This is a genomic window from Segatella sinensis, assembly GCF_040095255.1.
GTDB lineage: Bacteria > Bacteroidota > Bacteroidia > Bacteroidales > Bacteroidaceae > Prevotella > Prevotella sinensis.
The window spans coordinates 57,672-98,844 of record NZ_JBBNGE010000008.1 but is presented as its reverse complement, the minus strand read 5'-3'; the positions used below and the strand labels follow the sequence as shown (position 1 = coordinate 98,844).

Here is a 41,173-nt window from a genome sequence, read left to right as displayed (position 1 = left end):
TACGATGGTTGGTAACGATGGTTACTTTACGTTATTCTTGTCGGTCAGCCTAACAACTACATCTTGTGATGTTCAAGGCTTCATCATATTGTCCCGAAGGCTTCGCACCCAGTCGTTGCCAACTACGCACGCTTCAGTAGGCTACTCTTAACGGAATAAGAGGTTCTTTAGTTTCAAAGAACAATTACTTGTACGACTTCACGTCGCAATTTGGCTGCAAAGATACAACTTTTAAGTAGAAAACTATCATAAATGAATATAAAAAGGAAAGGCAGCTGCAGACATCTTTCAAATGCCTACAACTGCCTTTCTTTATTTATTATATGGAACTACTGTTTAAATTCTCTCAAATTGAAAGAAGAACAGCTGTTAAGCGAAGTTCTTCATATTAGTTCTTGCGCCATACTCAGCGCATCCGGCAACGATCATTGCCAAAATCATTCCTAATACCATCATAACTTTTATCCTTTCTCTATATTTATCTGTTATCCTAATCTTTACCTTATTTCGAATCAACTTCCTGGAAGCATTCGGAGATGCCTCTCAAGGTTTGATTACTTGCCGAGGCTAATCTTCTTGTTGACATTTACAACCTCTGCAAAAAGAGCAGCTACAACTGCCAGTGTCATTCCTAATACCATCATAATTGTTACCCTTTCCTTCTTTAATTATTCGTTATTCAATCTTTTCGAGTGCAAAAGTAATGCCTTTTTGTGTGCGCACACAATTTTTTGAGAGAAAACTTCACAAAACGAGCGATTTCTTGATTTCCGTCAAAAACTGTCATGACAATTGGAGCAAAATGGCAGGTTTTCCTTTCAGAAGTCCGACTTTCAACTGCTGTTTCAACAAAATGATACATCAACATTAAAACTTTTCCCTATTTCTCTTGCAGATTTCAGATGAAAAGGTTATCTTTGCGCTTGATAAGGTATTCATAAGGGTATCTTTGTAAGGGGCAATACTTCCGTGAGGCTGAGACGCTGCGGTTTGAAGGGTATTGCCCTCGTTTCTTTTGTAGTTCATACCATGGTAACACTGCTATGATGAATGAATTCCGAAATTCTATACCATTCTTGCGGTAGTACAATAGTAAGGTGATTCCTCATGCTCATTGTGATGCAGATTAGTTGATATACCCGTTGAACAGCCGAATTTTGCTATAATTTGAAGTTTTTGTGCTCCTACGCAAAAATACTGCATACCGCTTTTGTAATTTTGCACTAAAAAAGATAGGAGATTAAGAAAATGAAAGAATTTGCAATGAATGGAACCCCGGTGAAGATGTGGGCTAACATGTGTGATGCTACGGCATGGCAACAGATTTCGAACCTCTGCAGCCTACCCTTTGTTTTTAGACATTTGGCGTTGATGCCAGATTTGCATGGGGGTAAGGGTATGCCTATTGGAACGGTATTGGCAACCAAGGATGTTGTTATTCCCAACGCTGTGGGAGTTGATATCGGATGTGGTATGTGTGCTGTCAAGACTAACATAAAGGTGGAGACTATAGAACAGGAGGTACTTAGAAAGCAAATCATGCGAGGCATCCGCAAACAGATTCCGCTAGGGATGGAGCATCATAAGGAGGCTCAGGAGGAGAAGTACATGCCAGCTAACCACGATGTAGATAGCATGACTATAGTTAAGCGTCAATATGTATCAGCTACCAAACAGGTTGGTACGCTTGGTGGTGGCAATCACTTCATTGAGCTTCAAAGCGATGATGAAGGCTGGCTTTGGATCATGATTCACTCGGGTTCAAGAAATTTGGGCAAGCAGGTTTGTGACTATTATAGCAGAGTGGCTATGATACTCAATGAACGCTACTTTTCATCAGTAAAGCCGGAATTGAACTTACCATTCTTGCCTCTGAAGACCAAGGAGTTCAATGAATATTGGAGTGAGATGCAGTATTGCATAGACTTTGGACTTTGCAATAGAAAACTCATTATGCAGCGTATTGAGGAAGTGATTTCTGATGCGATTCCTAACGTTGAGTTCGAGCCAATGATCAATATCGCTCATAACTATGCGGCTTGGGAGACTCATTTTGACGAGGCATGTATTGTTCATAGAAAAGGAGCCACCAGTGCGAAGATGGGTGAAATTGGTATCATTCCTGGTTCTCAAGGTACTAGCTCTTACATTGTAGAAGGTCTTGGTAATCCTTTAAGCTTCATGAGCTGCTCTCATGGTGCAGGAAGAGTCATGAGCCGAACAGAGGCAGTCAAGAGCCTGAATCTTGCAGAGGAGATTCAAAAGCTGGATGAAAAAGGAATCGTCCACGCCATCAGATGCCAGGAAGATCTTGAGGAAGCATCTTCTGCCTATAAGAATATAGAGAAAGTCATAGAGCAAGAAGCAGATCTTGTTAAAATCAAGACTCGCTTGTTCCCTATGGCTGTCATCAAGGGCTAGTGAAGTACCTGTCATAGTTAGTTATCCTCTCACATGTTAGATATGTGGGAGGATGCTCTAATCTTTGTCTTTCATTTCTTCACAAGTCTTGTGAATCTGTTCTATTTTTGTAGAAAGATGTTCAAAGTCCTCTTTTCTGATGACGATGTTACTTTCTATGTATTCTGTTCCTTCATAGAAGAAGTTCAATTTGACGTTAAGTACCCTACAGATTGATTCTAACAATCCGGTTTTAACATCTTTGGCTTGTAACAATTGTGAAAAACCACTTTTGGTCATATTCAATTTTTCGGCAATGTCTTTTTGAAAGATGCCCTTAGAAGCCAATATATCTTTTAATTCTTTTCCACTCATGATGCTGATACTATAGTGTTTGATATTCACTTACTAGTCTATTTTTCTCCTTCCTTTTGTAATGTGTGTCACTCTGAGCATACACTTTCAAGCTACAAATATACTAAATAATTGGCTATGAAAAGACCGTATTTCATATTTTTTATAGTATTCGTGTCTACTTTTGTTAGGCATTAACTAAAAAGAAAGTGAGCTGCCTCCTTGCATGCTCCTTGATAGGCATCGCCAAACGCCCGTAAACACATACACGGATGGCAGCCCACATATATGAGCTGCTCCGTGCCTCGTGTTTACTTTCCTGTTATTTTGGCGATTTTATCAAGAAGTGAGGCACTTTACTTATTCCCACGAAAATCTATGTCCCTAAGGACAACGCTGCAAAGATACAAAAAAAATATAAGATATCATCATAAAATTCCGTTTTTTTTGAATTGTTTTTTATGAGATAGTAAATTTGGGGTATTTTTATTCTGATTAGATGCATGTGTAGTTTAAGAAAATATGTGGTGTGTAAAACATGTAGCTAAATATGGTACAAATATAGGGAAATTCACTTATATGGTTGCAATTTAGGACATTATCAGTTAATAATACTTAAAATGATAGCGAGGGTATTGCCTATATCGATATTATTGCATAACTTTGCAACCGCAAAAGAGTTCAGGTTTTTATGGTCTCATATTAGAGTCTATAAATTGCTGAAATCTAGATGATGGTTTTAACACTATATTAAACTTAATAATGGAAGCTCACTGGAGTATTCATGTATAAGCAAAAGACGAGTATTGGTATGATTGACATGAAAGAGAACAATTGATTACATTCATTCTTTCGACTCAATCAAATTTCTATTAATATTGATTTAAACAAAATAAAGATGTTCAAAATTAAGAAGAAAATTCATAGCGAAACTAAACCTGACTGGGTTGTATGTGTCTTGTATAAGATACCACCTAGAGTGTATGATTGGCAAGAGTCTCATGAGGCTTGCATGAAGCATTTGATAATCATCAAGGATATATTGGAAAAGTCCTCGGTGAAATGGCATGGTGGTAATCATAGCTTGACTAAAATTAGAAATCTGAAAGTTGAGGGTGGATGTCTTCATGTACTAACTAAGTCTGGACGTAATAGTCTTTCTTTCAATATTATAGAAGAGTAAAATTCACGTGTGTGCGATTGGAAGGCTTTTTATAAGGTTTTCTAAGATGCTCTATGTAGTTCTAAAATCTTAAACCCCCTGCACAGTAATCTGTGCTTACGTTATATTTAAAATCAACATCACAAAATGCGTAATTTCGATAAAACATGGATTAAACTGCCTCGAAGTTTTACTTCCTGGCGATGGTACCATGAGAGTAAGATGGTACATTTGTTTTTGTATCTGTTGCTTCAGGCTAATGTCAAGAAGAAGGATTATCTTTCCTTGACTATCTATCCTGGGCAAGTTGTTACAAGTCTTGTGCAAATTGCTCAAGACACAGGATTGTCCATTAGAAATGTGCGAACCTGCCTTAAAAAGTTATCCTCCACAAAGGATATCAAGGTCAAGAGCAGCAACAAGGGAACAATTGTTTCCATTTGTAATTTTGAATGTTTCTTGCAGCTTTCTAATGAAGATGATACTTTGGGCTGGATTAAACTCTACCGTAAAATCTTGTCTTGGAAGTGGTATCAAGATGGGGAAAAGGTTCATCTTTTCGTCCATCTGCTGCTGAATGCGATTTATAAATCTCGACCAGATGAGTCTTTAAGTAGAGCTCAGTTGGCTATAAGTAATCAAGATCTTCATACAGAAACCTGTATTCCCTTAAGTAGTATCTGGTCTATTCTCGGTGATTTGGAGAAGACTGGAGAAATTGAAATTTCTCTCCAATCTAATCTTATTACCATCTGTAATTACAACCAATATCAAGGTGTTTATGATGGTGTCTTTGATGGTGACATGCAAGTGGCACGCAACCGACATGCAGGTGACACGCAGATGACAGATACCAGACAAATCAGCGACATGCAGGTGACAACTCCCTTATATAGATATAATGATATAAAAGCCAGAACTTCATCGACGCATGTGTGTGCGTGTGAGGGTAGAAAATTTCAGAATGGAAAAGAGCTGGCAGAGAAGAAACCAAGCAAAGAAAGCTACTATTTTGCTCTGCTTGATGAATCATCCTGGCTGGAAGCCGTTAGGTCGCGTTATCATTTCGCAAATATTCACGAAGTTCTAGATTTGCTTAGAACCTTTAACCTCGACATGCAGTGCCGTGGTAAAGAGAAGCATGATGATCTGAGTGATTACAAGAGTCATTTCTGCGATTGGCTTAAAAAGCAGGATTTTAAGAAGCCTAAATCAGTTTATGGCTCCCGATATACTCCTCAGGCATCTGATGGCAGGACTATTTATGGTCAGAGTTTTTAAAATATATGGTTAAGGTTTAATCGAGGAATGAACAATGATGAATACTACAGCATTCAGACCGCCTCAAAGTGTTGATGAGGTGATTTATAGAATACAAGCTGCTCCTGTGGGTAGATGTAGTTTTAAGTTGCCAGTTAGTCCTAGATTCTGTTATGAAGCATTGCGTGCAGCCTTTGAAAAGGCAGTAAATGCCAGCTATATTAACTGTATCTATGACGAGGAACAATGTATGGTTTTAAATACAATTGTCTATTGGCTGGTTGGTCAAAGTTATAAATGCGGATTATGGTTGAGTGGATTTGGTGGGACTGGTAAAACCACTATAGTGTCTGCCATACAGAGACTTATAAACTCTCTTTATCTGCCTGATCCCATCAAGGCTTCATCGGGACATATGGTAACTGCTGGCCTTACAGTGATGAGTGCTTCTGATCTTTGTCATTTATACGTGAATGACTATAAGCAGTTCCTGGGTTATCGCAATACGGCATTATTGGCTATTGATGATTTGGGAATGGAGTCTGAGCGTATCATGAAATATGGGCAAGAGTGTTATCCGATTAGTGAGTTGCTTTCCTATCGATATGAGTGTCGGTTATTCACCATTGTAACCACCAACCTGCCCTCTTCTGAAGTCCGTCCTCGCTATGGGGATCGGATGGCTGATCGTGTGAATCACATGATGCAGGTTGTAGTGATGCCTGATACTAATTTTCGAGAGCTTTCTGAAACCTATAATCCCATTTAGTATGAAGGAAAAAGAAGAAATCCTAGCCCGAACTTCCGGAGGTTTGGACATTTTTGTTCATTACCTGGGAAAGGAATGCCTGAAAAGAAAGTTCAAAAGTCCTTTTCGGGATGATGACAATCGGCCATCCTGCAAGCTGTACCTCAATCAGCCATTGGGAGGTAGAGCCTATTATTATTTGCATGACTTTGGTGATAGCAGATATTCTGGAGATTGTTTTTTCATTGCTGCTCAGATTTTGAACATCAATCCCTCAACCGACTTTGTTCATCTTCTGAAGCAGATAGACAGGGATCTATCTTTAGGAGTGTTTGAATATGGCGGTGAAGAGTTAGGACATGTTTATCGCGCTATACCCCAGAAGGCTATATCTGCAAGGAAAGTGATTCAGGAAGATCCTGGTATATCCTTTAGGGCGGTGGTGAAGTCTTTCTCTCGGGAAGAGTTAGCCTATTGGGGAGCATATGGTATCACAGCAGAAACCCTGTCGAGGTTTCATGTTGAGAGCTTGAAGAGTTGTGTCTTTACCAAGACTGATGGAAGGCAATATGGCATCTACTCCACTTCCCTCACTCCCAGCTATGGATATTTCTTCAAAAGCGGTAAGGGTATCAAGGTATATCGACCTCGTTCTGAGAACAGGTTTCTTTATGCAGGAGAACTTCCCTGTCCTTATGTCTTCGGTTACGACCAACTACCGGAAAGAGGAAAATTCCTCTTGATTACTGGTGGCGAGAAGGATGTACTGTCTTTGTGTAGCCATGACTTTCCTGCCATCTGCTTCAATAGTGAAACAGCCAAGGTTCATTCTACACTCTTGGACCAGCTTAAGCTTCGTTTTGAGCATCTGGTGTTTGTGTATGATGTGGATGCTACCGGATTGCGGGAGTCTACCCATAGAGTGGAAGAACTGGAGTCTTCCTATCCGGTAAGCAAGGTGGTTCTGCCACTTTCAGGAAGTAAGCAGGAAAAAGATGTCAGTGACTTCTTTAAAAAGGGAGGTAGTCGTGAAGCACTAGAAAATTTGATCTTTCAATCATTCAACAACTAATAAATACAACTATCATGATAAAAGGAAAACGTTTATCCTTTGCTCACCTGGAAGGCGATATATGTGTATATAACTTAACAAAGGGTGATAAGGAATATCTTAAAAGTAACGGATTGAAAAAGGTACCTTCCATTCTTCAGAGTGTAGAATTTGGAAGTCTGGGAAAACTGTATCAGGGCTTCGGGATTCAAAATGATATGGGAGGCGTTGAGTTCTTCCATCCGGATTATACCAAAAATCCAGTAACATTGAGAGCCTGTGGCATAACCACAGTCCTGAAACCTAAGGTAAAGGATACCCAGGTTTGTTGCCTGTTCTATGACTTTATGGACTATCTGGCTTATTGTTCATTACAGGGATCTGCAGAACTACGTTTGCCCTATCAAGGTACCTGCATCATCATGTCACACGTCAAGAACTTCATGCATATGGTAGTGGACAGTGATGACTATGATGAGGTTTATGTGTTTTTCCCAAATACTGTAGTGGGTGAGACTATCGCACTTACTTTGAAGCAGCGTAACCAGAAGAAAGTCAAGAACTTCAGTATCTTCTATAAAGGGTATAGAAATCTCAGCTCTTTTGTTAAGGACAAGCATATATCATCCGACTATGTGTTCTAAGGATATGAACAACGTTTCTATTGCTATTCCCATATGCATCTTTGCAATAGTCATCCTTCTGTTTGCTCTTGCCCTCTACTACGAGATCAAGCATACCTACAGGGATGGCGGTTTATGGAAGTAGTTTTTAAGCTTGAACTATTTGGGCAGATGTGACATACCATGTTCTTTCGGTACTGCTCCTGGGCTTAACTTCCTGGTGGGCGTACTGAAAGTTTAGTTTGCCTGCAGGGATTTTGTCACCCAAGGAGAAATAGAAGGTTCATTCTATAAAAATGCCCATCAGTCTTCTCGCGAAGACCTCTGGGCTTTGAGTATATAAAAATGTGTTGAACTTTAATACTGCTATTTGTCTGGACGAAATGAATCTTCACTATGTTTCATGGCTTTTCCAAAACCTTTGAATAGCCACATGAAAAACAAAAATAAGAATATTGCTCCCATAATCTTGATCATTTAATTGTTATTTGACAGAGAAGGTTGAAATGTGTCCGAAGTCGGTGGTCGTCACTCCATATTCTCCTGGTGCTGCATCTGAAATTGTCACTAGGAACGAACTCTCGCCAAACTTCTCCACTTCATATGCTACTGTGTTGAAGGATGTTGTTGCCTTCAAGCCTGAAAGAACCCCCACTTCAGCCAGCATGAATCTGCGCTCTTTCTTCTTTGCTTCGAACTGGAATACTCCAATGGTAGTCTTAGGATCCTCATTGTGGTCCTTTACCCTCACAACGAACTGCACCTTTCCCTTGGCAACCTTGTTGGGTGAGGATTCACCTTTTACTCTAAGGAACGTCTTTCCCTTGTCGAGTAAACTGCTGCCGGGAATAGGAATGTAGCCAAAACCAGAGGTCTTGGTCTTCATTTCTGCCTCTTCCTTCTCCAGGATCACTTGGCTGTTGGCAGACTGTACGAGTGATACCTGTCCGATATACTCTGGCTCCTTGAAACCTTGCGCCATGCTTGTTGTTGTACAGGTGAGAAACATCATCACCCCCATCATAAAATTCTTCATGTCTATCAATATTATGTAAATGTTATTAATATTCATTCGAAAACCAGAATTTCGCAAACTTTTTTTTGCCATTTCAAGAAATTATTCGTATCTTTGCAGCATGAAACTTCCACATTTCATTTAGGAAAATTCCTTTGGTTCGGCCTCTTGTATTCTGAATGGATTCAAGAGGCCTTCCTGTCCTATGCTAAAAGTCGTATTCCAGCTTCAAGGCCTTGTCTAGGTTCATCTGGTTGATGAGTTTTACATGCCTCTTGTCACCCACATATCTGTATTCACCAGTCATGTGATATTTCTCAAGAAGCCTTTCTATGATACACACATCCTCAGAATTCATTTCAGCCATGCTGCATCCCTTCTTGACTAACTCCATGGTCTGAGCCTTGCTGATGGGAAATGCCTTACCAAGCATCATCTGTGCCTTATAGGGCTTGCCTGGAGGAAATACATTGGCACTGAGCGGCAAAACACTTATATCTTTCCATTCAATTTCCTTTGCTTTCATTCTTTTTTCTACTCTTCTAAGCGTGCAAAGATAATAGATTTCTTCTGCATCTATCCCCTCTGCACAATGAAACTTCGATTTTAACACTTTCGGAATATATATACTGCATATATGCATATAACGCAGTCTTGCTGTATATTCTTCCATTTGTTTCCCAGCATCAGACCACATGACAGGTATAATCATGCCCTGCTTCCGCCCGTCCCCCGCGAGGAAAATTCTGGATTTCCTGAGCACCAGCCTTTTAAAAGACTTGTTTTCCACAGGAAACCGAACTTTTTTTATGACATTCCGGCATACCCTTCACACCATAGCCTTTTTCGTGCCTCCTTTCAAGGATGCTTTTCAGCAGAACGCCAAGTAAGATAGTAGAAATCTTTTGGGAATACCCAATTCCATGGGAATTGTGGAAGGCTTCCAAAAAAGATTTTAGCTTTCTAGCCTTTAGGCGGTACTTGGCATCTGCTGTAGCAGCCTTACCTTTGCACGATAAAAGCTCTGAGGGTGAAGGCATAGCCAATCTCCCTTAAAAATGGGTGAGATTTCCTCAAGTGGAGGAACAATACCCCATAGATAAGGACTATCAGGCTATCAACTTATGCAATGTCAATGTCTTGATGGGAGTTTCCCCTTCATACTCGTACATTTCCATACAGTCTTCCTTGTATCCCACAAAATGCAGTTTCTGTATCCCATGTGAATCATTACTGGTCAGTATCTCAACCCTCTCAAACTGACAGGGCAATAGAATGCATCCCCATCTGTTGGCGATTCCTTCTTGCCCTTTGCTCTGAATGATGGCCAGTCCTCCTATTTCCTGCTTAAGACCGTAAGAACATGTCTTTCTTAGATAATATTCATCATCCCGGTCTCCTGCCCTATTGTATTCAAATCCCATGGACTTCCAAAACTCTAAACAATCAGATTTTGCTACTAGCTCGTATATTGTTTCTTCTGGATGAGTGATAATTCTTTTCATGTGCATCGATGATTAGTTGTGAATCAAACATATTTTCTTCATGGAGCTTCAGCAATGCTACCTTCCGACTTTTGCTTTCAGGAATGAACAGCAGCTTGTGCTTGAAAACGAGTGCCTGTATGTCACAAAGGTTGGCCTGGTGCTTCTTCATGATCTTCTGCATGTTCAAGCTGTCAAGCCAATGACTTTTCCGGGCTCTTAGCGTCTCCATTATCTCTTTCTCAAAAAGGGTCATGTCCTTCTGTTCCCATAGATGAAGTAACCAATGAAGGCTGATTCCTCTTTTGATATCGTAAAGTACACATCCATATCCATGGAGTCTGCAGTGTTCCATCAAAGCATACCATTTCTTCTGTACAGCTTGAGTGGAAAACAGATGGTAGGGCATGAGCATCACCATTACGATACATCCATCCTCCAGAATAATCATATAATCAGGAGTGAACGTCAATGTGAATTCCTCATCATATATAATCTCCTCTGGATATTCAATCACCTGCTCTATCCAGGCACATTTCTCTGCCATCTGCAGGAATATCTCCTGCTGATGATTGTAGAAGGGAACCTTCCTGTCGAGCTTCTTGGAGTCAAAGAGCCCGAATTTCATCCAATCGATGCCTTCCTGTATCACAGGATATAGATAGGTGATATCATACGCCCATACAGAACGCAATCTCTTTCTATCCATTTTTCTCATGTGCTCACACTTTCCTGGATAGATGACCGAGTCATACAATCTGAGCATGTTCTCCGCCGGTTTATTCATTTCCTTTTTCATATACTCAATTTTTTCTCGGCTGCAAATATAAATAGAAATCCTGGAGCCGCCAAATCGATTTAAGGTTCGTTAACGGCCCCTATATATTGATAACAGGAAGAAAGAAATAGAGAAAGAAAATTATATTAAAAGAAAGAGAAAAGAAAGAAAAATCCAATCAATAAACAGTTTAGGATAATTTAACTAGAACACCTCCGCATGTAACTACGGAGGATTGGCTATATCCTAGCCTTTTCAGCCCCGACGATTTCTAAACGGGACAGCAGTGAAGCAAAATCAAGTTTATGCTTTATTAACGAGAAGTTTTCTGTAGGGGTGCTGAGTAGTTACCTCCGCATAACCTCTGTTTTTCAGGTAATAATGCGAAATATACTGTAAGGGCATTAAAAGGAAAGTCCGGTCCAAAGTAACCTTTCACGGGTTGCCTTGACCGGACTCTTGATATAATACTACACCTTCTTTCCCATTTCATAAGCTTCTTCAAGCTTGCTGTTGCCCTCAATGCTGCGAGGTCCATCTACTCCTCCACAGAAAAGTGTAGCGGCTAAATGGCTCTTGGGGTAACAGTCAATCCATCCTGTTAGTCCCATTTCTGCACGTTTAGGAACCTCTGGCTCATCTTCGGCAGCTGTAGTAAGCAAATACACATCCCTGAACTTGTAATTGAGACTGTACATTGCGTTCATGCGATCAATGAGCACTTTCATCTGTCCGCTCATCTCGTAATAGTAGATAGGAGTTGCCCAACAGATGACATCAGCTTCCAATACCTTTTGCATGATGGCGTTCACATCGTCCTTGATGACGCATTTGCCAATCTTCTGGCAGGCCATGCAACCCTTGCAAAAAGCGATTTCCTTGTTGATGAGGGAAATCTTCTCCACAATGTTGCCGCTCTCCATGGCACCCTGAATGAACTTGTCCGCAAGCTGGTCACTGTTTGAGCCGTTGCGGAGACTGGTTGATATAACAATAATCTTTTTCATTGCAGTTTTCATTTAAAGTCAAACTCTATTTGATCATCACCAAACTGTATTTCTTACTTCCAAAACCTATCTTCTCTGCATAATCTGTGATGTAGGTACCATGCTGACGATTGATTCGCTCAATGAGTGGCTTTTCATCATCACCAGGTTTTCCTTTGTGGGTGAAAACAAGGTCTAGGCAAGCCTGATCAAGAGCCACAGGATCCGTGCTTGCAAGAATTCCCATGTCCTTGAGTTTCGGATCTGCAGGATGGCTGTCGCAATCGCAGTCTACACTCATGTTGTTCATTACATTGATGTAGATGATGTTGCCCTTGCCGAAATAATCACCCACAGCCTGTGCTGCAGCAGCCATGCTTTCCAGAAAGTCATCCTGCTTGGGAAGATTCTTCCAGGCAGTGGCCGGGTCATCCGTGAAACCTGCTGAATGGATGTAGGCTTTTCCTGCCGTGGATGCTACACCAATGCTCTGGTTTTTCAATACACCTCCAAATCCTCCCATTGCATGACCCTTGAAGTGCGCCAGGTTGATCATGAAGTCATAGTTGGCTAGATGATCCCCCACGATATCATACTTCAGGTGTTTCTTGTCTTTGATTGGAATGCGCATCTGACCGAACTCATCCATCAGGTCCACAGCTGCAATGGAGTCAAAACCATGAGCATGAATGGTCTCCCAGTGTTTACCCTTGTCCTGACGACTTCCGCCGTAGGCTGTACAGCATTCTACCAGGGTTCCGTTTACTTCATCTACAAGATCCCGGATCAATGTAGGTTTGAGATAGTTGTTGCCACCCATTTCTCCAGAACTGATCTTAATGGCTACATGACCATGTGCAGGAACCCCTAAAGCCTTGTAGATACGGACAAGGGCTGCTGGACTGATTTCCTTGGTCATGTAAACCTTTGATTGGGCATGAAGCACCATGGTGCTCATCAATGCCATAAGTAATACCATTAGCTTTTTCATCGTTTCTCTTTTTTAAAGTCTGTCTATTCGAATGCAAAAATACAACAAAAAATGAAAAGTCCATCATCATGATTACTGTTTTTTATACCCTAAAGTCAGATATTCAAGCCAGCGATATAGAAAGCCGCAAAAAAATATACAATATCCAGTTAAAATATAATGAGTTACCAAAAAATATAGTTATCTTTGCGGTACATATAAAAATAAAAAACTTATGAAAAAAATAATATTTCTGCTGCTCATGGCTTTCCAGGCAATCATGAGTCAGGCTCAAGACAAATTGGTAGCTCTAAGTTTCGATGATGGTCCCAACACCACCACTACCGCCCATATGCTTGATGTTCTCAAGAAGCACCAGGTCAAGGCATCCTTCTTTGTGATAGGCAAGAACATCACCCCAAAGAGTGCCAAGATTATGGTTCGTGCCCATAAGGAAGGTCATGATATAGAAAACCATAGTCTTACTCATAGTCCTATGTCACAGCTTTCTGCTGATTCCATCCGAAAGGAGGTGTGGGCTACATCAGCTCTTGTGAAGCGATATGTGGGTAAATCACCGGTTTACTTCCGTCCACCTTATATTAATGTCACCCAGACGATGTATGATACTGTTAAGCTGGGCTTCATATGTGGTGAGAATTGTGAGGACTGGGAACCTACGGTTACAGCGGAGGAACGAGTAAGCCGCATGCTAAAAAGCGCCAAGGATGGACTCATTTTCCTGCTCCATGATTTCGAGGGTAATGAAGCAACTGTAGAAGCAGTGGATCAAATCATTCCTATTCTCAAGCAGAGAGGCTTCCGTTTCGTCACGGTGAGAGAACTCTTCAAAAAGAAGGGCATCAAAGCTCAGAAGAATCTGATATATACTGATGTTGCACATCCAAATCACATTATCAAATAAATAGGATGCATTTAGTCTAACTTAACACCTGTTTCATTTATATAATGTTGCCAAGAAAACCCAAAGGTCTTTAGCCTCTGGGATGAATTGGCACAAAAATTAGCTTTGTTTCTCAATGTATTTTCTGAAGGTGTCACTATTTGCATCACATATATTGAAATCGCGTAATATTTTGCAAATAATTGCATCTTTCCTTTGTTGTTGGAGAAAAATTTCGTACCTTTGTACACTATGAAGATGATACAGAAGACATATAAGTTTAGGCTTTACCCGAATAAGAAGCAAGAGAAAATGCTTGCGAATTATTTTGGTAGTGTCCGCTTTGTCTACAATCATTTTCTCGCCAAGCGCAAGGAACAGTATGAGCAGACCAGGAAGAGCTCCAACTACTATGAGCAGGCAAAGGAGCTGACTGCAATGAAAAAGACCGAGGCCTACTCCTGGTTAAAGGAAATCAATAGTCAGACTTTGCAGCATGCCTTGCGCCATTTGGAAACCGCCTATGTAAACTTCTTCAAGGGGAGAGCCAGATTCCCACGTTTCCACTCAAAGAAACATGGGGGCAGCTTTGCTGTTCCCCAGCATTTTAAGGTTGAAGGCAACAGAATATTCATCCCGAAATTCAAAGGCGGCATCAGGTTCGCCAAGAGTCAGGATGTTTTGGGCGAGTTAAGAAATATGACAGTATCTGTAACACCGGGCGGAAAGTATTATGTTACCATCATGGCGCAGGTTGTGGTCGGGGACTTGGAGAAAACCAATCTGAGTGTCGGCATTGACTTGGGCTTGAAGGATTTCGTGATTACTTCCGATAATGACAGGTACTCATCAAATAAGTTCATCAAGAAGTATTCAAAGAAGCTGGCAACGATGCAAAAGCATCTTTCACGCAAGAAGAAGGGAAGCGGTTCATGGAACAGGCTGCGTATCAAGGTCGCCAGGTTGCAGGAGAAAATCATGTCTTGCCGTAAGGACAAGCTGCATAAGATTTCCATTGACCTCATTCGCAGATACGATGTGGTGTGTTGCGAGGACCTGAATGTCAAGGGAATGGTAAGAAACCGTCATCTTGCCAAGTCAGTTTCTGATGCTAGCTGGAGTACATTCGTTACCATGTTGGAGTACAAGGCAAAGTGGTACGGCAAAACTCTGGTTAAGATAGACCGATTCTATCCATCCTCGAAGACATGCCATTATTGTGGCCATGTCAAGGAGGATCTGTCTTTGTCAGACCGCTACTATACTTGCCCAAATTGCGGTGAGTTAATAGACCGTGACCTGAATGCAGCGAAGAATATACTTGATGAAGGTTTAAGAAATATATCGGCAGGAACTGTCGATTACACCGATGGAGAGGGCGTAAGACTTGCTTGCAAGCATTCCTTGATGAAGTCGGAATCCCACAAGTCTTTAGCTTGTGGGTAGTTCAAATCCTTAGCTATTTTACCGAATTTTAATAGATTTCTGGGTTATGATTCCTCAATCTCAACAAAAAGCAGTAACTTTGCACCTCAAAACAGGATGAAAGAGAAAAACTCTTTAGATAAAGCGAAAAGGACTCAAAAAGGAAAAAGATTGAATGGATATGGATAATACAAAATCAAGGAATCAGATTGATATGCTTCATGGACCATTGCTCATGAAGATAATAGTGTTCACCCTCCCTCTGGCAGCAAGCAGCATCTTGCAACAATTGTTTAATTCGGTGGATGTTGCTGTAGTGGGACGCTTTGCCAGCAGCCAAGCTTTGGCGGCAGTGGGAAGCAACACACCAGTCATCAGTTTGCTCATTAATCTCTTTATGGGAGTTTCGATGGGCGCCAACGTCATTATTTCCAACCACATTGGACAAAATGACAAGCGGAGTATCCGGGATGCCATTGGAACAGTAGGAATCACTGCACTGGTAAGTGGGCTCTTTCTTATGGTATTGGGCATTAGCGTGGCTCGACCGATTCTTACTTTGATGAATACCCCAGCCGATGTTCTCGATTTGGCGGTGACTTATCTCCGTATCTTTTTCCTAGGTATCCCTTTCTTCATGATCTTCGATTTTGGTTCTGCAATACTCCGAAGCATGGGCGATACGCGCCGACCACTTTATATCCTGATGGTGGCGGGCATCGTGAATACCATACTCAACCTTATCTTCGTCATCGTCTTTCATATGAGTGTGGCTGGTGTGGCCATCGCTACCTCTATTGCCAATGCAGTGAGTGCAGCTCTCATCATCTACCTCCTAATTCATGAGAAAGGACCATTTCGACTGAACATCAAGAGAATGCGTGTAAAATGGAAGGAACTGAGACGAATGCTGCAGATAGGTGTACCCGCAGGATTGCAGGGAATGGTATTCTCTTTCTCAAACGTGGTGGTACAGTCTGCTATCAATGGTTATGGCTATGGAGCAATAGCCGGTTCAGCAGCTGCACTCAACTTCGAATTCTACAGCTATTTCTTCATCGCTGCCTTCAATGGAGCCGCAATTACATTCATCGGTCAGAACTATGGTGCCGGAAAACTCGACCGAGTGAACCGCATTTTCTGGATTTGCATGGCTCTGGGGGCATTAACTTGCGCCTTATGTAACTGGTGCTTTACCTGGCAAGATGAATTCTTCCTGGGGCTTTTCACGGGTGACCCTCATGTGTTGGAATATGGAAAGATACGAATGCATAATGTTCTTGTTATCCAGTTTATCGCTGCAAGTTATGAGGTGGCAGCGTCAGCGATGCGTGGCATGGGTAAATCTATAGCCCCTACCCTTGTCACCATCTTCGGTACCTGCGTACTCCGTATGGTTTGGGTGTTTGCAGTGTTACCCCACTTCAACGATTTCAAGCTTCTGATGTGGGTATACCCGTTTTCTTGGGCTATCACCGGCTTCATGATGCTTACCCTCTATCGAATACATTGGAAGAATGTAAAAAAGCAGAATATCAATTGAATATTCTGCTTTAAATTTACAGTGCTATTTTTTTACCCTTGAAGACATATGTTCTTAATCTTCCTTCACAATAGGGTACAATTCTATGAACTCACCATTGTGGGATTTTCCATCGTTGATGAGCTCGGCAAACTTCTCGCCTACCGTTTCAATCGTATGGAAACCTGGCAAAGCCATGTTGCCGTTCAAATCTGTGGTAGTAGGACCAGGATGTACGCTGAAAATCTCTACCGGGATGTTGTTCTGTTTAAACTCCATAGCCATTACTCCCATCATGGCATTCTGGGCAGCCTTGCTAGCCACGTATGCCAATGGATGCCAGTAGGGACTGATCTCGCTTGGAACCGTTACGTTGACTATTCTACCTTCGTTAGTCTTGATAAGTGGGAGAAGTGCCTGAGTAATTGCCAGGGTTCCAAAGTAGTTCACGTCTGTTGTCTCCTTGATATCCTTCATGTCTGTCTCCCAACTGGTCTTGGACATGTCTCCTGGGATGCCTGCATTGTTAACAAGGAGATTGAGCGAAGGATACTTCTCCTTGATTTCCTTAGCTGCCAGACTGATGCTGTCGAGATCGCCGAGTTCTATATTCACCCAACCAAGTACAGTACATCCTGCTTCCTTCAACTTGCTCATTGCCTCCAAAGCTCTCGCTTCGTCACGAGCACCGATGATGATATCCCAGCCACTTAGACCAAGATGCTTGCTGATTCCAAAGCCAATACCTTTGTTGGCTCCGGTGATAAATGCTGTTTTGTTCATTTCAATCAATTTTTTCTGTTTTAAATATTTCCTAAATATACCTTATTGATTCCTTCTTCCTCTGCAATCCTACGGGCTAGATATAAGGTTTCTCTTGGAGTAGGTATAGAATCTTTCATCCTATATTGAGGAAAGAATCTGCTGAAATGAAGAGGGCAATCGTCAAAGCCATGATCATTGAGCCATCTGCACATATCCCTTATCATACCTTCATCATCATTCACTCCTGGAATCAAGAGGTTTGTTATCTCCAGATGTACTCCAGCTTCCTTGATTGTAAGAAGAGTGTCAAGAACTGGCTGCAAATGACCGCCACATTGCTTCTGATATACTTCATCGGAGAAAGCCTTGAGGTCGATATTGGCTGCATCTATGAAAGATACAATCTCTTTCAAGGGTTCCGGGTTGATGTAACCTGCTGATACCAGAATATTCCAGAGTCCTCTCTTATGCGCTTCCTGAGCTATGTCATAGATATATTCATAGTAGGTAAGCGGCTCAGTATAGGTAAAGGCGATACCTGGCAGATGATGCTTGACGGCGATCTCTACAATTTCCAGAGGAGACAGCTCATAGAAGTCAACATTAGATGGAAGCACCTGAGAGATGTCATGGTTCTGACAGTTGAGACAGCGGAAGTTACAACCTGTACAGGACAGAGACAGACAGCGGGTTCCCGGATGAAACTCATTCAAGGGTTTCTTCTCAATAGGGTCATCAGCCAAGGCACAGGGCTTGCCATAGACCACAGAGTAAAGCCTCCCTTCAAAATTCCATCTGCTGCCGCATTTCCCATGCCTGCCTTCCGAGATGATGCAGCAATGAGGGCAAAGTTCACACATTACCGTATTGGCTGCATACCTCCCTACCCCATCCAGCTTCTTGTAAAATCTGCATTCCTTCATCATATCTAAAGATTTAGAATATTTGTAATCATCTAGCCACTAGAATACGATGGCTTCATAGGTATATAGCTCTGCCGTCTTCCAGCCATCCCATCCTATTCCGGCTTTGTCCTGAGCGCAATGGCCCAGAAATTCCTCCTTCGACCACGCTACTTCATCAGCCACCTGTGGAAGGAAGGTACCCGTATGATATCCCTTGCGCATGAAAATACCCTGTTTGCCCAATTGAAATTCATCAATGCTATGGATACGCTTCATCGGAGTGAGCACGGAGATTTCAATATCGATATCATCCAGTTCATCCAATGTAACCCCATAAAAGCGGGGATCTTCAAAGGCTGCCGCCTTAGCCATCTGTACCACAGTCTGATATAATGGCATATCTTCACCAAAATGACCGATGCAGCCTCTTAATCTCCCCTTCTTATGCAGAGAAACAAAGGCACCGCAGTGGGTCTTTAGCATATCAGATAGTCCGCTAGGCTCATACTTCTTTCCCTCAAGAGAAGCCTCGATGGTATGATAAGCGATAGACTTAAGCATCTTCTTATCATCTTGAGTCAATTCAAAGCTGGCAGCTTGAGTGGTAAATACAAAAGAATGATAGCCCACCACCTTGTCTTTTCCTCCGTATCGTGAATCACCGGAGTTGCAGTACATGATGTGATGTGGATGAATCCCTGCATTCTTTTCTGTCATCATCAGCAAGGTGGCAATAGGAGCCATGCCACAGGCACTCGTTGCCAAATTGCCGATATTGAGTTCCTGATTATGCAGTGTGGCATTAACAAAAGCCTCTGTCTTTCCTGTCATGATGCTGTCTTTGGTGAGTCCATCCACCAGTTTGGCATCCATATAGGCAGGATAATGAGAGAAGTCGCTGCTGATAACGAAAAGATTTCTTTCGTTCAGATAAGGTTTCAGGCAGCTGGCAATCTCCTTTAGTGTACTGAGTTCCTGAGTCGCGATGATAATTGGAACGATTGGCGGCATCTTCTTCATGTGGTATTGCAGGAATGGCAGTTCCACCTCCAGGCAATGTTCACTCTCATGTGCTGCTGGTACATAGGTAAAGGCATCGCTTTTAGCCATCAAATCCCTGCAAAGGGCTGTATCTACAGCTACTTCTCCCAAAGGTGTGGCGTAGGCAGAAGCACCTTCATTAATAGAAGCCTTGCCCAGATAAACATGATGGCTTGGTCCCAGAAGAAAGATATGCTCATATTCTGCCTCTGGATGGATGGCTGCAAAAGCCGATGCTGCCGTTACTCCAGAAAACACATAACCTGCATGGGGTACGATAACGGCTTGTACATGTTCCATGACAGGATTCTTGCACTGAGAGAAACAATCTCTCACATCCTGGCGAAGCTCCTTGGCATCGTCAGCATAAAAACTACCTGCTACTGCAGGTTTGCGAATCTTTGCTTCCATCATAATGCTTACCAATATTAATACGATGAATAAAACACTTCTCATATCCTCGATGTTGATGTTTGTAGCTATAGTAGCCACCTTGTTGCAAAGATAATGCAAACGAGCGCAATGAAAGCTTGCTTTCAAATTGCCGAGTGCAACTTATCTTATGCAAAGATACAATATTTGATTAAGAAAAGCGCAAGGTAAGGAAAATTTTAAATTAAATTTAATGTAACACATCTTAGTTACGAATGATATATGGCTTAGATATGATACATATCCATTCAACTTCTATCGGAGATACCCAAACTGTGCTGCCTATATACCGCTCAAAAGTATATAGGCAGCACCGATCGAAAAAGCAAGAGGCACTTAGCCCCTTGCTCCCTTTCTTAGAAGTTTGATTTGATTCTCTGAAAAACCGCATCATAAACAGTGTCAATGCTACCGAGCAGGACATTATCGCTCACGTCTAACAGTTGCCAATCTTCATCTGTCTCACAAGTGGTTTTGCCCTTGTAATACAAGGTGTTGTTCTCCACTTTGATGTTAGCCACTAGTACTTCTTCGAGTGCATTGGTATCACCAATGCTTCTTATGAGCCATCCTGCATCAAATGATTCCTCATCTTTTAAAAGGTCTATCTCCGTCACACCTTTTTCCATCATCATTTCCTTGATGGCATTCTCTATCTCATGATGCAGCTGCACCTTTCTTTTGACGAAATCTATGTATTCCATACCTTATTTATATTGTGGAGAGGTGGTTAGCCTCTCCGTTACCTATTCTACGCAACAATCTTATATTCATTGAAATATAAGTAATCATCCTCTTTCTCGTGATATTTCTGCCAGGTCTCAAGCTGTTCCACTGATATGGAATCCACCTCAAGAAGCTCAGCAATATAATGAAGGGCTTCTTTCTCCGTATTGAAGCATTCATAGTCATATGCCCCATCAAGACAAGAATCAACCACAAAGCGGCAGCTGAAATACTTGCCTTCTGAATCATTTGTGGCATAAACACAGTCACCGTCTTCTTCCACCATGAAATATACCTTCATGTCCTTGTAATGGTTTTCTAGGAAATGGCGGAAATCAGATGCTCCCCATGCTTCTTCTGCCTCGATGGAGAGCATGCCCTCACTAATTTCACAACTTTGGATGAATCCTCTGAGGTAGTAATTATTGGTGTCTCCTCCCAAAGCCCAGACGATGTTCCCTTCCCAATTCTTGTCAGTAAGATTATCGAAAGGGGTTCTTCCGTTCTCATTAAATTCCATGAAGAGGTCATATATCTCCTGAAGGTCTTTCTGCTTGCTTTCTATTCTGTAACTAGTTGATGCCCAATTTGCCATTTCCTATCTATCTTTAATTTGTGAATAATACAGCTGTTTCTCCTTCAAATGCTCCATGATGGATGCCGACAATGTGCATGCCCACTCATCACGTGGGTCATACCAACCCTGCTCATAGCAATAAGCTAGCTTGTCAATAAATGCCATCACCACCTTGAATTTCTCATTCACAAGATAACGATGGTCATTAGCCCATTCCTCACCGGTAAGCTGTGCACTGCCCATCTTGCCATTAACGAAACGTGAGAAAACGTCCGTAAACTCCTTGTCCTTTTCTGAAATCATTCTTTCCATAAAAGCTTTATTTAAAAGTTCAACATTAAAATTATATTCTAGATTTCCTGAAACCCAGCCTTTTCAAGACTTTTGTTCTGGGAGAATCCGAGATTTTTTTTAATTACATTCCAGCGTAACCTTTACCACTATGCCTTTTTTCGTGCTAAAAAGATGGGTGTCCCTATCAGGGCAGAAAACCAGGCAATGCGGCTAAAAACTTTTCGGAAAACCCAATCTTGGATTGTGGAAGGCTGCTGAACAAGTTTTTAGCAGTATAACCTTTTGAGGTGGTGCTTGGTGTCTGCCAGGACAGCCATACCTTTGCAAAGAAAAAAGCCTGTGGTAAAAAGTGCAAAGTCTGATAGGATAAAAAGTGAGGTTCACCTGACAGAACAAAAACGGAGTTATTATATATCATTATTTAGAAGTTGATTGTTTTAGAATCATCATCATCATCAAAATAGCTTTTATTATTATTCACAAGTAGAATACAGGTTTCCATTTTAACACTTTCTTGAGTTTTACTTGACAAAATAACCGGTTTTTAGTTAAAAAACGTATTTGATTGGTTTAATAGGTATTATCTGCTAAAAAAGCTGTTCCTTTGCACCCGTAATCAGGAATTTATCAATCAAATAACAATGGAAACATTTAGCATATTTGCATTAACAATGACATTCCTTCTTGCAGTCTATTATGCGATTATCATCGTCTTAGATCTCAAGAAGATAGCGCCAAGTGAAAAGAAGGCGGATGAGGAGGTTTTCAAGACCTCAACAAATCATGTTCCCCAAGTTTTGGAAGAGGAACAGCCTGTAGATGTGGATGAGGATAGTTTCCTTCATTCGTCTTCAGAAATCAGTGAAACTGGGGTGACCTCCATCGAATCTTCTCAGGAACTACCAGCTTCCATAACAGTGGAAGATGTGGAGCAAATGGATGTAAATGAGGTGTATGCAAGAATCAGCAATGCGAAAAAGGAAATGATCACCTGCAAGGCTGACGTTGAAGAGGAAATCAGTTCCAATGATTTCCTTCAAAACATGATCGATGGCGAAGCATTCATCAATAGTTTCGCCGAGAATTTAGGTGGAGTATCGATATAAACAGTATCCAAAATGAGGGATTATACTAAAGTTATGGCGATAGCAATGCTGTTGCTTTCAATCTCCCACCTGGCCATGGCCAATTGTGGAACCACTGATTATAGCGGAAACACCGGAAGACTTTATGATATGGTCACTTATGTGCTCACGATGTGCTCTTATGTAGCCCAGCTCATGTATGCCATCGCAACACTCCTGAGCTTCTATTGTGCCATCAATATCTACATAAAGATGCAAACTGGTGAAGACGGTTTTGCCAAGAGTGTGCTCATTCTAATAGGAAGTTTGATTTTTCTTGGATGTGCCACTTTTATTTTCCCGTCATTCTTCGGATTCCAATATGGGGTAACTGACCACCTATGGTAGATAAATTAGTCAAAGAATTATATAATCATTTAATTTTTCAAGAAAAAAATGAATAAACTTTTCAGTAATCTGGCAGGCGGCGCAAAGAAGGGCGCCGCAGCCACAGTAAAGAATGCAGAGGCTTTTGTCAAGAACCCTCGTATCTGTATGATGGCCATGATGCTTTTCATGGTTAGTATCACTACTTTCGCACAGGATGTGGATGCTGGTCTTGCTGCTATTGAGACTTCCACCGAGAGTTTGAAGCGATATGTGCCCGTCGTTACGAACCTCTGTTATGCCATCGCAGGTATTGTTGCCATGATTGGCGCTATTTCTGTATATGTAAAGATGAACAACGAGGAGCAGGATGTCAAGAAGAGCATCATGATGATTGTGGGTGCCTGCATCTTCCTCATTGCCGCAGCTCAGTGTTTGCCTTTGTTCTTCGGTCTTTAATATGGGCAAGAAAGACCAGGAACGATTTAAGGACTACCCGGTTTTCAAGGGACTTCAAAAACCCCTTGAATTCCTGGGTCTGAAAGGAAGGTATATCTTCTGGGCTGCTGGTGCTGTGGGAGGAGGACTCCTGGGATTTCTCATAGGCTACATCCTGTTGGGATTCCTGGCTGGACTTCTCCTGCTTACCACCTTTTTAGGCGTGGGAGGGTCCATGATATTTCTGAAGCAGCATCAGGGACTTCACAGCAAGAAAGCACCCAAGGGTATTTTCATCTTTGCTCGTTCAAAAAGTTATTAAGTAAAACAACATATAATTCAGTAAAATGGTTGCAATCGCAGTAGTAATGCTCTTAATTGCAGTGATTATAGGCATGGGTATCTCCATTTGCGCCTTTGGTACTGGAGGAAAAAGGGCCAAGGTCTTCGAGGACATTTATTTCAGCGTGGAAGATGTGAACGATATGGGAATCATCTATACCAAGGGAGGGGACTATACCGCTATACTTAAAATCAGAAATCCCATAAGAAAATATTCCGCTTCCAAGGCTAGCTATTACGATTTCATAAGCCTGTTCTCTTCTATTCTGCAACTTTTGGGGGAAGGTTATGCCCTTCATAAGCAGGATGTCTTCGTTCGCAAGCAGTTTGATATGAATAGTATTGCTGCCAAGGGAAAAAGCTCTATATCCAAACGTTTCCTTTCTGATTCGTATTTCAGGTTCTTTCATGGAAGAAGTTATGTAGCTCATGAAACCTTCCTGATGATTACAAGAAAAGGTAAGAAAGGAACCATCCACAGTTATGATCCCGCCAAATGGAAGGACTTCCTGGTGAAAATCCAGAAGGTCCATGACAGGTTGAAGGTCAGCAATGTGGAATGTTCCTTTCTCAAGGCCGAAGAATGCAAGAGGTATGCAGACCGTTTCTTTGCCATGGATTTCAAGAACGCCACAGTTTCCATGAGTGATTTCAAGGTCACCAGCGAGGAAATTGGAATGGGAAAGCACCATATCAAGGCCTATAGCCTTTTGGATGTGGATCAGGTGGGCTTGCCGGGCATGCTTCGTCCCTATTCTGAAAGCCAGGTAGGAAACAGTATTCTCTCCGAGGATTTGCTTTCTTCCATCGACTCGCTTCCCGAGGTTGATACCCTGGTGTATAATCAGGTGATCTTCCTTCCCAACCAAAAAAGGGAAATCATGAAGCTGGATAAGAAAAAGAACCGTCATGCCTCCATTCCCAATCCCAACAATCAGATTGCCGTTGAGGACATCGAAAAGGTTCAGTCTGAAATCGTCCGTAACGGCAAGATGCTCGTCTATGCCCACTATAACATGGTGGTTAAGATTTCTGGGGATAAGGATTTCCAAAAGATAACCAATTCCTTGGAGAACCTCTTCGCAAGACATAGCATCCATATATCCAAGAGAGCTTATAACCAACTGGAACTCTTCGTTGGCAGCTTCCCTGGTAATTGCTTCCGGCTTAATAAGGAATATGACAGATTTCTGACGCTCTCGGAACCGGCTCTCTGTCTGATGTATAAGGAACACCAGCAACAGGGTGACTCTTCACCCCTGAAATGCTATTACACAGACCGGCAGGGCTTGCCACTACCCATAGACATCACCGGCAAGGAAGGTAAGGTCAAATATACCAACAACTCCAATTTCTTTGTCCTGGGACCATCTGGAAGCGGTAAGAGTTTCTTCATGAACTCCGTGATGCGACAATATTATGAGCAGGATACGGACGTGGTCATCGTGGACACCGGTGACAGTTATGAGGGAATCTGCAACTACTTCGGTGGGTCTTATATCTCTTATAGCAAGGAAAAACCGATTTCAATGAATCCGTTCAAGATTTCAGAACTTGAGTATAAGGAGAACTTTGGCGAGAAGAAGAACTTCTTGAAAAGCCTGATTTTCCAACTCTTCAAGGGAACTGACTACCCAAGCAAGATTGAAGATACAGTCATCAACCAGACCATCACGGAATATTATGAGGCCTACTTCCATCCTTTTGATAACTTCAGCAAGGACGAAAGAAGGCAGATGAAGGAGATTCTTCTGCTGGAAGATAAAAAGAATGGCAAGTATGACCAATATGAAAAGGAGCTCGAGGATCGATATGAGCAATTGTCTGAGGAAAAGGACATGACTTCGAGAAATTCTCGTCTGGTCAATAAGCTACAGGCCGTGGTGGAAGATACTGCAGCTACAGAGGGTGAAAAGCAAGCAGCCCTTCACCAGCTCCAACGTTTGACTCCGGAACTCGTGGAAAAGAACTATCTCCAGCGTATCGAGCGTAAGATTGATAAGATTGAGCGCCAGAAAAGAAGTCTCAAGGTTTCTGAACTTTCCTTCAATACCTATTATGAGTTCGCCCTGGTGAGAATACCTCAGCTTATCGTTCAGCAGAAGATAGAGTTTGCTATCCATGATTTTGCCGCCATTCTCAAGCCATTCTATAAAGGTGGAGAACGATCTCATATTCTGAATAATGACCTGGATGCTACGCTGTTTGATGAAAAGTTCATCGTCTTCGAGATAGACAAGGTGAAGGATGACCCTATTCTCTTCCCTATCATTGTGCTGATCATCATGGATGTGTTCACTCAGAAAATGAGAATCAAGAAGGGCAGAAAGTGTCTGGTTATTGAAGAGGCATGGAAAGCCATAGCCACACCGGTGATGGCGAGCTATATCAAGTATCTCTATAAAACAGCTAGAAAACATTGGGCTATGGTGGGAGTGGTCACACAGGAGATTCAGGATATCACCTCCTCTCCTATCGTTAAGGAGGCCATCATCAATAATTCTGATGTCTTCATGTTGCTTGACCAGAGTAAGTTCAAGGATAAGTTCTCTGAGATCCAGTCCACTTTGGCTCTTACCGACAATGACTGCCAGAAGATCTTCACCATCAACGGCTTGGATAACAAGGAAGGCAGGTCTCCATTCATGGAAGTTTTCATCAAGCGTGGACTCAAGGGTGATGTGTTTGGCGTGGAGGAACCACCAGAGTGCTATATGGTCTATACCACGGAGAAGCAGGAGAAGGAAGCTTTGAAGCTCTACATGCAGCTCCTTCATTCTGATTACAGGACTGCGGTCGAGACCTTTGTCAGGGACTGGAAGCTCAGTGGCATCACGAAATCCTTGGATTTTTCACGAAAGGTTCTCAAGGAAAGAAAAGTATTCAATTATAAACATCCATAATATAAGACTATGCATAGATTCCTTGCATTCATCGTGCTTTCTGTTTTCATGTATTCTCCCCTTGCTGCTGTAAGCTGGAGTAGCATGAACATTGATAAGGTAACGGCTGCCGCCATGACAGCTGCTTATGAGATTGAGGCTTTGGAGGAAGGTTCCACAGCCAATAACATCAGCAAGATTCTGGAGCACTATAAGTCTGCGGGTATTGCTTCTGCTGGTATTTTCCAGAGTAAGAAGATGTTGAGGGATGCACGACGTAACCCTGGACTATTCGCTTCTGAAGAGAACTACTATTACCGCAGAATTTTCCACCTGGTGAAAGATGGCATTATGCCCAAGTTCATCACTGTGGGAGGAAAGATGCTCAAACAGCCCGAGAATGCCATCTATTGGGGTCCCTATCTTTTCAGGACAACTACCAATGTGGAGAATCTCTGCAAGCAATTTGAACTGGTAGTTACCAATGGCCGACATTCTTTCAAGGATATACCGTTTCTGATTCTCAATGAAGATCTCCAGAGATTGTTCAATCTAGCCCAACTGGGTGATGTGGATTGGATGTCGCTCTTGGGAAAGCTGGGAGATTTCGGCAAGGATATTACCCGGGAGGAAATCATGGAGGATTTTAAGAATCTGGGTAGCGTCATTGCACAGGCAGGAAAGGTTACCTATGACAGTAACTTGCAAAGTGCCAGCAAGATTGGGGAAATATTCAAAGCAAAGCCTAAGGAGATAGCCCAGATGTATGAGTCTTTCAAGGACCATTATCAAACCTTTAAGGATGCCGACAACATCAAGGAGATGCTGTTTGCCGTAGTGGGTGAAGGCAACGAAGATGCAGTGGAAAGGCTTTTTCAAACCAGCCACTACAACCTTACAGGCTATATCTCTTCCTATCTCAAGGAACTCCAAGGGCAGTATTATACCCAGAGATGGTATATCTATAAGCATGATGTGGGTTCTGAGATCCTATGTGATTACTCCCCACCCAGCTATGAGTCCTATGGTGACCAGCGGTGGAATGAGGCATGGCATGTTCATGCCAGTGGGAAAAAGAGGGATTCCTATTCCAAGATTCCCTGTTATAAGAATCTTACTCTAGAAGAGGAGGGAGTCGTGAAGAACAAGCTTTTCAAGCTTACAGAATGGAATACTGCCAAATGCCAGGCTTATAATGAACAGAATCCTGGGCACGAGTGCAAGGTTCAATACTTCAAAAAGCATGAGGACCGGCAACGGCACTATAAGGGTGGAACATTCAAGCATTCCTATGATGAACGCTATTGCTTCAACTCCTATGCGGTGCGGGTTACTGACTCTTGGGATATCAGAGAAGAAGTGTATGAGGAAATCTTTGATTCTCAAACCATGGATAAGACAACCTTCATGAATCAGATGAAGGCACGCCTGGAAGGCTATAAGGAAGAAAATGAAGCTTATTTGAAGGATCATCCTTCTGTGACTTTTCTGCTGGGAAGTGATACTCCACGCTACTATTCCATGGCCGATGAAAAGAAGATGGAGGGTTGCAATACCGTGAGTTTCATAGCTCAATGTGAAGATGGAGCATCACTTGGTGAGGGTTCTTTCAACTGGAAGGAAAACGGCGCCCAGGGAAATCATCTGGAATGGCCGAAGTCCAAGGACTTTGCCATGTCCCATTCTCCCGTACTAGAGGATGATGGTTCCAAGGAACTCATCAGGCAGCAAAAGGAATTATCTGATCAGGTGAACGCTCTCAGATCCGAGATCAGTTCCAACGATACCCAGTTGAGATCTCTCCTTGCCAGGATCAATCAGGCTAAAAGATATAAGAACTATCCTTTGGCAGAGAAACTGCAAACACAGTATGATGCCCTTTCCAAGGACAATACCCTTCTCAAGAAGCAGCTTGGACATACAGAAAATAAACTCTCTCAGGTTGGCAATGCCCTGGATGAGTACTATCAGGATATGAATGACAACCTGGATGGTCCCTATCGGATCCCTTCCAACATGGTCAGTCTTGCCTCGATGTATCATATTCAATGGCTGGATGAGGGGGAATGGGTGCAGGGCAGTGATGAATATGTCTTTGTAAGGCACGGCTATTGTCCGGATGCCAAGACTGCTGTTACCTATACTGCCACTTTGAAGCTGAGTCGAAAGCCCAAGTATGTTCTAGGTGTCAGGATTCATCGTGCTATTCTCTCTGTGGACTTTAAGCTTACCTCTAGCAGCAGTTCAGAAACAGTACTTGAAGTTCTGAAGCTCGATATGAGCCAGACAGAGCAGCAAAGAGCCGATGAGGTCAACAAGCATCTGAAACAGTGGATGGCTGACCTTCCCAGCTGCAGCATCGCGGTGAGATACAACTATTCAACCCAGGTTGCAGATGAAGAGGATGATGAAGACGGTATCCATCTTCTTCTGGCCAGTGACCGCCTTCAGGTGGCACGATATGTAGAGCAGGAGCTCACTAAGATCTTTGCACAGCTGGTTCTCATAGAAAAGGTAATGACTCAGAGGGAGAGTATTCTTGACTTCCTTAAGAGGCAGATCATTGAGGTAGTGAGCAGAGAAGGAAGAACGGACATAGCTGACTATGCCCTCAGACGTTGGGAAGATGCCAGCTTGAAGGCTATGAAGAAATCCTCTTCTCCGGGCAATAGCGAAAGTCCATAAAATGGTAACATAACAATTAACAAATGACATTTCAATGCAATGAGTAATTTCCAACTTCAATCCTTTTTTCGAAGGAATATTTTGGCTTTCATGATGGCCATCCTGCCCTCAGCCATGTGGGCACAGGATGATCCTCTTTCTCTGGAAGCCATGATAGACAACCATAAGACAGTAAGAACGGTGCTGGATGTCAGAGCCATTATGGAACTAGGTGTGTATGAATATCATAAGGAAAGTAGCAAGAAAATCACGGATTACAGGAAAATAGAAGACCAGCTGGATAAATATAAACGAGGTTTTGAGATTCTGGACCTGGTTCTGCAGGGTACTGCTACAGCCTTCCATGGGGTGAATACCTACCATAGCATCAAACGTAACATAGAGGGATATTGGAAACTCGTTGATACCTATCACGACAAGATTCTCTCACATGGAGCAGTATGGTCATCAGATACCCTGATTCTCAACACGAGTTCCAGAACCGTGGATGAAATCAAACTGGAGACCGAGAATCTCTACAAGTCATATATGGACTTGTCACTCATTCTCTCAGGAGCTTCGGAATGTTCCACGGCCAATCTGATGAAGATTCTAAACAGCATCAATGAAAGTATGGATCAAATCGACTATGCTATCTATCATGCCTATCTGGACATCCATACATATATGACCATCCGCCTTGGTTACTGGAAAAAGGAAATCTTCATGGCCCGGGGAATCAAGGAAATCGTCAAAGACTCCTATACCAGGTGGCTGGCCGCTGGAAATGAGGCGCATGCCTGTATTCAGGAGAAAAAGCCATTTAGCCATCTGCCTCTGGGGGGTGGTAGTTTAATAGGAGGAAGAAAAGATTAAAATAGAAAGCAATCATGAAACGACTTCATATTAGAAGGCTATTTCTAGCCTTATTCTTGCTGGCAGGTCTCAGTCTACAGGCTCAGGAGGTGACTTATATCCATGAGCGAGATATCATGAACCAGTTCACTACGATGGAAACTGGCAAGGGCAGTCTCTCGCCGGCCTGGTATTACAATGCATTCCATAAGAACTATCAGAAGGATGCCAACGTCAGGAACAAGCTTCTCTACCGAACGGAGGTGATGGCAAACACCATGAAGGAAGTGAATGAAGCAGAGAAGATAGATTCCAGCTATGTAAAACGGACCAAGGTTGAAGCCCTCAACATCACTTCCCGTTCATCAATCTCGGATATGTCATGGACGTTGGAAAAGAGCAAACTTGATCGGAAGATGGAGCTGTTTAACAAAAACATCAATCATATCGTCTCCTACGGAGGTAGCCCCAGTGATTATCAGAGCTGGCGCAATATTTACAATTGTCTTGAAATGGCCATCAAGGTCACCCATGAATCCTATCAGGACCTGGGTATGAGAAAAAAAGAATATCTTGCTATCTATCAGGATATTGTCAAGAGAAATATGACCTTGGTCAGACAACTTCTTTATTGGAACTCTCTGAAGAAGGGAAAGAAATTTACAGAGAATGATACCAAGATGGAACGAGGCAGTTCCAATACTGTTATAGCTGCTGATGCCTATAGACGATGGCAGGCAGCCATGGCTGTGGATGGCTTTGCTGGTAGCAAGCCCTGAGAAAAGTAGAAACAAAAAATAGAAAAGAAATACAATGGCATTTACATCTTTAATCTTGGACACTTCCACTGGCAGTGTCACAAGTGGAATGAGCAGCTATCTCTCAGACCTCTCCAAGACCATTGGCGTGGATCTGTTTGAGGAAGATATAGACAATGTTGTGTTCCAGACAAATGAGTTTCTGTGCAATGCAGATTTCATCGGTTCACAAGGTCCCTTCTGGTGGATTCTCCAGATGTGTATGGCACTGGGTGCTCTGTTTTCCATTATCGTAGCAGGTTCCATGTCCTACAAGATGCTGGTCAAGGGTGAACCTATCGATGTGATAAAAATCATGAAGATCCTGGGCATTGCCCTGGTGATGTGCTTCTGGTATCCCTCTTCCACCAATAATAAAGGAAGTATCCTGGATGCGCTGGCCTTCATTCCCAACTGCATAGGTTCCTATACCCATGATCTTTATGAAGCTGAAGCAGTACAGGTAAGTGAGAAATATAATGAGCTTATGCCGCTGATTCAGAAGAGGGATTCCCTATATCACAAGGTTGCCCCTTCCCAAAAAGTGGCCAAGGAGCTCATCTTGAGCGAACTTGTACAGGATGCCACCATGCAGGTGGAAGGAGTTGAATCCAATCAGGAAGGCGAGCAGCTGGCGCAGGAAGCCGCTGATAGAACGGTGTTTGCCGGCCTGATCATAGGACTTGATAAAATCGTCATGTTCCTGGCTCTTGTCATCTACCGAATCGGATGGTGGAGTACCATATTCTGCCAACAGATCATCTTGGGCATGCTTACCATCTTCGGTCCTATCCAGTGGGCATTTTCCGTTTTGCCTAAATGGGAAGGGGCCTGGGCAAAATGGCTCACACGATATCTGACAGTGCATCTATATGGAGCCATGCTCTACTTCGTAGGCTTCTATGTGCTCCTGCTATTTGATATCGTGATCAGTGTGCAGGTGGAGAACCTCTCTGTCATCACAGCAGGAAAGGGGGAGATTACAGGCTATATTCAAAATGCCTTCATGACCTGCGGTTATCTGCTGGTGGCCTCAATCGTTTCCCTGAAATGTTTAAATCTGGTTCCAGACCTGGCAGCATGGATGATTCCAGAGGGAGATACTGCCTTCTCCACTCGTAACTTCGGCGAGGGAGTGGCTGTTTCAGCCAAGCAAAGTGCCATGAGTTTGATGCCGAAATCGTAAAATCCTATAAATCATTTGAAATAATGGCCGTATTACAGAATTTAGAAAACAAGATTAAAATGGTAATGATCATCAGCAGCCTCTTTCTCATAGGCTGCGTGGTCATCAGCCTTGGCAGCATAGTCATTGCTAGAGGTATGGTAAGTGATGCCCAGAAAAAGGTATATGTCTTGGATGGAAATGTCCCGGTTCTTGTCAAGCAGACCACCATGGAAGAGACCTTCGATGTAGAGGCAAAGAGTGATATTGAGATGTTTCATCATTTCTTCTTCACATTGGCTCCTGATGACAAGTATATCCGCTATACCATGGAGAAAGCCATGTATCTCATAGATGAGACAGGACTTGCCCAGTATAATGCACTGAAGGAAAAGGGATTCTATAACAATTTGATAGGAACATCCACCATCTGCAGTATTTTCTGTGACAGTATCCGGCTGAACAAGGATTCTCTTACCTTTACCTATTATGGCAGACAGCGGATTGAGCGTAGAACCAATATCCTCATGCGTGAAATCGTGACAGCTGGTAATCTGAAGAAGGTGCCTAGAACGGAAAATAATCCCCATGGCATCTTGATTACCAACTGGCGTACCCTTTACAACAGGGATTTGGAGGAGAGAAAGAAATCTGAGTATTAATCCTTACACATTATATATAATGAATTTAAAGAAAATGGTTATGGGTGAAGAAATGCCTAGCAAGGATGACCCAAAGTACAAGGAAAGATATCAAAAGGAAAGAGAAGCCGGAATGAGATTTGCCGAGAAATCAGGCATCAATTTTCTGGTTTCAAAGGTTCAGCTCTTTGCCAACAGTCACCGGATAGGATTCATCGCACTGGTGTTTACCTTCGTGATTGGCTGTCTTGGTATCAATGTCCTGAACATGGTAAGATCATATAAGCAGCATGCCAGTAGACGAACCACAGCTGTGGAAAAGGTGGATTCTGCCTTATTGAAACGTCAACAGACCAAATAGCAATCATAAGATGAAGACAAATAAGATTAATTTCAGACAGGGAAAGTATTATCTCCCCTTGGTCATATATGTTCTCGCTTTATTCATTGGGTACGAACTTATTGATGCCTTTCAAATGAAGATTCCGGAAACGGGAAATGGCAATCTCAAGACAACAGATTACCTTTCCAGTGCGCTTCCTGATGCCAAGACTGACAGCTTGTTAGGCAGTAAGATGGATAATACGGAAAGGAAATATGGCAGAATCACTGACCTTACCGGCCTAGAGGGCATGGAGAGTGATCGTGATTCTGTGAGAAAAAAGGAAGAATTTGAGTCTCAGTACAACAAGAAGGAGGCTGAACTGATCAAAAAACAGGAAGCTGAACAGGAAGAGCTCAAGAAACTCAGGGCTATGCAAAGTCGTGTGAGAGAAAATTCCTCCAGAGAATCTGTCTCAAATGATGAGTTTGTGGCTCCAGTAAGCAATTCTGAAATTGCCCGTCTGCAACGAAAGCGAAGAACCCAAAGCTGGGAAGAGATGAATAGAAATCTTTCTGGTGTGGCTTCTTTCTATGATTCAGGTGAGAATGAAGAAGAACGTTCATCCAGCAGATTCCGTTCTTCCGGCAAAGCAAACTCTTCTGATATTCATGAAGAAAGAAAGGATTCGCATGTTAAGAGTCATGAGACGGTATCTTCTTCAACGGATGAAACTCCAGAGATGGTTACCAAGAAGAGTAAAGATGTATCCGATTACTTCAATACCCTTGGCATTGAAAAAAACAAAAGCAAACTTATCTCTGCCATTATTGATGAAGAGGTGAAGGCCGTTGATGGAACCAGAGTTCGTCTGCGTCTCCTGGATGACATTGAAATCGGAGGCACCACTGTCAATAAGGGTACTTATATCTATGCCCAGATGAGTGATTTCGGCAAACAAAGGGTCAAGGGTAAGGTGGAGAGCATCTTCTTTGAGGAAGAAATCCTGAGAGTCAACCTTTCCCTCTATGATACTGATGGGTTGGAAGGTCTCTATGTTCCTCAAAGCAGTTTCAGAGAAACAACCAAGGACATAGCCTCTTCTGCTACTCAAGGCAGCAATTTGATGGAATCATCCACAGGAGGTACAGGTATCAAGAGCTGGGCTTCGAGAACCATGTCCAATGCTTCCCAAAAGGCAATGAACGCTCTGGGAAGAAATGTCAAGAAGAACAGAGCCAAGCTCAAGTATGGAACCAAAGTGTATTTGGTGGATACATCTTCCAAACATGGCAGGACAAAATTATAAACCATTTAATAGCATTTGCGACAAAATTATAAGAAATGAAACAGTTCAAGAATAAAGTATTGACACTCATCGTGATGTGTCTGTTCAGTATGGGAGTCATGGCACAGAAAACATTTTATGATATGGAACGCCTCACAGTTAATGAGAATGTATCTTCCATCATCACAGCATCAGAGCCTATCCGCATGGTGGATATCTCTACGGATTCCATCGTGGGTGACAAGCCTTTGGATAATGTCATCCGACTCAAGCCCACCTCTTCCCATCATCAGGATGGTGAGGTGATGGGTATTGTGACCATCATCACTGAACGTTATCGCGTGCAATATGCCCTGGTTTATACAAGCAAGATGGAAGAGGCTGTAGCAGATAAGGAAGTGGAGCTTGTTGAACGAAATGCCTTCCATAATCCTGAGATCAGCATGTCGACCCAAGATATGGTGGCATATGCCATGAAGGTATGGAATTCACCAGCCAAGTATAGGGGAACCTACAGCAATCATCATAAACTGAAGATGCGTCTCAACAACATCTATGTTGTGGGAGAATACATCTTTGTGGATTTCTCAGTAGAGAATCTTACCAATTTGCAGTTTGATATTGATGAGCTGCGCTTCAAGCTTCAGGATAAGAAGCAGCAGAAGGCCACCAATGTCCAGACCCTGGAGCTTAAACCGGCACTGCTTCTTGATAGAAGCTTATCTTTCAAGAAGGGTTATAGAAATGTAGCCGTCTTGAAGAAGATGACTTTCCCTAACGATAAGGTTCTCTCAATTGAACTTAGCGAGAAGCAAATCAGTGGTAGAACCATCTCTCTGCAGCTCGATTACGAAGATGTGCTCTCTGCAGATTCCTTCTCCTCCCTCCTACTGCGTGAACAATAAAAGCAAGAAGTATGAAGAAGTATTATGTAACGATTCTCAAGAAGAGCTTATGGATGATGATTCCGGCTCTCTTGTTTTCCTTATCCTCAAAGGCGCAGAATCAGGGCAGCCATCTGATGGTTGCGGTGGGTGGAGCCTATCCCAGGACCTTGGAAACGACTCTTTCCTATGAAAGAGAAACCTTATATCATAATGCCTGGGAGTACTTTGCCACCTGTACCATCCAATATGATGAGGATCCGGAGGCAGGCCACATTACCAGGACATCGTTTTGGCACAACTATAATACATGGGGTGTGGGTGCTGCCTACAAACCATGTGTTACCAGAGGCAGAAACCACCATGGAAGTCTCAGGGTTGGAGCCAGTGCAGGAAGTGATTTGAACAAGGCAATAGGTGCAGTTCATGTCGGCTACGAACATACCTATAATTTATATGATGGATGGAGTTTCTTCTTTTCAGTAAAGGAAGATATCACCATCAGGGGAAAGGAGCGTTTCAAGACCGGTGTGAACCTGGGATTGAAGATACCCCTTTAACATTTAAAGAGATTCATGACAATGAAACAGAAATATATTTCTATTTTTTGTGGACTATTGACAGTCCTTCTACAAAGTCTATTGGTCTCATGTGACGAGCATGAGCCAATCGACTATGGTCATCACATAGGTTATGTTCTTTGTGAAGATCATAGTTGTATGGACACTGCTGCCTTCTTTTCCCAGAATTCCAAGAAGGCTGTGGGAGTGGTATTTGCAGAAGCAGCAGAGCAGCATCCGGCAATGGCTGTTATGCTGAATGAAGCCCATGGAGCTTTCTGTGATTCCTTGGGACTGGCTAATGGAACAAGCCAGGATATAGAAGCTTTTGATGGTTTTACCAATACTGTAGCCATGTTCAACAGTGGAGTCCAGAAAACGGGTAAAGGTTCGCCTATAGCCTTGGAGATGTTCAACTTCCATCATCATGGTCAAAGTGATTATATTCCGAGTGTGGCAGAACAAAGACTTCTGATGAAAAGTGCTCCTCATATAAATTCAATTATTGGAAAACTGGGGGGACAGCCAATAGATCTGTCTTTAGACACCTGGTATTGGACATCTACGGAGGTTAAGGACAATCCTAACTACCAGGCTTGGCTCTGTTCTTCAGCCAATGGCGGAATCATGGAAACACCCAAGACTGAGAGCCATAAGGTGAGAGCCATCGTCAAGTTGAACTATCCGAATTAAGAATTTAAAATCAATCTGATATGGGATTTTGGAAAGAAATGGGTGTAAAAGCCCTTGAAAAAGGAAAAGGTCTTTTTAGAGGTGGCAAGCAAGCCACAGAAGCTGCCAAACACACAGAGGAAATTGTAAAGGGAGCTAAAGTCTCCATGCAATCCAAATCAAAGTTCAATGCCATTCCAAAGTCTAAGGAAACTCTTGCAGCTTCCAGAGAGGCAGTTGAACAGGTAGCCATGAAAGAGAAGAATGTTGGAAAAGCGGCAGGAAAAACTTCCAAAGCATCGAAAGAAATGGCAGCAGATGAAGCCAAGGAAGCGGTCAAAGAATCCACTCATCAGGCAAAAGAGGCTACCCAAAAAGCTGTGAAAGGGAATAGTACCCTAAAGAATGCTGCGATGTTCTATACCAAGAACCCAAAGGTTTTGGGCTGGCATGCTGCACTTGGGCTTGGTGGTTATAGCTTGATTTCCGGTGAAGGAGTCATTGACCCGCTTCTTTATCTCATTGGTGGCAAAAAAGCTCAGGAAAATGGTCTTGGAGGTATGGTTGGTCAGGTAGCAGCTGGTGAAAAAGCCCCAAAGATTTATGAAACCGTAGCAAATGCTGCTGGTTCTGTAATCGATGAAGGTGTCGGCTTTTATCAATTCAGCAAAAACTCCCTGGGGAATGCAATGGGTGAAATGACCAATCCATATCAAATGGGGAATGGCTATGTGGGAAATGGCATGGTAAATAATGGTAATGGTCAATACTATGACCCAACCACTCAACATGTACCTAACCTTTATCAGGCAAGTAATCCTGATACGCAGAGCCAGGAAGGAATGGTTGAACATATGATGGGAGGTATGAACAATCTGGTAAACCAGGTGTCAGGTGGTACGGTATCGAAGATGAATATTCTCGCTTTAGCCCTATCTTCCTATATGATGTTCGGCCGCTTTGGCTGGCTAAGTAAGGCTGCCAGTTTGCTTCTGGGCGGAATGACATTGAAAAATATCAATAACCGTCAGCTTTCCCCTCTGCAGCAAAGACAGTCAAACGTTCAGCAGGGCAATCAGTACAGAAATCCATCAGCAGTGTCCCCTTCACAGGAGACTCCTATGTTCAAGAGTTTGGAAAATCCTATAGAAAGCGAGGAAGATAACATCACCTATCGCTCTAGAAGGATGTAAAAAGAGTAGATACAGCTAAAAACAAGCACAATGAAGAAAAATTATAAAGATATACTTCTTGAATCTGAAAGTGGCTTCATGATGCCATTCCCCCTGGAAGATCAGGAGGAACTTCAGATCTCTTTAGGCTATGGGGAACAGCAGCATCCAGAAGATGGAACACCATTCAAACATCAGGGTGTAGACCTGCTCACCAACGGAAAACCTCTCTATGCGATGGCCTCCGGCATGATTATCGGTGCCGGGCATGATAGTATTCATGAGGATTATATCATAGCCAAGTATGGAAAATATGAAGTCAAGTATGGTCATCTCATGGAAGCTTATTGTCCCTATGGAACCGTCATCAAGGCAGGACAGAAAATCGGCAAGAGCGGTCCCTTCTTACATCTGGAAGTCAGATTCGATGGAACAACCGTTGATCCTATGGAATTCCTTTCCATGATCTGGGCCAATATCCAGCAGCTGGCAGCAATGGGTATCCATTCTGCTCCTATGGTGGAAAAGCTTGGAGGAAAGAAGGTCAAAACCAAGTATGACAAGGAACAGGATGAGATTCTGCTGATGATGATGCGGTGGCTTCCATCGTACATGAATGAACTGAGAACAGGAAGCTATGCTCCTCCGAAAAGACTGAAGACTATGCTCCGGCATATTTTTTCAGAGGCTGCGGAACGCAATTTTCTTTTTGAAAAACTTCCTGATATGGGAAATCCTCTGGGACTTACTGACAGTAGCCTACCTTTGGCAGAAAAGATTCAAAACCTTCTTATAGAAGACTTCCTTGGATATTCATGGTTGCGTTACAATGCATGTCCGGCTTCCTGGAGTGAGACTCAAAAAAAAAACTTTCTCATCAAGTTGCCCAAGATGGATTAGTGGTGGATCCACTTTCTGATTTAAGTATTGAAGTGGAAAGCTATGACATCAAGCATGAAGCCTATGTGTATTTCGATACATCGGGAAGAAGATGCTGGACAAAGGCATGGTTCAACGGAAGGGAAAAGGGAGAAAATGCAATTGAGATTACCCGACTACAGGCAATCAAGTTCATCAATGACGAGATTTCAGAGGAAGATTGGCTCAGCAGATTCTATCCCAAACAGATGACAGTTTATCATAAAGCCATCGAGCAAGCTCGTCAGCAGCTCCTCGGTTTCTAATTCCTATCATAATGGCAAACGAAAACAAATATCAAAGCTTATCGCAGATTGACTACTGCATGAGACAGTATTTTAGCCGCTACATGGCGCCTGCTCTGACAAATGAGGTTCGTAGCCTGAGGCAAAAACAAAGCCGGGAGTTTCGTGACTCCTGGAACCAAAATGCGTCCCCTTTCGTACCGGTGAACATGCAGATTAGAAATGCAGACATGCAACTTAAAGTCAATAGCACCTGGTATAAGAAAACATCAGATGATTTGATCAGCCGCTGCAAGGCATGGTGGGGAAAAGACGCCAAGTTTTCCAAAGACTACCAAACATTTCTCGATTCTTTCTATCGGGAGCTGGTAAGACAAAATGGTGGCAAAGGTTCAGAAAAACTAGCAGCTTTTGCAGAAAATTATGTGGCTAGGAGATTTCAGGATTTCATTCTCGAACAATTGGCGAGGGAAAAGGTTCCCAAGAACAGTGCCACCTATATTGCCAGAAAAGCGATGGATGACAGTCTCTTGGGATTGCTCCCCCAAATTGGTCCAAAGAAGGGCGAACATGATTCTCTCATTGAGAAGAAGGCAGAAGACCTGTATAATCCCAATATGCTGGAACAGGGTATGGCTATTAGTGGTGCCATGGCTATTGATGCAGCAATGACGGGTGGTTATGCATCTGGGAATTCTCTACTGGTAAAAGGAGCCACCAAGGCAGGAATCAAGGTTGCTCCTAAAACCGCATCTTTCCTGAATTCAGCCTGGAGTGGAGCTACTATTGACGGAAGTCTGAGGGCTGGCTTGGCGATTGGTAATAACAAAGGATGGCAAAATGAAAAGTATGCCAAGCAAGATAGCAAGGAAATCTTTCACGATGAAGATGCCATCAAAAAGATACAGACCGGAAGTGATGCCATCAGAAAGGCAAACACCGAAGTAATGTATCAGCTTAATAGCCAACTGGAACGAAAGATCAAGACTTCTGCTCCTACTTTCTCAATGTATAGCAGGAAAGAGATGGATCATTTCTATGCCAGTCATAAAAATCAGCCAGAAAAACTTCTATCTCAGATTAAGGCTGACTTTTCCAGGCAAGCCATACCCTTCAGGGAAAACAGCCAACCTGCTTCTTGGATGCTGAAGCTCGATAAGAAGCGGCTGGAACAATGTGCTTCTGGCTTTTATGCCATTGCCATGGAGATGTCAAAAAGAAAAAGAGAGTGGATTAATGTTGCTGGAAGACATATGACTTTCAAGGAAGTAAGCCAGCGTGCCTTTGATTATGCACAAGCTGCAGTCATTCTGGAGAAAAAACATGCAGCTCCAAAAGCTGTACTTCAAAAAGATTCATGGGATGAAAACATGCGACAGCTCGATGATATCATCAATCAAACGGCCATACCGGCAGCTTATACTCAACAAGAAGGATCTGTAGAAACCAGCAATAATCCCGCAGGCATACAGGATTCGGGAACTCAATCCGGTAATCAGGAACAAAGTTCTACATTAACCAAGGAAATGTTTTCTGGATGGGAAGATGCTTTGGATAAGGTGGGGCTTTCTGGTTTTAGTGATGTAACCAAGAATATGGGCTATGTCTTAGCCATGCTTCCTGACATGATAATCGGCATGTTCACAGGCAAGAATCCAAACCTGCAGTTGGAAGATAATCTGCTTCCTCTGTCTTCCATCTTTGGAGGCATGTTTGTCAGAAACCCTCTCTTAAAGCTTCTTTTGGTAGGATTTGGAGGTGCTAACCTGCTGAATAATGCAGGCCATGCAGCACTTGGAATAGCAAGAAACACTGCTGTTCAAAATCCCACTTATAAGAAATATGAGGAGGAATGTTTGAATCCCAGGATCTCCCACCCTGCCATCAAGGGAAACAGCATGATTGCTGATGTTGACGGAAAGCCCTGCGTCATTGGTATCTCTGAAACGGCTATAGTTGCCTATGAGAAAGGCTTCCTTCCTCTATCTACCCTGGCAAATGCAGTGCTAAGAAAATATGATGAAAATTCTGCACTTGCAGCCGGAGAGTATGAAAGGGGTATCGGTCAGCAAGAGCACCTGGATCAATCCAAGGGAATCAAATAGGATGGGCTTCATTTCTAACAAGGTGTAAAGCATCATAGGTAAACGAAGTATTTCAACCAAGTAAATTACGAATTATATATCATTTATGGATTTCGAAGAATTAAACAAGGCTGCTCCTCAGGGAAATGAGCCTACTCGTATTGACAGAGCTCTTGAAAGGTTTGCCAATATGATGATAGAACGCCTGGAGGCCAGCAAGGAGAAAAACTGGGAACAGGGATGGACTAGTGGTACAACCCTGATGGGACTTCCTCAGAATATCAAGGGATGGACTTATGTAGGAGGAAATGCCTTCCTGCTGCAGATGCATACCATGACGAAAGGCTATCATGTTCCGGTTTACATGACAG

Annotated in this window: 41 protein-coding genes (1 of these 41 running past the window's edge); 28 read left to right on the top strand and 13 right to left on the bottom strand. The window is 42.7% G+C overall.

Annotated elements, in window-relative coordinates:
- The first annotated feature begins 1,248 nt into the window (after window positions 1-1,248).
- Window positions 1,249-2,421, top strand: coding sequence for an RtcB family protein (locus tag AAAT87_RS03955; RefSeq protein WP_349225703.1), 1,173 nt, complete (start codon window positions 1,249-1,251; stop codon window positions 2,419-2,421).
- Window positions 2,422-2,478: 57 nt separating this feature from the next.
- Here the strand turns inward: AAAT87_RS03955 and AAAT87_RS03950 are convergent, their stop codons facing one another.
- Complete coding sequence (locus AAAT87_RS03950; RefSeq protein ID WP_349225702.1) at window positions 2,479-2,775, bottom strand: helix-turn-helix domain-containing protein; 297 nt, start codon at window positions 2,773-2,775, stop codon at window positions 2,479-2,481.
- 1,363 nt (window positions 2,776-4,138) lie between these two features.
- On the opposite strand from AAAT87_RS03950, the gene AAAT87_RS03945 reads away from it, so the two are divergent.
- The 4 genes from AAAT87_RS03945 to AAAT87_RS03930 all read left to right on the top strand — a co-directional run bounded on the left by AAAT87_RS03945 (window position 4,139) and on the right by AAAT87_RS03930 (window position 7,619).
- On the top strand, window positions 4,139-5,197 hold the full coding sequence (locus AAAT87_RS03945; RefSeq protein WP_349225701.1) for a DUF7833 domain-containing protein: 1,059 nt from the start codon (window positions 4,139-4,141) through the stop codon (window positions 5,195-5,197).
- 34 nt (window positions 5,198-5,231) lie between these two features.
- Window positions 5,232-5,945 carry a P-loop NTPase family protein gene (locus AAAT87_RS03940; protein ID WP_349225700.1) on the top strand — a complete coding sequence of 238 codons (714 nt, stop codon included), beginning with the start codon at window positions 5,232-5,234 and terminating at the stop codon, window positions 5,943-5,945.
- A gap of 1 nt (window position 5,946) precedes the next feature.
- Window positions 5,947-6,996, top strand: a complete 1,050-nt coding sequence (locus tag AAAT87_RS03935; RefSeq protein ID WP_349225699.1) for a topoisomerase — start codon at window positions 5,947-5,949, stop codon at window positions 6,994-6,996.
- Between the two features lie 113 nt (window positions 6,997-7,109).
- A complete protein-coding gene (locus tag AAAT87_RS03930) occupies window positions 7,110-7,619 on the top strand; it encodes a hypothetical protein (RefSeq protein ID WP_349225698.1) in 510 nt (169 codons plus the stop codon).
- A 463-nt stretch (window positions 7,620-8,082) separates the two neighbouring features.
- Here AAAT87_RS03930 and AAAT87_RS03925 read toward each other — a convergent pair whose 3' ends face one another.
- The 6 genes from AAAT87_RS03925 to AAAT87_RS03900 all read right to left on the bottom strand — a co-directional run bounded on the left by AAAT87_RS03925 (window position 8,083) and on the right by AAAT87_RS03900 (window position 12,852).
- Window positions 8,083-8,634 carry a hypothetical protein gene (locus tag AAAT87_RS03925; RefSeq protein WP_349225697.1) on the bottom strand — a complete coding sequence of 184 codons (552 nt, stop codon included), beginning with the start codon at window positions 8,632-8,634 and terminating at the stop codon, window positions 8,083-8,085.
- A 187-nt stretch (window positions 8,635-8,821) separates the two neighbouring features.
- Window positions 8,822-9,139, bottom strand: a complete 318-nt coding sequence (locus tag AAAT87_RS03920; protein WP_349225696.1) for a hypothetical protein — start codon at window positions 9,137-9,139, stop codon at window positions 8,822-8,824.
- A 583-nt stretch (window positions 9,140-9,722) separates the two neighbouring features.
- On the bottom strand, window positions 9,723-10,118 hold the full coding sequence (locus AAAT87_RS03915; protein WP_218421122.1) for a hypothetical protein: 396 nt from the start codon (window positions 10,116-10,118) through the stop codon (window positions 9,723-9,725).
- A complete protein-coding gene (locus AAAT87_RS03910) occupies window positions 10,060-10,884 on the bottom strand; it encodes a hypothetical protein (protein ID WP_349225695.1) in 825 nt (274 codons plus the stop codon). Before AAAT87_RS03910 ends, AAAT87_RS03915 begins: the two co-directional genes overlap by 59 nt.
- A 461-nt stretch (window positions 10,885-11,345) precedes the next feature.
- Window positions 11,346-11,882 carry a flavodoxin family protein gene (locus tag AAAT87_RS03905; RefSeq protein WP_349225694.1) on the bottom strand — a complete coding sequence of 179 codons (537 nt, stop codon included), beginning with the start codon at window positions 11,880-11,882 and terminating at the stop codon, window positions 11,346-11,348.
- A gap of 25 nt (window positions 11,883-11,907) precedes the next feature.
- Window positions 11,908-12,852, bottom strand: coding sequence for a DUF362 domain-containing protein (locus AAAT87_RS03900; RefSeq protein WP_349225693.1), 945 nt, complete (start codon window positions 12,850-12,852; stop codon window positions 11,908-11,910).
- A 214-nt stretch (window positions 12,853-13,066) separates the two neighbouring features.
- On the opposite strand from AAAT87_RS03900, the gene AAAT87_RS03895 reads away from it, so the two are divergent.
- The 3 genes from AAAT87_RS03895 (at window position 13,067) to AAAT87_RS03885 (ending at window position 16,703) form a co-directional block, all read left to right on the top strand.
- Window positions 13,067-13,756: a polysaccharide deacetylase family protein gene (locus AAAT87_RS03895; protein ID WP_349225692.1), complete on the top strand. Its 690-nt coding sequence runs from the start codon at window positions 13,067-13,069 to the stop codon at window positions 13,754-13,756.
- Between the two features lie 231 nt (window positions 13,757-13,987).
- Window positions 13,988-15,181 (top strand): IS200/IS605 family element RNA-guided endonuclease TnpB, encoded by a 1,194-nt coding sequence (gene tnpB / locus AAAT87_RS03890; RefSeq protein WP_142990576.1) that lies wholly within the window; start codon window positions 13,988-13,990, stop codon window positions 15,179-15,181.
- Between the two features lie 160 nt (window positions 15,182-15,341).
- A complete protein-coding gene (locus AAAT87_RS03885) occupies window positions 15,342-16,703 on the top strand; it encodes an MATE family efflux transporter (RefSeq protein WP_349225691.1) in 1,362 nt (453 codons plus the stop codon).
- A gap of 54 nt (window positions 16,704-16,757) precedes the next feature.
- Here AAAT87_RS03885 and AAAT87_RS03880 read toward each other — a convergent pair whose 3' ends face one another.
- From AAAT87_RS03880 to AAAT87_RS03855, 6 genes are all read right to left on the bottom strand, one after another.
- Complete coding sequence (locus tag AAAT87_RS03880) at window positions 16,758-17,465, bottom strand: SDR family NAD(P)-dependent oxidoreductase (protein WP_349225690.1); 708 nt, start codon at window positions 17,463-17,465, stop codon at window positions 16,758-16,760.
- Between the two features lie 20 nt (window positions 17,466-17,485).
- On the bottom strand, window positions 17,486-18,373 hold the full coding sequence (amrS, locus tag AAAT87_RS03875; protein WP_349225689.1) for an AmmeMemoRadiSam system radical SAM enzyme: 888 nt from the start codon (window positions 18,371-18,373) through the stop codon (window positions 17,486-17,488).
- A 36-nt stretch (window positions 18,374-18,409) separates the two neighbouring features.
- A complete protein-coding gene (gene amrB / locus AAAT87_RS03870) occupies window positions 18,410-19,807 on the bottom strand; it encodes an AmmeMemoRadiSam system protein B (protein WP_349225688.1) in 1,398 nt (465 codons plus the stop codon).
- Between the two features lie 374 nt (window positions 19,808-20,181).
- Window positions 20,182-20,529, bottom strand: coding sequence for a hypothetical protein (locus tag AAAT87_RS03865; RefSeq protein ID WP_349225687.1), 348 nt, complete (start codon window positions 20,527-20,529; stop codon window positions 20,182-20,184).
- A gap of 47 nt (window positions 20,530-20,576) precedes the next feature.
- Window positions 20,577-21,146 (bottom strand): hypothetical protein, encoded by a 570-nt coding sequence (locus AAAT87_RS03860; protein ID WP_349225686.1) that lies wholly within the window; start codon window positions 21,144-21,146, stop codon window positions 20,577-20,579.
- Between the two features lie 3 nt (window positions 21,147-21,149).
- On the bottom strand, window positions 21,150-21,440 hold the full coding sequence (locus AAAT87_RS03855; RefSeq protein WP_089543597.1) for a sulfide:quinone reductase: 291 nt from the start codon (window positions 21,438-21,440) through the stop codon (window positions 21,150-21,152).
- 623 nt (window positions 21,441-22,063) lie between these two features.
- Here AAAT87_RS03855 and AAAT87_RS03850 point away from each other — a divergent pair.
- From AAAT87_RS03850 to AAAT87_RS03755, 20 genes are all read left to right on the top strand, one after another.
- Window positions 22,064-22,528 carry a hypothetical protein gene (locus tag AAAT87_RS03850; RefSeq protein ID WP_349225685.1) on the top strand — a complete coding sequence of 155 codons (465 nt, stop codon included), beginning with the start codon at window positions 22,064-22,066 and terminating at the stop codon, window positions 22,526-22,528.
- 33 nt (window positions 22,529-22,561) lie between these two features.
- On the top strand, window positions 22,562-22,894 hold the full coding sequence (locus AAAT87_RS03845; RefSeq protein ID WP_254918884.1) for a DUF4134 family protein: 333 nt from the start codon (window positions 22,562-22,564) through the stop codon (window positions 22,892-22,894).
- A gap of 48 nt (window positions 22,895-22,942) precedes the next feature.
- Window positions 22,943-23,332 (top strand): DUF4134 domain-containing protein, encoded by a 390-nt coding sequence (locus AAAT87_RS03840; RefSeq protein ID WP_428848539.1) that lies wholly within the window; start codon window positions 22,943-22,945, stop codon window positions 23,330-23,332.
- Between the two features lies 1 nt (window position 23,333).
- Complete coding sequence (locus AAAT87_RS03835; protein WP_218420791.1) at window positions 23,334-23,633, top strand: DUF4133 domain-containing protein; 300 nt, start codon at window positions 23,334-23,336, stop codon at window positions 23,631-23,633.
- A gap of 25 nt (window positions 23,634-23,658) precedes the next feature.
- Window positions 23,659-26,556, top strand: a complete 2,898-nt coding sequence (locus AAAT87_RS03830) for a TraG/VirB4 family ATPase (protein ID WP_349225684.1) — start codon at window positions 23,659-23,661, stop codon at window positions 26,554-26,556.
- A gap of 9 nt (window positions 26,557-26,565) precedes the next feature.
- Entirely contained in the window at window positions 26,566-29,220 is a 2,655-nt protein-coding gene (locus tag AAAT87_RS03825) for a hypothetical protein (RefSeq protein ID WP_349225683.1), read from the top strand.
- An 81-nt stretch (window positions 29,221-29,301) separates the two neighbouring features.
- Window positions 29,302-30,075, top strand: a complete 774-nt coding sequence (locus AAAT87_RS03820) for a hypothetical protein (RefSeq protein WP_349225682.1) — start codon at window positions 29,302-29,304, stop codon at window positions 30,073-30,075.
- Between the two features lie 14 nt (window positions 30,076-30,089).
- Window positions 30,090-30,833: a DUF5045 domain-containing protein gene (locus AAAT87_RS03815; RefSeq protein ID WP_349225681.1), complete on the top strand. Its 744-nt coding sequence runs from the start codon at window positions 30,090-30,092 to the stop codon at window positions 30,831-30,833.
- An 88-nt stretch (window positions 30,834-30,921) separates the two neighbouring features.
- On the top strand, window positions 30,922-32,037 hold the full coding sequence (locus AAAT87_RS03810) for a hypothetical protein (RefSeq protein ID WP_218420817.1): 1,116 nt from the start codon (window positions 30,922-30,924) through the stop codon (window positions 32,035-32,037).
- Window positions 32,038-32,060: 23 nt separating this feature from the next.
- Complete coding sequence (gene traK / locus AAAT87_RS03805) at window positions 32,061-32,678, top strand: conjugative transposon protein TraK (protein ID WP_089543213.1); 618 nt, start codon at window positions 32,061-32,063, stop codon at window positions 32,676-32,678.
- A 40-nt stretch (window positions 32,679-32,718) separates the two neighbouring features.
- On the top strand, window positions 32,719-33,018 hold the full coding sequence (locus tag AAAT87_RS03800) for a hypothetical protein (RefSeq protein WP_254918845.1): 300 nt from the start codon (window positions 32,719-32,721) through the stop codon (window positions 33,016-33,018).
- Between the two features lie 115 nt (window positions 33,019-33,133).
- Window positions 33,134-34,288 (top strand): conjugative transposon protein TraM, encoded by a 1,155-nt coding sequence (locus AAAT87_RS03795; protein WP_349225680.1) that lies wholly within the window; start codon window positions 33,134-33,136, stop codon window positions 34,286-34,288.
- Window positions 34,289-34,323: 35 nt separating this feature from the next.
- Window positions 34,324-35,172: a conjugative transposon protein TraN gene (gene traN / locus AAAT87_RS03790; RefSeq protein WP_487250783.1), complete on the top strand. Its 849-nt coding sequence runs from the start codon at window positions 34,324-34,326 to the stop codon at window positions 35,170-35,172.
- Between the two features lie 11 nt (window positions 35,173-35,183).
- Window positions 35,184-35,711 (top strand): hypothetical protein, encoded by a 528-nt coding sequence (locus AAAT87_RS03785; RefSeq protein WP_349225679.1) that lies wholly within the window; start codon window positions 35,184-35,186, stop codon window positions 35,709-35,711.
- A gap of 159 nt (window positions 35,712-35,870) precedes the next feature.
- A complete protein-coding gene (locus tag AAAT87_RS03780) occupies window positions 35,871-36,404 on the top strand; it encodes an Lcl C-terminal domain-containing protein (RefSeq protein ID WP_349225678.1) in 534 nt (177 codons plus the stop codon).
- A gap of 20 nt (window positions 36,405-36,424) precedes the next feature.
- Entirely contained in the window at window positions 36,425-37,576 is a 1,152-nt protein-coding gene (locus AAAT87_RS03775; protein ID WP_349225677.1) for a hypothetical protein, read from the top strand.
- A gap of 30 nt (window positions 37,577-37,606) precedes the next feature.
- Window positions 37,607-38,455, top strand: a complete 849-nt coding sequence (locus AAAT87_RS03770; protein WP_349225676.1) for a M23 family metallopeptidase — start codon at window positions 37,607-37,609, stop codon at window positions 38,453-38,455.
- Window positions 38,455-38,739 carry a hypothetical protein gene (locus AAAT87_RS03765; protein WP_218420803.1) on the top strand — a complete coding sequence of 95 codons (285 nt, stop codon included), beginning with the start codon at window positions 38,455-38,457 and terminating at the stop codon, window positions 38,737-38,739. The genes AAAT87_RS03770 and AAAT87_RS03765 overlap by 1 nt, the downstream gene beginning before the upstream one ends.
- 11 nt (window positions 38,740-38,750) lie before the next feature.
- Window positions 38,751-40,823, top strand: a complete 2,073-nt coding sequence (locus AAAT87_RS03760) for a hypothetical protein (protein ID WP_349225675.1) — start codon at window positions 38,751-38,753, stop codon at window positions 40,821-40,823.
- Between the two features lie 85 nt (window positions 40,824-40,908).
- Window positions 40,909-41,173, top strand: partial view of a zincin-like metallopeptidase domain-containing protein gene (locus AAAT87_RS03755; protein ID WP_349225674.1) — the 5' portion only. Its footprint extends 4,208 nt past the window's final position; 265 of the gene's 4,473 nt are visible here — the first part of the coding sequence; its start codon is at window positions 40,909-40,911; its stop codon lies beyond the right edge, outside the window.

What these genes read in the sequence shown, in the direction of transcription:
- AAAT87_RS03760 (WP_349225675.1), top strand. Translation starts at nt 38,751, where the DNA reads ATGGCAAACGAAAACAAATATCAAAGCTTATCGCAGATTGACTACTGC.
- AAAT87_RS03840 (WP_428848539.1), top strand. Translation starts at nt 22,943, where the DNA reads ATGAATAAACTTTTCAGTAATCTGGCAGGCGGCGCAAAGAAGGGCGCC.
- amrS (WP_349225689.1), bottom strand. Translation starts at nt 18,373, where the DNA reads ATGATGAAGGAATGCAGATTTTACAAGAAGCTGGATGGGGTAGGGAGG.
- AAAT87_RS03885 (WP_349225691.1), top strand. Translation starts at nt 15,342, where the DNA reads ATGGATAATACAAAATCAAGGAATCAGATTGATATGCTTCATGGACCA.
- AAAT87_RS03905 (WP_349225694.1), bottom strand. Translation starts at nt 11,882, where the DNA reads ATGAAAAAGATTATTGTTATATCAACCAGTCTCCGCAACGGCTCAAAC.
- AAAT87_RS03865 (WP_349225687.1), bottom strand. Translation starts at nt 20,529, where the DNA reads ATGGAATACATAGATTTCGTCAAAAGAAAGGTGCAGCTGCATCATGAG.
- AAAT87_RS03955 (WP_349225703.1), top strand. Translation starts at nt 1,249, where the DNA reads ATGAAAGAATTTGCAATGAATGGAACCCCGGTGAAGATGTGGGCTAAC.
- AAAT87_RS03950 (WP_349225702.1), bottom strand. Translation starts at nt 2,775, where the DNA reads ATGAGTGGAAAAGAATTAAAAGATATATTGGCTTCTAAGGGCATCTTT.
- AAAT87_RS03915 (WP_218421122.1), bottom strand. Translation starts at nt 10,118, where the DNA reads ATGAAAAGAATTATCACTCATCCAGAAGAAACAATATACGAGCTAGTA.
- AAAT87_RS03860 (WP_349225686.1), bottom strand. Translation starts at nt 21,146, where the DNA reads ATGGCAAATTGGGCATCAACTAGTTACAGAATAGAAAGCAAGCAGAAA.
- AAAT87_RS03935 (WP_349225699.1), top strand. Translation starts at nt 5,947, where the DNA reads ATGAAGGAAAAAGAAGAAATCCTAGCCCGAACTTCCGGAGGTTTGGAC.
- AAAT87_RS03795 (WP_349225680.1), top strand. Translation starts at nt 33,134, where the DNA reads ATGAAGATTCCGGAAACGGGAAATGGCAATCTCAAGACAACAGATTAC.
- traK (WP_089543213.1), top strand. Translation starts at nt 32,061, where the DNA reads ATGGCCGTATTACAGAATTTAGAAAACAAGATTAAAATGGTAATGATC.
- AAAT87_RS03800 (WP_254918845.1), top strand. Translation starts at nt 32,719, where the DNA reads ATGGGTGAAGAAATGCCTAGCAAGGATGACCCAAAGTACAAGGAAAGA.
- AAAT87_RS03910 (WP_349225695.1), bottom strand. Translation starts at nt 10,884, where the DNA reads ATGAATAAACCGGCGGAGAACATGCTCAGATTGTATGACTCGGTCATC.
- AAAT87_RS03815 (WP_349225681.1), top strand. Translation starts at nt 30,090, where the DNA reads ATGAAACGACTTCATATTAGAAGGCTATTTCTAGCCTTATTCTTGCTG.
- AAAT87_RS03880 (WP_349225690.1), bottom strand. Translation starts at nt 17,465, where the DNA reads ATGAACAAAACAGCATTTATCACCGGAGCCAACAAAGGTATTGGCTTT.
- AAAT87_RS03825 (WP_349225683.1), top strand. Translation starts at nt 26,566, where the DNA reads ATGCATAGATTCCTTGCATTCATCGTGCTTTCTGTTTTCATGTATTCT.
- AAAT87_RS03780 (WP_349225678.1), top strand. Translation starts at nt 35,871, where the DNA reads ATGGACACTGCTGCCTTCTTTTCCCAGAATTCCAAGAAGGCTGTGGGA.
- AAAT87_RS03770 (WP_349225676.1), top strand. Translation starts at nt 37,607, where the DNA reads ATGAAGAAAAATTATAAAGATATACTTCTTGAATCTGAAAGTGGCTTC.
- traN (WP_487250783.1), top strand. Translation starts at nt 34,324, where the DNA reads ATGAAACAGTTCAAGAATAAAGTATTGACACTCATCGTGATGTGTCTG.
- AAAT87_RS03845 (WP_254918884.1), top strand. Translation starts at nt 22,562, where the DNA reads ATGGCGATAGCAATGCTGTTGCTTTCAATCTCCCACCTGGCCATGGCC.
- amrB (WP_349225688.1), bottom strand. Translation starts at nt 19,807, where the DNA reads ATGATGGAAGCAAAGATTCGCAAACCTGCAGTAGCAGGTAGTTTTTAT.
- AAAT87_RS03940 (WP_349225700.1), top strand. Translation starts at nt 5,232, where the DNA reads ATGATGAATACTACAGCATTCAGACCGCCTCAAAGTGTTGATGAGGTG.
- AAAT87_RS03900 (WP_349225693.1), bottom strand. Translation starts at nt 12,852, where the DNA reads ATGAAAAAGCTAATGGTATTACTTATGGCATTGATGAGCACCATGGTG.
- AAAT87_RS03785 (WP_349225679.1), top strand. Translation starts at nt 35,184, where the DNA reads ATGAAGAAGTATTATGTAACGATTCTCAAGAAGAGCTTATGGATGATG.
- AAAT87_RS03855 (WP_089543597.1), bottom strand. Translation starts at nt 21,440, where the DNA reads ATGGAAAGAATGATTTCAGAAAAGGACAAGGAGTTTACGGACGTTTTC.
- AAAT87_RS03895 (WP_349225692.1), top strand. Translation starts at nt 13,067, where the DNA reads ATGAAAAAAATAATATTTCTGCTGCTCATGGCTTTCCAGGCAATCATG.
- AAAT87_RS03810 (WP_218420817.1), top strand. Translation starts at nt 30,922, where the DNA reads ATGAGCAGCTATCTCTCAGACCTCTCCAAGACCATTGGCGTGGATCTG.
- AAAT87_RS03835 (WP_218420791.1), top strand. Translation starts at nt 23,334, where the DNA reads ATGGGCAAGAAAGACCAGGAACGATTTAAGGACTACCCGGTTTTCAAG.
- AAAT87_RS03850 (WP_349225685.1), top strand. Translation starts at nt 22,064, where the DNA reads ATGGAAACATTTAGCATATTTGCATTAACAATGACATTCCTTCTTGCA.
- AAAT87_RS03945 (WP_349225701.1), top strand. Translation starts at nt 4,139, where the DNA reads ATGGTACATTTGTTTTTGTATCTGTTGCTTCAGGCTAATGTCAAGAAG.
- AAAT87_RS03830 (WP_349225684.1), top strand. Translation starts at nt 23,659, where the DNA reads ATGGTTGCAATCGCAGTAGTAATGCTCTTAATTGCAGTGATTATAGGC.
- AAAT87_RS03775 (WP_349225677.1), top strand. Translation starts at nt 36,425, where the DNA reads ATGGGATTTTGGAAAGAAATGGGTGTAAAAGCCCTTGAAAAAGGAAAA.
- AAAT87_RS03925 (WP_349225697.1), bottom strand. Translation starts at nt 8,634, where the DNA reads ATGAAGAATTTTATGATGGGGGTGATGATGTTTCTCACCTGTACAACA.
- AAAT87_RS03920 (WP_349225696.1), bottom strand. Translation starts at nt 9,139, where the DNA reads ATGAAAGCAAAGGAAATTGAATGGAAAGATATAAGTGTTTTGCCGCTC.
- tnpB (WP_142990576.1), top strand. Translation starts at nt 13,988, where the DNA reads ATGAAGATGATACAGAAGACATATAAGTTTAGGCTTTACCCGAATAAG.